Origin of the sequence: Brucella thiophenivorans, from assembly GCF_002252445.1 — a bacterium.
Taxonomy (GTDB): Bacteria; Pseudomonadota; Alphaproteobacteria; order Rhizobiales; family Rhizobiaceae; genus Brucella; species Brucella thiophenivorans.
Genome location: NZ_NNRJ01000015.1, coordinates 287,733 through 344,698 on the forward strand (window position 1 = coordinate 287,733; position 56,966 = coordinate 344,698).

The following is a 56,966-nucleotide window of genomic DNA, read 5'->3' on the forward strand; positions in this document are numbered from 1 at the left end:
TGATTTCAATATGTCAATATTTTGCGCGGATTGCTTCAATAATTCAATGGCTATTTGACTTTTTGACGCAGGGGTATCAATAAGGGAATAAAAATACAGGCAGGAAGCACCCCATGGAAGACTTGAAGCAGGAAGACACCGAAGCCATTGGCAACGATCCCACCCTCCTTCTGGTTGATGATGACAAGCCTTTCCTGCAGCGGCTTGCCCGTGCCATGGAAGGTCGTGGTTTTCAGGTGACGACTGCAGAATCGGTTGAGGAAGGCATTGCAGCTGCAAAGGCAGCTGCACCCGCTTATGCTGTTGTCGATATGCGCCTCGGCGATGGCAATGGCCTTGATGTCATTGAAGCCATTCGTTCGCGCCGCACGGATACGCGTGCAATCGTGCTGACCGGCTATGGAAATATTGCTACTGCTGTGAATGCGGTAAAGCTTGGTGCGATTGACTATCTCTCTAAGCCTGCCGATGCGGATGAGGTCTTTGCGGCTCTGACACGCCGTCCTGGCGAAAAAGTCGCGCCACCGGAAAACCCAATGTCTGCAGATCGTGTTCGTTGGGAACATATCCAGCGTGTTTACGAAATGTGCGAGCGCAATGTTTCTGAAACCGCACGCCGTCTCAACATGCATCGCCGTACTTTGCAGCGTATTCTGGCAAAGCGCGCACCGCGTTAAAAATCAAATAGATTAGAGCATAATCCGACCGGAGTGAAACGAGGATCGGTAAGATTATGCTTAATATAAAAGGAGTTAGAGCGCCGATCTGATTCAATCAGATCGGCGCTCTAAAGCGTTCTGCGCTTTAATCTATATCGCTCTCTGGCACATCAAGACCTGCAAGCTCAGCGATTGTCAGCCGTGCCGCACCCGCGCGCGCAAAGCGCAGCATCAGCGCCTTGCGTGTAGCGCCCGGGAGCTTATGCTCCGGCGCATCGCGAAGAATTTCCGCGCCATAGCCATCCGATAAGATGAAACCGCAATCTTGCGGAAAAATGTCATGCGGCACAGACGGATGTGTCGCAAAGAAAAGCCTGTCGCAAAAAGCGCGGTATTCGGGCCATTTCCGGTCGGCCTTCCAGTCTTCAATAGAAGATTTGATTTCCACAATCCAGATTTCGCCCTTGCGGCTGACCGCAATAAGGTCAGCGCGTCTGCCGGATGCGAGCGGTAGTTCAGGCAAAGTCGCAAGGCCCATTTCCAGAAATAGCCGCTGCACGCCTCGGCGAACCAGCATGGCATTTTCAGACTGCCTCCCATCGGAAAGCGGGTGCGTCTTGTTGAGAATCACGATTGGCATAGGCGCAGTTTGCGCTTCATAAACATTCGAAACAATAGAAAAGCGCCTGACCTTTGTGATGAACGGGGAGCGTAAATGTGACGAGGATGGCAAGATCGTGGCAGAAATCAGGTTTTTCAACTTACGGTTAACGTTCGGTTAATAATGCTCGCTCATGTTTGAGGGCGAATGAGCGATTCGCTCCTGTTTTGTTATTTCCGGCTTGGGGGAAATTCATGAAGTCTCGCGTTTTAAGACTGACCGCAGCCCTTCTTCTTGGTGGTGCGCTTGCAGGTTGCTCCACAGTTGGTGGCACGTTTTACACGGCGTCCTATTCGTCGGTGAGTGATGCTGGATATACGATTCCAGCCATTCCAAACGAAAAAATCCCGCAACAATATCGCCGCCAGATCGTGAAATACCAGACCAATGAAGTTCCGGGCACGATCATCGTCGAAACGGGCGAAAAATTTCTTTATTACGTGATGCCGGATGGCAAAGCGATGCGTTATGGCATCGGTGTTGGCCGCGAAGGCTTTGGCTGGACAGGCACGGCACGCGTTGCGATGAAGCGCGAATGGCCGAGGTGGACACCACCAGCGGCCATGATCAAGCGTCAGCCGGAATTGGCAAAATATCGCACCGGCATGGGACCGGGCCTCAAGAATCCGCTCGGCGCACGCGCACTTTATCTCTTCAACAAGGGCGGTGATACCGGCTACCGCATTCACGGAACACCGGAATGGTGGTCGATTGGCAAGGCAATGTCATCGGGCTGTGTTCGTATGATGAATCAGGACATTATTGATCTTTATGAGCGAGCAGAGCAGGGTGCCAAGGTTATCGTACGATAATATTTAGAGCGCGTTTATATCTGATTTCATCAGATCGGCGCTCCAACAATATGTTTTAACGTGCATCTTATCCGAAAACCGTTTCACACTTTTCGGTACGCGCTCTGGATATGAAAAAGGCCGCTGAAAAGCGGCCTTTTTAGTAAGTCTCAAGTCGATCAGATTTGTTCGACTTGCTGCACTTCCGGCACGAAGTGGCGCAGAAGATTCTGAATGCCATGCTTCAGCGTTGCGGTGGATGATGGGCAACCAGCGCAAGCACCTTTCATATGAAGGAACACGGTGCCGTTTTCAAAACCGCGGAAAGTGATGTCGCCACCATCCTGTGCAACAGCTGGGCGCACGCGCGTTTCGATCAGTTCTTTGATGGTCTCAACAATTTCGGTGTCGGCTTCATCGAAGAATTCTGCATCATCATGATCATCGCCAGCATTTGCACCGGCATTGCCTGCCATGACGGGAGCGCCCGACATGAAATGTTCCATGATCGTGCCGAGAATAGCAGGCTTGAGATGCTGCCACTCACCATCTTCTTTGGTGACTGTGATGAAATCATAGCCGAAGAAAACGCCGGTGACGCCCGGAACTGCAAACAGCTTGGCTGCGAGTGGCGACGTATTACCAGCGCTTGCCGCATCGCGGAAATCGGCAGTGCCTTCAGGCATGACGACCTTGCCGGGCAGGAACTTGAGCGTTGCCGGGTTCGGCGTTGTCTCGGTCTGGATGAACATATCCGTTCTCCGCTTTCAATATCAGAAGCTTTTCGTAAGCATGGATGCGCGTTTAAGCAAGCCTCATCTCAAAGGGCGCATGCGCGTTATGATCAATATAGGGTGATTAGGTCACCGCATCAATGTCTTCATCCGAAAGACCCGATGGAATGACAGTCACAGGTATCTGGAACTGCGCGCGATTGGCCAGAGACTGAACGAGAGGGCCGGGGCCTTCCTTGCCGGAACCTGCGGCAAGCACCAGAATGGCAATGTCCTGGTCTTCTTCAATGAGACTTGGCAATTCATCGTTGATCAATCCTTCGCGGATGATCAGTTCCGGGTCAATGCCCTGTTCTTCGCGCACAATGGCTGCGAATTTCTCAAGGATCGTACGCGCTCGCTCTTCCGCTTCCTGACGCATGATTTCGCCAACGCCAAGGATTTGCTGGAAATCGGAATTGTCGATGACAAAAAGCAGGACCAGCCCGCCGCTGGTGTTTTTGGCACGGCGTGCGGCATAGGCGACGGCACGCCCGCATTCGGGCGTCTCGTCAATGACGGCAAGAAACTTGCGGCGATGTCCGGCTTCCCGGCTAAGTCGTTTGGATACCATGGCGATAATGTGGCATTGCGCAGCGCTGCCTGCAAGCGGGCAGCGCTGGAATATTTATCAGTCCTGCAACCAGCCGATAATATCCCGCACATGACGCATATTTGTTTCCGCAATCACGCTTGCACGTTCACCACCGTCCTTGAGAACGCTGTCGATATAGGCAGGATCGGCCACCAGACGGCGCATTTCATGGGTGATGGGCGAAAGCTTAGCAACTGCGAGATCAGCCAGTGCCGCCTTGAATTCGGAGAACTGGCGTCCACCGAATTCGCCGAGAATGTCTTCCTTCGATTTGGAAGCAAGTGCAGCATAGATGCCGACGAGATTGTCAGCTTCCGGGCGACCAGTAAGACCATTAAGTTCCGCTGGCAGACCGTCTGAATCGGTCTTGGCCTTGCGGATCTTCTTGTTGATCGTGTCTTCGTCATCGATCAGGTTGATGCGAGACAGATCCGAAGGGTCGGATTTTGACATCTTCTTGGTGCCATCACGTAGCGACATGATGCGCATGGCCGGACCCGAAATCATCGGCTCTGTCAGCGGGAAGAAACCTGAAACTTGTTCGTCACCCACCTGCATATCCACGCCGATACCAAGCGAAGCGATGCGGTCGGAATAGTCGTTGTTGAATTTTTGCGCGATGTCGCGGGTCAGTTCCAGATGTTGCTTCTGATCTTCACCAACTGGCACATGCGTGGCGCGATACAGAAGAATGTCAGCCGCCATCAGGCTCGGATAAGCGAATAGTCCGAGCGAAGCGTTCTCGCGGTCTTTGCCAGCCTTGTCCTTGAACTGGGTCATACGGCTCATCCAGCCGATGCGCGCAACGCAGTTGAACACCCATGCAAGCTCGGCATGCTGTCTCACGCGGCTCTGATTGAAGACGATGCTACGCTTGGGATCAATGCCTGAAGCGAGAAATGCGGCTGTGACTTCGCGGGTCGATTGGATAAGCTCAGCCGGATCGGGCGACACGGTCAGAGCATGCATATCGACCACGCAATAGATACACTCCTGCGTCTCCTGGACCTCGACCCACCGCTTGATGGCACCCAGATAATTACCAAGGTGAAGGTTTCCGGTCGGTTGAACGCCGGAGAAGACAAGCGGTTTGAACGTGCTCATGATTATGTCCTGATGTTGGCCTTCGCCGGTGGAGAGCGAAGGAATATTTTAATGAGGTCTTTTCGCAGAGGCATAGCAGCCTTTCAAGAGCAATTATATTTCGTTCTCAGGCTCTTTCTTCACGGCACCGCGCTTGATGCCACGGCGGATCATCGCCGTATTTGCACCACCAAGACCAAATGCCAGAGCGAAATAGATGATCATGGCAGCCATAACGATCATCGTAACCGTACTCGCTCTCACGCCAAACGATGCAGCCGATGACAGTTCATGTGCAAAATACCCGATGGCAAAATAAATGCCTGCGGCCATAACGCCTGCTGCAATCAATAGACGTGGAATTCGTGTGAGAAGCGGAATATCCTTGCCCCAGTGACCACGCTTCACCAGTGTTGCAAACAGCAGTGCTGCATTGACCCACCCAGCCGTAATCTCAGCAATTGCGATGCCCGTTGGTCCCATGCGCGAAAATAGCGTGATCGCAAGCGAGACGTTTACCACCACTGAAATCGCGGCAAAGATCATCGGCGTGCGGGTGTCCTCACGGGCAAAGAAACCTGGAATGAAAGCCTTAATTAGCACGAAAGCTGGCAGGCCAAGACCATAAATCGCTAGAATGTTGGAGACGACAAGGGTCGATTCAGCACTGAACTGACCGCGTTCGAACAGAAGGCGCACGATTGGTTCTGACATGACCAGAAGTGCAGCAGCAGCCGGAAGAGTCAGAAACAGCGTGAACTCGACTGAGCGGTTTTGCAGGTTCGATGCTTCTTTCATATGCCCGCCACGCAAAGCGCGCGACAATTCCGGTAGAAGCACGGTTGCAACTGCAATACCCACGACGCCAAGCGGCAGCTGATAAATGCGATCGGCATAAACCAGCGAGGAAACAGCCCCTTCCATGCCTGATGCGATATTGGTGTTGATCAGCAGATTGATCTGCGTGATGCCGCCGGTGATTGCCGCCGGAAGGGCCAGTACCAGAAGCCGTTTGACGTTAGCGGTCAGGCGCGGACGGCGAAAGCCGATCTTGATGCCCGCATGACGCACGGCAAGCCAGACGATTGCAAGCTGTACGATACCAGCCGCCATCACGCCCCATGAAAGCGCATAGCCGACAGCAAGCGCATCATAGCCTTGCCACCATGCAAAGGCGAGAACGCCGATAAGGATGATATTGAGGAAAACCGGCGCAATGGCTGCAGCAAAATAGCGATGCAGCGAATTGAGCATCCCACCCATCATTGCCGAAAGCGACATACAGGCAAGATAGGGGAACATGATCACTGCAAGTCGCACGGTATTATCAAACTTCACCGGATCGTCGGTAAAGCCCGGCGCGATGACCGTGCGCACGATAAACGGCATGGAGAGTTCCATGGCAATCGTGATGAACAGAAGAACGGTGAACAGAACGCCGAACACTTCTTCAGAAAAGCGGCGCGCGCCTTCCATGCCGTTCTTCTCGATTTCTTTGGCAAAGAGTGGCACGAAGGCTGCATTGAATGCGCCTTCTGCAAACAGCCTGCGAAATGTGTTCGGAAAGCGAAAGGCAGCGTTGAACGCGTCCGCAACTGGTCCGGTGCCGAGTGCCGCCGCCATAAACATTTCACGCGTGAAGCCGAAAATGCGGCTCATCAGCGTGCCGGACGCGACGGTTGCGAACTTTTTGACCAAACTCATTAGATTAAAATATCCATATTATGCTGCTGCGCGACCGTTTGACTTTGCGCCGTTTTCTCCGCCAAGAACGGCAAGAAGTTTGCGCTTTATATTGCCCTGACGCGTTGCGTTTGAAATTTTGTGTCCCACAAGATCGGTAACATAGAAACTGTCGATCACCTTTTCGCCAAAAGTGGTGATGTGGGCCGAAGCAATATCCAGTGAAAGGTCAGAAATAAGGCCGGTGAGTTCCGAAAGAAGTCCGGGCCGGTCAAGTCCTTCTACTTCGATCACCGTAAACTTGTCTGAAAGCGTGTTGTTGATCTCGACATCCGGCTCCACCTTGAAGGCTTTCGTGCCCTTTTTGGGCTTGGTGCGCTTGGCGAGCACGTCCGGTAGATGCGCTTTGCCAGAAAGCACATCTTCAATCACTTTACCCACACGCTCAGCACGTCTGCGCTCATCTTCATCCGTGTCGAACTCACGATTGATCAGGATAGTATCAAGTGCGCGACCATCCCCTGTGGTGAAAATCTGCGCGTCCACGATGTTGCCACCAGCGGCAGCACATGCACCGGTGATGATCGACAACAGGCGCGGGTGATCGGGTGCCAGAACGGTGATTTCCGTCACAGCTTCAAAAGTGTGCGGCTTGGCCATTGTGGCCAGCACGCGACCATTGCGATCCGTCTCGCGGATGAAATGAGCATGCCGCACCTGATCGTCGAGACTGACGGTCAGCAAATAATTGGTGTAATGCAGGTTGAGATAGGCATCGCGCTCGGCTTCCGGCCAGTCGGAAAGCCTTTCAGCCAGAGCCGCACGCGCCTGTCGGTCGCGGTCAGCGCGGGGAAGTTCCGAGAAGCCGCCCGTCAGAACCAGTTCCGTTTCATAAAAAAGCGTGCGCAGAAGCTGGCCTTTCCAGCCGTTCCAGACGCCGGGGCCAACGCCCTTGATGTCGCAAACGGTGAGGATCAGCAGAAGCCGCAACCGCTCCATTGTCTGCACGGTGTCGGCAAAATCGACAATGGTTTTGCGGTCGTTGAGATCGCGCGATTGAGCAACCATGCTCATGGTCAGATGCTCACGCACCAGCCATTCTACGGTTTCTGTTTCCGATTTAGAAAGGCCAAAGCGCGGGCAGAGCCTGCGGGCAATGCGGGCACCGGCAGTTGAGTGATCTTCGGGCCGACCCTTGGCAATATCATGCAGGAGCATCGCCACATAAAGCACAACGCGATCCCGCTTCATGGCGCTTACAAGATGATTGGCCAGCGGATGTTCTTTTTCCAGTTCGCCATGCTCGATTTCGGATAGCACTGCTATGCAGCGCAACAGATGTTCGTCGACTGTGTAATGGTGATACATGTTGAACTGCATCATTGCGACGATCTTGCCAAAATCCGGGATGAATTTGCCAAGCACGCCAGATTCATTCATGCGGCGCAGGATCAGTTCGGGATTGCGTGGCGAGGTGAGCACATCGAGAAATAGCCGGTTGGCCTCTGGGTTCTCGCGCAGCTCTCCATTGATGAGTTTCAGCGAGCGGGTAAGCTGCTGCATCGCGTCGGGATGGAATTCCAGCCCGAGCTTGTCTGCAAGGTGAAAAATCCGAATGATATTGACCGGATCGCGCTTAAACACATCTGCGTCGGCAATGTTGATGCGGTGATTTTCGGAAACGAAATCATTGCTGCCGGCAAGCTTGCGCTTGCGGCGCGAAAACGTGAGAAAGATGCGATTGAAGCCCGGAACATGCTTGGCCTGCTCTTCTTCCAGTGCTGCACACAGAATGCGGGTAAGATCGCCCACATCTTTTGCGACAAGGAAATAATGCTTCATGAAGCGTTCTACGTAGTTCTGACCGGGATGCGCGGTATAGCCCAGTCGCTGTGCGATTTCCGGCTGAATGTCGAAGGAGAGGCGCTCTTCTGCCTTTAATGTTGCAAAATGCATATGGCAGCGCACCGCCCAGAGAAAATCTTCGGCTTTGTTGAAAAGCCGTAACTCGCTGCGTGACAACACGCCGAGTTTGACCATCTCGTCCTTGGTTTTGACGCGGTAGAAATATTTGGCGATCCAGAACAAGGTATGCAGATCACGCTGCCCACCTTTGCCTTCCTTGACATTGGGCTCGACTAGATAGCGTGTTTCACCTGCTTTGCGGTGGCGGTTGTCGCGCTCGGTAAGCTTGGCCTGAATGAATTCGGGACCGGTATCCTTGACCACATCTTCGTCGAATCGCGTTATCAGCGTATTGAACAGATCGCGATTGCCGATGATGAAACGCGCATCGAGAATTGCGGTGCGGATCGTCATATCCTCGCGCGAAAGGCGGACACATTCATCGATATTACGCGTGGAATGGCCGACTTTCAGCCCCATATCCCAGAGCATATAGAGCATATATTCGGCGACCTGCTCGCCCCATGGCGTCTGCTTATAGGGCAGCAAAAACAGAAGATCGATGTCGGATCCGGGTGCGAGCCCACCACGTCCATAGCCACCCACGGCCACAACTGCCATGTTTTCGGCTTTCGACGGATTTTGCATCGGATAGGCTTTGGTACTGGCAAATTCAAACAGCACACTGATCAGTGTATCCATCAGATACGACAGACGACGCGCACAAAGCGCGCCGCCGCCATCTTTCATCAACATGCCTTCCGCTTGCGTGCGACCGCGAATCAGAGCGTCTTTGAGCGCATGAAGCACAACCTTGCGCACGGGCGTGCTGGTATAGCTTTCGTCGGTTGAATCCGCGAGCTCATTGAGCTTGCGGCGAAGTGTTTCGGGATTGACGATTTCTTCAAGCTTCAGGTCGTGTGCGCGCATGCAGCTTTAATGTCCGGCGTGTTGGGAAGAGACTGACAGAACTATCCTATAGCCGGTTTTAAATACTATGAATATCCCGCCACTTGTCGCGGAAAAGTGGAAGCCGCCTTCGCAGGGAAATCAGTCCACTGGATTAATTTCTGATTCCGCTACGATCCGGTAACGACAAGCGCATGTAAAAGAAACAGCCGGGCATTGCCCGGCTGTTTCATGGTTCAGTCGTCTTTTCAGTTAGTCGCGTTATAGGCGGCAATTGCTGCCATATTAACGATGTCCGAATCCTTTGCGCCGATGCTGACAATCTGCGCTGGTTTGTCGAGACCAACCAGCAGTGGGCCGATAATAGTCGCGCCGCCTAGTTCCTGAAGCATATTGGCGGCAATCGACGCTGAATGATTATCCGGCGTAACGATGACATTCGCTGGACCCGAAAGCCGGATAAACGGATATTGATCCATCAGCTTCGGGTTCAGCGCTACGTCTGCACTCATTTCGCCGTCAAATTCGAAATCGACATGGCGGGTGTTAAGAATACGGACTGCTTCCTGAATGCGTGCCGAGCTTTCTCCGACCATATGACCGAAGGTTGAAAATGCGGTCAGCGCTACGCGCGGCTCATAACCCATCCGACGCGCCATGCCTGCGGCTTCCACCGCGATCTCGGCAAGCTCTTCCGCACTTGGCTTTTCGTGTACGGCAGTATCGGCGATAAACACCGTGCGGCCACGGCATAGGGCGATTGTCACACCAACCAGACGATGACCGGGCTTTGAATCGATCACACGGCGCACGTCTTCTAGGCCGGTAGCATAGTTGCGGGTGATGCCTGTCACCATACCGTCCGCATCACCTAATGCCACCATACAGGCGGCAAAGTGATTGCGGTCATTGTTGATCAGACGATGACAATCGCGCGTCAGATAGCCTTTGCGCTGCAGCTTCTCATAAAGGTAATCGGCATAGACGGTATTGCGGCTTGAAAGACGCGCATTGATGACTTCAATTCCGGGACGGTTCAGGTCGAGGCCTGCTGCGCTTGCAGTATCTGCAACACGTTCCTCACGGCCAACGAGAATGGCAGTGCCCAATCCCTGATTGACATAGGAAACCGCGGCTCGCATCACCTGTTCTTCTTCGCCCTCGGCAAAGACGATGCGCTTTGGCTGACGCCGCACGCGCTCATAAATGCCACGCAATGTCGAGGCAATCGGGTCGCGCCGTGCCAGCAATTCGCGCTTGTAGCCCTCAAGATCGTCAATGCTGCGTCCGGCAACGCCGGTTTCCATCGCGGCCTTGGCGACGGCTGCGGAAACGGTTGCAAGCAAACGCGGATCGAACGGCACCGGAATGATATATTGCGGACCAAAGCGTGGACGGCTGCCCTGATAAGCAGCTACCACATCATCCGGCACGTCTTCGCGTGCGAGATCAGCAATTGCGTAAACTGCTGCGATTTTCATCTCGTCATTGATCGTGGTGGCCCGCACATCAAGCGCGCCACGGAAAATATAAGGGAAGCCCAGCACATTGTTGACCTGGTTCGGATAGTCCGAACGACCCGTAGCGACGATGGCGTCATCACGCACTTCGGCCACGTCTTCCGGGGTTACTTCCGGGTCTGGATTGGCCATGGCGAAGATGATCGGGTTGGGCGCCATCGAGCGCACCATTTCCTTGGTCAGCGCACCCTTTGCCGAAACGCCGAAGAATATGTCTGCATCCTTCATGGCATCTTCGAGCGTACGTTTGGAAGTCTTGATCGCATGGGCCGACTTCCACTGGTTCATGCCTTCTTCACGGCCCTGATAGACCACGCCCTTGGTGTCGCAGAGCGTGACATTTTCAGACGGAAATCCAATGGCCTTGATCAGCTCAATACAGGCGATACCCGCAGAACCCGCACCATTGCAAACAAGCTTGGTGTTCTTGATGTCGCGGCCCGTCAGATGCAGCGCGTTGATCATACCGGCTGCGGCAATGATTGCGGTTCCGTGCTGATCGTCGTGAAAGACCGGAATGTCCATCAGTTCGCGCAACCGGCTTTCGATGATGAAGCAATCCGGTGCCTTGATGTCTTCGAGGTTGATGCCACCAAAAGACGGGCCGAGATAACGCACGGCGTTGATAAAGGCATCGATATCAGTGGTATCGATTTCAAGATCGATGGAATCCACATCGGCAAAGCGCTTGAAAAGCACAGCCTTGCCTTCCATGACCGGCTTTGACGCCAGCGCACCGAGATTGCCGAGGCCCAAGATCGCAGTGCCGTTGGAAATGACCGCAACGAGATTACCCTTGGCGGTATAATCATATGCAAGGGCGGGATTTTCAGCGATGGCCTTGACCGGAACAGCGACGCCGGGCGAATAGGCCAGCGACAGGTCGCGCTGCGTCATCATCGGCTTGGTCGGGTTAATCTCCAGCTTACCGGGACGACCATGTGCGTGAAAGTCGAGCGCTTCCTTCTCACTGGCTGTGGGTGTGCGTTCTGGCGTGTTGCCCTTCGGCGTCGAGGCTGGCATGTTCGCTCCGGGTTCATCTGCGGGACAAATTCGATAGCGCCAGTCACGCATTGTGTAAACAGTGCTTATTGGAACAGATGTTGATCCAAAAGTGATAAGTTTTGAAACTTTATGACTTTAAACGATTTAAATGAGCAATAAACGAAGGCTTCACGATGGAATCGAAAATTGGCGACATGAACACCGCAGCGGATGAAAATGCCGCGCAGGAGACGGTTGTCCGCCTTACACCCATGATGGAGCAATATATAGAGATCAAGGCCGCGAATGTTGATTCGCTCCTCTTCTATCGTATGGGCGATTTTTATGAGCTTTTTTTCGATGATGCGGTGGAAGCTTCAAAAGCGTTGGGCATTACGCTCACTAAGCGTGGCAAGCATCTGGGCGAAGATATTCCGATGTGCGGTGTGCCGGTTCATGCCTCCGATGATTATCTCCAACGGCTGATTGCCAAGGGCTATCGGGTTGCCGTCTGCGAGCAGATCGAAGACCCGGCGGAAGCCAAAAAGCGCGGCTCTAAATCGGTGGTTCGGCGCGATGTGATCCGTCTTGTCACGCCTGGAACGATTACTGAAGAAAAACTTCTTGATCCGTCCGAGGCTAATTATCTGATGACGCTTGGCCGCACCAAAGGCGACGGCGCGCTGGCACTCGCATGGATTGATATTTCAACCGGGACCTTTCGCGTATCGGAAACGAGTGAAGACCGGCTTTTTGCCGATGTTGCGCGTGTTGACCCGCGCGAACTGATTGTGGCCGATACGGCTTTTCACGATGCCGATCTCCGTCCGACCTTTGATCTCATTGGCAAGTCAGTGGTGCCGCAGCCTGCAACCCTGTTTGATAGCGGTGCCGCAGAAGTCCGCATCCAGCGTTATTTCAATGTGGCAACGCTCGATGGTTTTGGCCAGTTCAGCCGTTCGGAATTATCAGCTATTTCCGGGGCGATTGCCTATATCGAAAAGACGCAGATAGCCGAGCGTCCACCGTTGATGCGACCGGAGCGCGAGCAGGAAGGCGGCACGATATTCATCGATCCTGCAACCCGCGCCAGTCTGGAACTTGCGCGCACCATGTCGGGCAATCGCGAAGGCAGCCTGCTCAAATCCATTGACCGTACGGTCACGGGCGGTGGCGCGCGGATGCTTGCAGAACGTCTGACCGCACCGCTTACAAACCCTGCTGAAATCGCCCTGCGTCATGATTCCGTCTCGTGGTTTATGAGCGAGCAATCGCTTTGTGAGGCCATGCGGTTCGAGCTCAAAGGCGTGCCGGATATGCCGCGCGCGCTGTCGCGTCTGGCGGTTGGGCGCGGCGGTCCGCGTGATCTTGGAGCCTTACAGCGCGGTTTTGAAGCAGCCAATGGCATTGCTTCGCTTCTTGAAGGCGCATTTCTGCCCGATGAGCTGGCGCAAGCGCGTGATGCGGTTGACACCATGCCTGCAAGTTTTGCAGCGCATATCGACCGCGCTTTGGCGGACGAAATGCCATTGCTAAAGCGAGACGGCGGTTTCGTGCGTGAAGGTTGCAACACCGAACTCGATGAAATGCGAGCATTGCGTGATCAGTCGCGCCGTGTCATTGCCCGGCTTCAGGCCGACTATATTGAGGAAACCGGCATTAAGACTCTGAAAATCAAGCATAACAATGTGCTTGGTTATTTCATTGAAGTTACAGCCAATAATTCCGGCACAATGACCGATACGGTCGAAGCCAAGGGCCGTTTCATTCATCGTCAGACTATGGCCAATGCCATGCGCTTCACCACGACGGAACTGGCCGCACTAGAAAGCAAGATCGCCAATGCAGCCGACCGTGCGCTCTCCATTGAGCTGGCAATCTTTGAAGAATTGACTGCGGAAGCGGTCAGCCATGCCGATAGTATTCGTGCGGCGGCTGTAGCCCTTTCGGTCTTCGATGTTTCCACAGCACTAGCGGTGCTTGCTGAAGAGCAGGGCTATTGCCGCCCGCTGGTTGATGACAGCCTGTCATTTAATATCGTCGCTGGTCGTCATCCGGTGGTCGAGCAGGCCTTGCGTCGTCAGGCCGCCAATCCCTTTGTCGCCAATGATTGCGATTTGTCGCCACAAAAATCTGGTGGAAATGGTGCGATCTGGTTGCTCACAGGTCCCAATATGGGCGGTAAATCGACCTTCCTGCGCCAGAATGCATTGATAGCGATTATGGCGCAGATGGGTTCGTTTGTGCCTGCAGGTTCCGCGCAGATTGGTGTCGTAGACCGGCTTTTCAGCCGCGTTGGTGCATCGGATGATTTGGCGCGTGGGCGTTCGACCTTCATGGTAGAAATGGTTGAGACAGCCGCCATTCTCAATCAGGCGGGCGAGCGTTCGCTGGTCATCCTCGATGAAATCGGACGCGGTACGGCAACCTTTGACGGGCTTTCCATCGCCTGGGCCGCAGTGGAATATCTGCATGAAAAGAACCGTTGCCGCGCATTGTTCGCCACGCATTTTCATGAAATGACGGCCTTGTCTGAAAAGCTTGACCGGCTGTCCAATGTCACCATGCGGGTCAAGGAATGGGACAATGATGTTGTGTTCCTGCATGAGGTGGCAAAGGGTGCCGCTGATCGTTCTTACGGTGTGCAGGTTGCGCGTCTTGCCGGTCTGCCGGAAGCGGTTGTCAATCGCGCGCGCGATGTTCTTCATCAGCTGGAAGCCGGTGAAACATCGGGCAAGGCGGATAAGCTGATCGACGATCTGCCGCTGTTTTCCGTAGTTCTGGCGAAGGAAAAGCCAAAACCTCAAGCAGTCGCAAAGGATAACGAACTTGCCAAGGCCGTTGCTGCCATCAGCCCGGATGAACTGACACCGCGAGAGGCGCTTGATCTGGTTTATAAGCTGAAAGAATTGGCGGGCAGGGCATAAAACTAAAAAGGCGAAGCTAGTGCTTCGCCTTATCTTTTAAACGAACCTATTAGCGTCTGCGCCGTAGTAAGTAATGTAGCGGCTGGAAATGCGCTCTATTGGCAGGATGATAAACACATCGGTCGTGCCGAAGGCTTCATCAATCACCGCACCATCGCCGATCATTGCACCAAGGCGCAAGTATCCCTTCACCAGTGGCGGCATGGAGAACAACGCAACTTTGGTGTTGATGGCTTCATTGGGCATCAGATCCATTGGCTGGTAACGATGGGGGAGTGCACGCACATCCCAGTCTGGTGTTGCGCGGCAATTCTGGTTGAGGAATGACAGGCCCAGCGCATGGGCGGCAGGGACTGCACCATGGAATGAGGCACAGCCAAACATCACGTCAATCGAATGACGGCGGCAATAAGCCCAGGCGCCTTGCCACAAAAGTTCAACGGTGCGTTTGGAGCGATATTCGGCCTTCACACAGGATCGACCAAGTTCCAGAAATTTGAGTTGAGGACGCGAAAGCACAAGCCGCTGTACATCATATTCTTCGGCCGAATAAAAACCATGCGCGGTTGCTGCCTGATCGCTGCGCATCAGGCGATAGGTGCCGACAATCTGCTTGTGTTCGGGAACTGGAAGCGACGTGTCATAAACCAGAAGATGATCGCAGATCGTATCGAAACGATCAGCGTCTCTTAATTCAACTTCTTCGATCGTTTCCCTGCGCGCGCCCATTTCTTCGAAAAACACACGAAAGCGCAATTCCTGCGCTGCTTCGATGGCTTCGCGGGAGTTTGCAAGTCTTACCTCGAGTGATCCGATGCGGCCGAGAACGGTCGCGTCGCTTGCGGAGGTGAATAGCGTTGGTTGTGCTTCTATGCCCGACATGACGGTATCATCAATGATTTGCTGGCCCATTCCAAGCAGTGCTGACATGATGATTCGCTCCTGATCCTGTTTCCACGCATTGCTAAATGGCTGGCTTTGGCAACAGATGACTTTTTCTGTTTAAGCCAAAGCAATAAGCATTCAGTGCTACGCGAGGATGACAGAAGCATGTCACCAATGTGTCAATTGGGGTGGACGGCGCTTATCCCCTTCAAAAAACTGTTAAATTTCAAACTCAGACTATGATAAAGGTTCGATCTGATCAAGGGTTGTGAGTTTGGAGCAAGAAAGAGCGTACTACATCAGTTAACGCACCGCCCGCTCGCGCCGCCAACCCAGAAATTCTTCCAGAATAATCAATGCCGCACCAATCGTGATGAAGGTGTCCGCGAGATTGAAGACCGCAAATGACCATGTGGGCAGATGGAAAAGAAGATAATCTACGACATAGCCATGCATCACGCGGTCGATAAGATTGCCAATCGCACCGCCAACCACAAGCGCAAATCCATAACGCGCAAAGACGCGATTGGGCGGATTTGTCCACCAGAGATACAGCACAAAGAGAATAACGACTGCGGTGATCGCGACCAGTCCCCAGTCGTGCAGCCATGCCAGCATTGAGAAGGCAATGCCTTCATTATGCGTACGGAACAGCGCAAAAAACGGGAGCACATCAATCTGTTGCCCATAACCCATGCGGGTTTCGACCAGATATTTTATGCCCTGATCAAGCAGGACTGCGATAATGACGACGAGAAACGAGGACAAAACCGCGTGACGCTTCATCCGCTGGCCCTTTCATCAAGAGTAAGCGCCTCGCGGCGGATTTCATAAAGCATAACGCCTGTGGCTATCGCCAGATTAAGCGAATCTGCGCGACCGGCCTGCGGAATACGGGCAAGCTTATCACAACTCTCGGCCAGATTATCCGGCAAGCCCTGCTGCTCATTGCCCATCATCAGAATGACCGGCTTTTTGGCGTAAGGGATCGTGCGATAATCGACGGCACCTTTAAGATGCGTGCCGACCAATAGACCCGAAAAGCCTTTGCGCCAGTTGAGAAAATCAGATTCCGTTGTCTTATAGAGCGGCATTGAAAAGATCGAACCCATCGTGGCACGCACGGTTTCCAGCGAATAAGGGTCGGTCGTGTCACCGATCAGGATAATACCCTTGGCACCCACGGCGTCGGCTGTGCGGATCACGGTGCCCAGATTGCCCGGATCGCGCACACGGTCGAGCGCGATGTAAACATCATTGCCCTTCGGCTTGAGGCTTGAAAGCTGCTGATACTGCTGCTCGAAAACGCCAACCACCATCTGCGGATTATCGCGGCGGGTGATGGCAGCCATGATCTTTTCGGTCACTTCCAGCACCAGTGCGCCCTTGGCAAACGTGCGCGCTGCAACCTGCTCGACCATCTTGTTGCCCTTGCCGGACTTGGCGAACACAAGCTTCTTGATGCGCCAATCCTGTTCAAAGGCATCAATGATGAGCTTCAAACCTTCGGCCAGAAACACGCCTTGCTGATCGCGAAACTTTTTCAGTGCGAGCGAGCGCAGGTCTTTGACAATCGGATTGGTGAGGCTGGTGACCTCCTTCACCTGACCCACGCGCTGCCCCGAATGCGTATTGCCGCTTTTGGAAAAATCGTCGTCTCGGCTCATTTTGCTACCCAGCGGCTGAACATGGAGGTGGAAAGCGCACGTCGGCTCGCGCGTTCACGAAGAATAAGTTCGCCCGATTCGACCGTGCCGCCAAGTCCGGTCAAACGGTCGCGCACCAGTTCATGGATTGCGAAGAATGAAGCGCGGATCGAATAGGCAGTCAGAATGAGTGAAAGTGCGTTTGGTGCAAGGATCGAACGGCACGTATCGACCATAGCCGGCAGATGCTCAAACAATTGCCAGACTTCACCATTCGGACCGCGACCATAGGCAGGTGGATCAAGCAGGATGATGTCATAAGTGCTGCCGCGACGTTCTTCGCGCTGCACGAATTTCATCGCATCTTCGCAGATCCACCGGATTGGCTTGTCGGACAGTCCTGCCATTTCCTGATTTTCGCGCGCCCAGACGATTGCCTTTTTGGACGCGTCGACATGCGTGACTTCGGCACCTGCACGGGCCGCAACCAGCGATGCGACACCGGTATAGCCGAACAGATTGAGCACTTTTACCGTGCGGCCAGATTTGGCTGCATCGCGGATGAGTGCGTCCATATAGGACCAGTGGGCTGCCTGTTCGGGGAATACACCGACATGGCGAAATGAGGTGAAGCGGCCATGAAATGCGATGCCGTCATGCTGCATCGGCCAGGTTTCAGCCAGAGTCTGGCCCAGAGGCTCCTTCGGAAACGCCCAGCGTCCCATGCCTTCTTCGTCGGTATTGCCGGTGAAAACTGCGTCGGCCTTGTCCCATTCAGCTTTGCTAAGGCTCGGGAGCCAGATTGCCTGCCCCTCCGGACGCACAATGCGATAAAGGCCATATTGCTCAAGCTTCAGGCCGTTGCCGCTGTCGAGCAGCGCATAATCATCCGATGGCTCGGTTTCGAGGATAACCGGCGTGCGTTCGCCCGGACGCGCACCTTGATAAGGCTTGATCTCGCGCAACGGTGCAACAAGCTTTTCTTCAGCAGGCTTGATGGGGGCTTTGGCAAATTGCGGACGCGGCTTTTTGAAAAACGTGCCCTTATCGTCGGGCTTGTTTCCATGCTTGCTTGCCGAACGCGGCTCATCATGCTTTGCGCGATTAGAACCGCGCTGCTCTTTACTGCCCGTTGGCTTCTTGCCTTTTGCTTTTGGCGCCTTCACCCGTCACTCCGTTTTTTATTTGACCCTAGAGCATAAGTCCTATCGGAGTGAAACGAGGATCGATAAGATTATGCTTCAAGTAAAAGACCTACCACCGCCGATCTGATGTAATCAGATCAAAACGCGGTCTAGGTAGGCCAAATAGTGCCGGAACGGAAGTGAAAAAGAAGCTGTCCCGCGATCAGGTTTTGGATACCGTGCCTGAAACATGGCGCTTTTCAGCCGATTCCGCACGTTCGAGAAGCTGTGATGCTTCCTTTTTATAGCGGCGTTCCCGGCGGCGGTGCTTGCCCTGCGTCAGCCATGTGACGGCAGCGCCAATAAGTGCACCTGAGATCAGCGTGCCAAACAGCCAGATAAACAGCGGTGCCTGATAGGTCAGCGCTGGATTACCAGGATTGAACGGATCGATTGTCAGGCCAACCGTTTGACGGTTGGCGACCGAAAGAGCGATCAGAATGACCGCCAACGGTACCAAAATGACAATCGTGATAACGCGCTTTGTTACCATGATAATAAATCAGATGGCGCCGTTGAGACGGTCACGCAGTTCCTTGCCGGTCTTGAAGAACGGCACCCACTTTTCTTCGACATCGACGGTGTCGCCGGTGCGTGGGTTGCGGCCGCTGCGGGCAGGGCGGTTCTTCACCGAGAAAGCACCAAAGCCGCGCAGTTCTACACGATTGCCCTCAGCAAGAGCATTGGTGATCTCTTCAAAAACCGAGCCGACGATGTTTTCAACATCTCGCTGGAAAAGATGTGGATTACGGCTGGCGATAACCTGAACGAGTTCCGATTTGATCACGGCTTTAAACCCCTGTGTTTTGGTTGTCCGGTGAAGGACTCATTTGTTTGCCGGGTTTACACCCGACGTTCCATCAACGTGCCAAACCGAAAGAAGTCCGTCAAGGAAGATACGATCTTTTGCAATCTCCTTTAGCAATCCATCGGCTTCTTGCGGGACACCAAGCAGGCGCGCACCTGCATGAATAATCAGATCACGCAGCGAAAAACCTGTGTCGCTGCTTTCCGGCTTCCATTCAAGTTTTGGCAAATCCTTGGAAACGCCCTTGCTGGTCAGCCATGCAACGGCTTCTTCTTCACCGCCAAGACCGTCGATCAGCTTCTTTTCGAGTGCCTGACGACCTGTGAAAACGGCACCGTTGGCGAGTGCGAGCGCTTGTTCATGGGTAAAAGAGCGGCGTTCCTGCACAATTCCCACGAACCAATCATAGGAATCCATGATCATGCTGCGGATCATCGCTTTGGCTTCTTCGCTTGCAGGGCTAAAATAATTCGGCTCGGCTTTCAGCGGAGACGATTTGATCGTTTCAACTTTCACACCAATCGTATCAAGCAATTTCGACAGATCTGGATATTGGAACAACACGCCAATTGAGCCGACAATCGACGTCTGGCGCGCAACAATATGATCGGAGGCGCTGGCAATCATATAGCCAGCAGACGCTGCAAGTGTGCCGACCTGGGTTACGACAGGCTTCTTTTCGGCGATTTTGCGCACAGCTTCGTAGATTGATTCGCCGCCAACCGTTGTTCCGCCTGGTGAATCGAGGATTAGAATGACGCCTTTGACCGCATCATCTGCAGCGATTTTGTTGAGGCGTTTGAGCAGCTCTTCATTTTCGAAAATTGTGCCTTCGATGCGAACCTGTGCAACATGTGGCTGCGCAAAATTGGTGCCACGCATGGAATAGGAGGCAATGCCCGCAATGATAGCTGCCAGCAAAAGCAGAAAAGCAACGCGCCAGATGGTGAGTTTTCTGCGCAGTTTGCGTCTTTCGATCAGTGCTTCGGCGTCATAAGCCATTCTTATCCATCCAATTTATAAAGTATCGTTTCTGTCTTTTAGGGCGCATCCAGAAAAGTGTGAAGCAGTTTTCGGGTAAGATGCGCGTGAAAACAAATAATTAGATTACGGATCTATCTAATCAGAGCCGTAATCTAATCCATGCTTGGCTGTAGGGGAAGGCGGCAATCATTTTCTCTCTATTGTCTGAGACTATAATCAAAATCAGTTTTATGTTAACAATGAAGTGATCAGCCTTCTAACTTGATTGAGGGGGCTGAAACGTGCGGTTTTCTGCCATTTTTTGGTACTCCTGCCGGTTTTGCATGGCAGGTGCGTTGTTTTGCGACGTGTAATAGGCTTGAGTGTCAGGCTATTGCATCCCAAATAAACCGCATTGAGCTAAGATAGCATCAGATGAAAAATGTTCATTTCTGATGTTGCCGTAAACAGTTGAGCAATAAAGCCAGATTAAAACGCTGACCATTAACGTTGAACGATCGAAAGACACGATGAGCGCTGACACACCACATATACATGTTTCGCAAGGGGCTGCCACTGCAGCGCCGAAAGGCGCAGGCATGCATTTTGGAGCGTCTGAAAAGGCAGCTTCGATGTTTCGTGCAGCGCAACGCCATTCGATCCGTGTGCGCGTTCTTAAAACGGCTTTGCCTGTAGCAGCCATTGCACTTGGGGCTGTCTTTTCATGGTATACATTTTTGGCAACGCCTGCGGCACCCGTAAAGGTCGAAGTCAATAATGGCGGCGAGGCTGGCAAGCTTGTTATGAGCAATCCGCAGCTCAATGGCTATACCAAGGACAATCGCCCTTATTCGATGATTGCTGAAAAAGCGGTGCAGGACGCTAAAAACAGCGGTTCGATTGCGCTTGAGGGTATTTCAGCAGAGCTTCCTGTCGGCGACGATGGCAGCGCCAAGGTCGAGGCGGCTTCCGGTGTTTACGATAATGCGAACGGTCGTTTGCAACTTGATAAGGATTTTACTGTTACGACGAATGAAGGCCTGCGCGCCGTCATGCGTTCTGCAGATGTTAATCTGAAGAGCGGTCAGGTGACGACGGACAAGCCTGTCGATATTCGCAATGGCACGACACAGATCAGTGCTGACAGCATGCAGATCAAAGAAAGTGGCAAGATCCTGATCTTTGAAAACAAGGTTCGTGTTGTTATTGACGGTGGTGCGGTTTCGGGCGACAACGCGTCTAATTAAAACTATGTTATACGCGTGCTTTCGAACTTCGTTTCTTTTTGCGCAGCGAGATACTTCTATCGGGTTGCGCTGGGTTTAATTATTATGGCTTGAGGTGTCGGTCTGAAAGGTTGATAGACTTTTCGGACAAGTTTATGCGTCGGGCTTGGATTTGATGCGCTCGGCCTGATTCCTTGGACGGGATATGTAGGGGAGCTTAAGAATATGGAACGCGGGACGGTCAAGATGAACAAGAGCATGAAGACCCGCACATTGCGGATGGGATTTGCGGCTTTGGCGCTTGGCTTGCTGGTTGCGCCAGTCTCCGTTCAGGCTCAGGATAGTCAGCAGGTGCCGTTTGGCAGTCTGAAACTTTCGGGCGGCAAAGACCCGATTAAGATCGATGCAGACAAGCTCGAAATGCTGGACAAGGAAGGCAAAGCCATTTTCACCGGCAATGTGTCGGTTGTTCAGGGTGATGCGCTTTTGAAGTCGGGCCAGATGATCGTGTTTTATAACAAGGCGGCACAGGGCGAAGGTGCACAACCCGCTGGTGGAACGGCTGGCTTGAGCGGTTCGGGCATTGATCGTCTTGAAATCAGCGGCAAGGTCTATCTGAAATCGGGCACGCAGGTTGCAACCGGTGACACCGGAACTTATGACGGCAAGAGCCAGATCATGGTTTTGCAGGGCCAGAAAGTTGTTCTGACTGACGGCGACAATGTTGCGACCGGCTGCAAGCTCACTGCTCACATGGACACCGGCAAGGCTTTCCTTGAAAGCTGCAAAGGTCAGAGCAAGGGCCGTGTTTCCATCATCATGGCACCCGGCGATAAACAGCAGGGCGGTGCTGCGCCCAAATCGAATTAACCGGAGTGCGCGTGGGATTGTTCTGGAATAAAAAAGCCGATGAGCCGCAAGCTGTTTCTGAAGGAACGGATGGCGTCATGCCATCGCAGCCCGGCAAAACGACCCGTCTTAAAGGGACGCTGGTTGCTCGTGGTCTGTGCAAAAGCTATCGCGGACGACAGGTCGTCAACGGCGTGTCGTTTGGTGTGCGCGCGGGCGAAGCCGTGGGGATTCTTGGCCCAAACGGCGCTGGAAAGACCACATGTTTCTACATGGTGACAGGCCTTGTGCCAGCGGATGCCGGTGCCATTGAGATCGATGGTTACGATGTAACTTCGATGCCGATGTATCGCCGCTCGCGTCTTGGCATCGGCTATCTTCCACAGGAAGCATCGATTTTCCGCGGCCTTTCTGTCGAAAACAACATCAAGGCTGTGCTGGAAGTGGTCGAAAAAGACCGCAAGAAACGCGCGACAGAACTCGATGCTCTGCTTGAAGAATTTCACATCGCGCATTTGCGTAAGGCACCTGCTATTTCGCTTTCTGGTGGTGAACGCCGCCGTCTGGAAATTGCGCGCGCACTTGCATCGCGTCCGAATTTCATGTTGCTCGACGAGCCGTTTGCCGGTGTCGATCCGATTGCCGTCTCCGATATTCAGCAGCTTGTGCGTCATCTGACCAGCCGTGGTATCGGGGTTCTGATCACCGATCACAATGTGCGTGAAACGCTCGGACTGATCGACCGCGCCTATATTATCCATGCCGGTCAGGTGCTGACCCATGGCCGTCCTGCGGAAATCGTCGCCAATCCAGACGTGCGCAGGCTTTACCTCGGCGACCAGTTTACTTTGTAATCGCACGCCCTTGTAAATGTGCTTTAGAGCCGCAATCCATGCGGTTCATTTCCTGCGACTATTTTCCACTTTTGTCTGAAAAGCGCACATTCTGAATTGACAAGCAAGGTTCATACCAGTTTTGATGATTGGTGCGCCTTAATTGAAAACAATTCAGGAACAGGCGGTTTTGCCAGCTTTTAATTTGTTGGCGGAGGGAAATCGGGGGAATTACACGACGCATGGCTCTTTCGCCGAAGCTTGATTTTCGCCAGTCGCAGTCACTGGTGATGACGCCTCAACTGATGCAGTCGATCAAACTGCTTCAGATGACGCATATCGAGCTGGATCAGTTCCTCGATCTTGAAATCGAGAAAAATCCGCTGCTGGACAGAATAGAGGCAGCGAATGATGATTTTTCGGACGCAGAGCCTCAACGCGAGAGCGAAGATGTGGGCACTGATTCTTCCCCAGATGAGGACTGGTTCAAAACGGAATCAGTGGATGACGCGCAAAATCTCTCTTCCACTTTTGATAGTTCGCTGGAGAATATTTTCCCCGATGATCCGGGTCGTAGCGATGATGCGCATAAGGACCTCTCTGCTCAATGGAGCACCTCTGCCGGCGAAACTTACAGTGCCGGCGGCAGCTATGACATCGATCAGGTGACGGCAAGCCGCATATCTTTGAGCGAGCATGTTGCGGAGCAGATCGCACTGACATTTTCAAGTGCGCCAGATCGCTTCATTGCAACGGCTCTGGCTGACGCTCTGGATGAAAGCGGCTATCTGCGCGCGGATATTACTTTGCTTGCGCAGAATCTCGGCGTTGAGACAGATCATATCGAAGGCATTCTGCATGAGATGCAAAGCTTTGATCCTTCTGGTCTTTTTGCACGTGATCTTCGAGAATGTCTCGCCATTCAGCTCCGCTTGAAAGATCGTTTTGATCCGGCGATGGAAGCACTCATCGAAAATCTCGACCTGCTTGCCCGGCGCGATTTTGCGGCGCTTAAGAAGCTCTGCGGCGTCGATCAGTCCGATATTCTCGATATGCTAAACGAAATCAGGATGCTTGATCCCAAACCGGGAACCCAGTTCGAGGTTTCGGTGACGGATGTCATCATTCCCGATGTGCTGGTGGCAATGGTGCGGGACGGTACCTGGGGGATTGAGCTTAATCCAGCCGCGCAGCCACGACTGATCGTAAACAACGAATATTACGCCGAAGTCAGCCCTTCCATCAAAGGTGAGGAAAAGACATTTCTGTCTGATTGCATGCAGTCGGCCAACTGGCTGATGCGCAGTCTCGATCAACGCGCGCGCACGATTTTGAAAGTGACGCAGGAAATTGTGCGCCAGCAGGATGGATTCCTGCATCACGGCGTAACGCATCTGAAGCCGCTCAATTTGCGCACAGTAGCGGACGCGGTTGGTATGCATGAATCAACCATCAGTCGGGTGACCGCCAACAAGTTCATGGCCACACCGCGCGGCGTATTTGAACTGCGTTATTTCTTCAATGCATCGATTGCCTCTTCCGAAGGAGGGGATGCGCATTCATCCGAAAGTGTGCGCCATCGCATACGTCAGATGATCGATGCGGAAAAGCCGGAGGATGTATTATCAGACGATGCAATCGTTGATGCTTTGAAGAAAGACGGTGTGGATATTGCCCGCAGAACAGTCGCTAAATACAGGGAATCGATGAATATTGCTTCCTCGGTTCAACGCAGGCGGGAAAAGAAAGCGCGCAGATCCGTCACCGGTGATTGATTCTCCGCGTGCCTTACAAAAAAGACTGGCAGAAGCTGCGATTGACAATTGACCTTTAAGTCAATAGAAGCCCCGCTCGCATCACGATATGCATAAAAAATGCCGGATTTCCGGTGTCCGACTGACAAAACGAAAGGCCAGGTCATATTTCGGGAAACGCTTCCGCGTTTCCAGCGTTACATAAAAGAACGATGTGCAGCGAACTTCCCGGTCATGTGTTTTGAATTCACTTTGAATACACGTGAGGGGAAATTACTCGAAAAGCCGCTTGAATGCACATATTCGGTCGGGTGTTTTGGCACTGTGTCCGGATTTGTGAATGGGGCTTGAAAATAGCACAGGACGAAAAGCATATTTGATGCTGGTTCGCTTTGCGCTTCGCTCACCATGTGATTAGACTACGTCCTGTTGTGTAACGCAAATGAGGTGTACCAAATGACTCTGCGTGTATCTGGAAAGCATATGGACGTCGGTGAAGCTTTCACGGCTCGGATCAATGATCGGGTTAACGAGGCGGTCGGCAAATATTTCGATCATGGCTTTTCCGGGCAGGTAACGGTCACCAAGTCCGGATCGCGGTTCAGCGCGGATTGTACTTTGCATTTAGATAGCGGTGCCACCTTGCAGAGCACCGGAGATGCACAGGACCCGCAACTGGCTTTCGATGCGGCTGCAGAAAAGATTGAAACGCGGTTGCGCCGCTATAAGCGCCGTTTGAAATCACGCCCTGCAACCGCACCAAATGCGATCTATGATGATGTGACATATCGTGTTATGGCACCGCTGCTGGAGGATGAGGAGGATCTTCCGGCGGATTACGCGCCAACTATTGTTGCGGAATCGTCTGTCGCTCTGCGCACCCTATCGGTCGCGTCGGCGGTTGTGGAACTTGACCTGATCGAAAACCCGGTTCTGGTCTTCCGCAATGCAGGCAATGATGAAGTGAATATCGTCTACCGTCGTGCAGACGGCAACATTGGCTGGGTCGACCCATCGACGGTTACCCGCCAGGCTGCGCCACGCACCTGACGGCAAACCTGAAGCGCACGCAGTCTGCTGTCGTGCGCTTCTCCAAACCGGGCCTTAAATGGTCTGATTGAAGAAGGAACGGAGAGAATGGATCTTAGTGATCTGATTCAGCCAGGGGCGATCATCCCTGCGCTGAAAGCCAGCTCCAAAAAGCAGCTTTTGCAGATTCTGTCTGAAAAGGCTGCGGAACTGACCGGTCTCCCTGAGCGTGAAGTTTTCGAAACAATTCTCCAGCGCGAACGCCTTGGTTCTACAGGCGTTGGCAATGGTGTTGCCATTCCACATGGCAAGCTCGCAAGCATCGACAAGATTGCAGGTATTTTTGCGCGCCTTGAAACGCCAGTAGATTTTGAAGCATTGGACGATCAGCCCGTTGATCTCGTGTTCCTGCTTCTGGCACCTGAAAATGCAGGTGCAGATCATTTGAAGGCCCTGTCGCGGATCGCTCGCATGTTGCGCGATGCCGACACCGTGGCAAAGCTGCGCGGAACCCATGACGCGCAGGCTCTTTATTCATTCCTGACAGCGCATCCGGCCTCAAACGCCGCATAAGCCTGACTAATTAACAAGCAAGGCCGCCGTTTCGGGGAGAACGGCGGCCTTTCTTTATACTTGTTTATCAGGATGTTTTTAATGCAGCATCACTGTGCGTAATTCATGCTCATGTGCGCCCTGCAATGCGGTTGCTCGAACATCGGAGAGCACAATCGGCTCGCCGCTCGCGCCAAACAGCGCCCAGATTTCAATACCTGATGCAATGGGGGGGAGAGCAGGGAAGGTGCGGGTCAGATCGTCGGAACGAATCTTGCGCACATAAGCCACTTCACCTTCACCCAGATGAGCGAATTCATATTCGGTGAGAATGTTTCTATCCATCATCATAGCCTCCATTTTTGCGGCATATCATTTGCGATCATGGCGCTTAAGAGCTTAATAAATTCCTATAGCCGTTTTTAGGTGAACCTAAGGTGAACCTGGTTCATTCCTTCACTGCTATATTTATACGTTTGATAAGCCGTTCTGGTTCAGGTCGATCAAGATCAATAGCCAATAAACCATTTTTCAGATCGCACCCGACAACCCGCATACCATCGGCCAGAACAAAAACGCGCTGGAACTGTCGCGCCGCAATGCCGCGATGCAGAAACTCACGTTCGGTGTCGTCGGTCTGGCGTCCGCGGATGACAAGTTGGTTGTCCTCCGTCATGACTTCAAGATCGTCGCTGGCAAATCCTGCAACAGCAAGTGTGATACGGAGGCGCTCAGAACCAGTCTCGCCACGCAGACGTTCTATATTGTAGGGCGGGTAGCCATCGCCGGATTTGGCAATCCGTTCCAGCGTCTTTTCCATTGTGTCGAATCCGAGCAATAGCGGGCTCGAAAACGGTGTCATTCTTGTCATTGCATCAGTCCTTATCGAAGCGACCGTCTTGGAAAGCACCCTTGCGGCGTATCTTTCACCCATCTGATATGGCTTGTGAAAAGCGTGACTTCAAGGGCCGAAATCGGATTCATTCCGTCACATCATGAATCAGATGCGTTACAGACAGAAGCCGTCAACATATGTTGGAAGAGTTTACCGCCGCGCTTCGCTCAAGGCGCGGCCAAAGGCTTTCGCAAAACTCTCGCGATCATCGGGATTGAGAAATCCGCCGATCAGAACGCGATCCTGACGGCTTTCGACATGCATGGATGTGATGCCAAATTCCGGCTTTCGCGCTATTTTAAACCGCGTCCAGAACGGATGAAACTCATGGGTAATCAGTTTGCCTGATGGTTCATATTTGCGAATATGCAGCGCTGAGCGGGATACAGATATTTCCTCGCGTGCATTAGCTGCGCGATAGTTCCATCGAAATGCCAGATAGATTGCCAGCACATCGAGGCCAAAAAAGCCGATGGTCGGCCAGGCACCTATGGACCAGAACAGGATGCAGACAAAAAGCCAGCAGCTTATCAACGCCGCCATCAGCACACGAAATCCGGTTCGTCCCAGCGAACGATAGGGCGTCAGCAGTGCTTCAAATATTGGTTTATCGAACCTATCGGGAAGTGCGCCGTCTGGATGCTGCATAAACTTTACGACCGCTCCGGTCGCCTCAACGTCTGGGGGAACTGCGTCAAGCTGCTGATTGTTTTTAAACGTCAGCTTCCAGTATAGAGACAAAATGGAAAACGCCAAAATCAAATCACCTTTGAACGCTCCAGCTTCAGCTCGCCGTCCGCGCCGGGTTTCCGGCACGTTATATACAGCGGATGAAATTCACGAGATTTTCCGTCGCTTTTCCATTTTGCGTCCAGAGCCCAAGGGTGAGCTTGAACATGTCAACGCTTTTACGCTGCTGGTGGCTGTCGTTTTGTCGGCACAGGCAACGGACGCGGGCGTGAACAAGGCAACGCGTGCGCTTTTTGCCATTGCCGATACCCCGCAAAAAATGCTGGCGCTGGGTGAGGAGACTGTTGGCAATCATATCCGCACCATCGGGCTTTGGCGCAATAAAGCCAAGAATGTCATTCTACTGTCCGAAGCGCTTATTCGTGACCACGGTGGCGAAGTGCCCGGCGACCGTGACGAACTAGTGAAGCTGCCGGGCGTTGGCCGCAAGACTGCAAACGTTGTGCTCAGCATGGCATTCGGTCATTCAACGATGGCGGTCGATACCCATGTGATGCGTATCGGCAATCGGATCGGGCTTGCACCGGGCAAAACACCGGATGCGGTGGAAGCCATTCTGATGCGGGTTATCCCGAAAGAATATCTGTTCCACGCCCATCACTGGCTGATCCTGCACGGGCGTTATACCTGCAAGGCGCGCAAGCCTGAATGCGAGAAATGCGCGATTGCCGATATTTGCAAATATGAAGCCAAGACCTGCGATGTTCCTGCGGCACTCATTCCGTTACCACCACAGCTATAGTTTTAACGTGTCTGCGAGCATTTTATTGGCTTTCGCTGAAGGTGGCAGACTTTGACGCGATCGCCATTCTTGCCGCGCTTCCACGTGCAGCCTTCATTTTTCGGCTTGCCTTCGTAAATATGAATACGCCCGCGACGCTTTTCATTAAAAGTCTGGTTTGAAAAATCATGGCCACCGACACGCACATTCTTACCAAAACGCACCTCAGCGAATGTTGACGCGGATGAAAGCATGATTGCGAGAATGCATAAAATTGCCGGGATGAGTTTCATTGTAGGTCACTTGTAAAATGCGTTCGCGTCGATCTTACCGGTGAATGGTCATCTTTTCAAAATTTCTTTTGCTCAGCGGGCATGCGCAGGAGGACGACTTGCCTCCTTTTGCGAGATCGCCTTGTGCAGATGGATCATCATGGTGGCTGCAAAAAGCGGTGTCAGCAGATTGACAATCGGGATTGCCAGAAACGCCGCAATCAGAAGGCCTGCAAGAAATACCGTGACACCATATTGCGATCGCAAAGCTTTGGCTTCTGCCTCCGAACGGTAGCGCATGGCGGCAAATTCAAAGAATTCCCGACCGAGCAGATAGGCATTGATCACGAAAAATGCGATCAGATTAATGCCCGGCACAAAGAGCAGAAACAGCGCCACGATGTTGCCCAGAATAACGACGCCAAGAAATTTGAGCGACAAAACAATGGACCGTCCTAATGGCAAGGCTGTGCCTTCAGACTGGCCGGGATAATCTTCGCGTTCGACCACTTCGGCCACATCATCAAGGAAAATACCGGCGACGAGGGCTGTTACCGGTGCAATCATCAAAGCAAGAACCAGCGCAAGGCCAAGCCCTGCAAGAATGGCGGCAACGATGCCAAGCCACCCGGCCCATTCCGGCATACCGGGAATCAACTGCTCTAGCCATGGCCATGCGAGAGTGAAAAATAATTGCCGGATTGCCACCCAAAGCCCGACGAGTAAAAGCAGCGTGAGGCCAAGCGTTTTCCACAAAACAGAGCGAAATTCTGGTGTTGGAAGGCGTTTAAGAGCTTTCAGCGCGGCTTCAATGATCATTTGGGTCCACTTTTCGCAATCCGATGTGATCCAGATAGGAATAGAGCTTAGACTGCACAAGATGTTCTACCCACAGATCGTCGCTTGCATAGGGTAGTCAAAAGACTTGCAAAAGGCTAAACCGGCCCCACATTGCTGTCGCCAAATCTTTGTCTGAAAACGTCTGACGAGAAAGGCAGCAGACAAACAGGGGAGCCAAAGATAGCTCATGGCTACATTCGACGTTCTTTGCATTGGCAACGCCATTGTCGATGTTATTTCGCGCACTGAAGATGCATTTCTGGAAACAAATGGCATCATCAAAGGTGCCATGAACCTGATTGATAGCGACCGGGCAGAACTGCTTTACAGCCGCATCAAGGGACAGATTACGGAAATGTCGGGTGGCAGCGCGAGCAATACGGCTTCTGGCATTGCAAGCCTCGGCGGACGTTCCGCTTATTTTGGCAAAGTGGCAACCGACCATCTTGGCCGGGTCTTTGCTCATGATATTCGCGCGCAGGGCGTTGCTTTTGATACGCGCGCGTTGGAACAGGGTTCACCAACAGCCCGCTGCATGATTTTCGTCACTGCTGACGGCGAACGCTCGATGAATACCTATCTTGGTGCCAGCGTTGAGCTTGGGCCGGAAGATGTGGAAACCTCGAAAGTTGCCGATGCGCGTGTGACTTATTTCGAAGGTTATCTGTGGGATCCGCCACGTGCCAAGGAAGCCATTGTTCTGGCATCGAAAATCGCACATGACCATGGTCGCAAGGTTGCGATGACATTGTCCGATCCGTTCTGCGTTGATCGTTATCGCGAGGAATTTCTTGATCTGATGCGCAAAGGTACGGTCGATATTGTGTTTGCGAATGAAGATGAAGCCAAGTCGCTTTATCAGACAAAGACGCTTGATGAGGCAATCGAAGCGATCCGCAAGGATTGTGAGCTTTCGATCATCACACGGTCTGAAAAAGGCGCGGTTGTCGTAACACCTGATCAGACGATTGAAGTGCCTGCTATCGAGATTGAAGAACTGATTGATACAACCGGCGCCGGCGATCTTTATGCCGCCGGTTTCCTCTATGGCTACACGAAAGATCGTTCGCTTGAGGATTGTGCACGTTTAGGTTCATTTGCCGCTGGTATGATCGTTCAGCAAATGGGGCCCCGTCCACTGGCAAACCTGAAGGCTGTGGCCACACAGGCCAAGCTTATCTGATTGATCATGGTACTATCCGGTCGCGTTTGAGTTCTTCCTCTGTGCGACCGGGACGACTTTTATAAACCGGTAGGTTCCAACCAAAATGAAGCGCGCCACCGCGCACAACAAAGGCGATGAGTGCAGCTGCAAGTCCTGCATAAATAGGATCAAATCCGAAGCGTTCCAGCAACACATAAAGACACGCCCCTGCAAGCGCTGCTGTGACATAGATTTCGCGTCGCATTAACACCGACGGTTCTCCCGCCACCATATCGCGCAAGATGCCGCCAAGGGTTGCTGTAAAAATCCCAGTGACAATCGCGACAGACGGTCCAAAGCCAAGCGATAGTCCTTTCGCCGCACCTACGACCGTATAGGCGGCCATACCAATGGCATCAAACCACAACAGAAGCCGGTATCGCGATTCAACCAGATGCGCTGTAAAATAGACGATGACGGCGGCTGACGTACCGGCCAGCAGATAAAACGGCTCAATGACCCAGAAAACAGGTGCGCCCAGCACCAAATCGCGCATTGTGCCGCCACCAATGCCGGTAATATTAGCGAGGAAGATAAAGCCGATAATATCAAGCTGGCGACGTGAGGCAGCGAGAGCACCTGTGGCTGCGAAAACGAAAACGCCCGCAAAATTGGCAAAATCAAAGATCGTCACTTAGTCCTCCCAGCGACATTTCGTCGATATTCCAATGGATGCCGACAAAAAGAAAGAGCGGCGATTAACGCGCCGCTCTTTCTCTCGAATAATGTTCAGCAGTCAATAAGCTTATGCATTGCCTTCGGGTGCAGCTTCCGCAGACGCCTTCGGACCGCCTTTGGAAACGCCAACCATAGCCGGACGCAGAACCCGATCACCGATCGCATAGCCTGCCTGCATAACCTGTACGACTGTGTTGGCCGGCAGTTCAGGATTTGGGACTTCAAAAATCGCCTGATGGAAGTTCGGGTCGAACTTTTCACCTTCAGGGTTGAGCTTTGTCACGCCGTGACGTTCCAAAGCCTGCAACATGGCGCGTTCAGTCATTTCCACGCCTTCGGCCAAAGACTTGAGATTTGCATCGGTTTCCAGCGCTTCTGCTGGAATTGATTCATGTGCACGGCTCAGATTGTCAGAAACCGAGAGCATGTCGCGTGCAAAATTTGTCACCGCATAGGTGCGAGCATCCTGAACATCGCGCTGGGTGCGCTTGCGCAGATTTTCCATTTCAGCAACCAGACGCAGCATCTGATCTTTCAGCTCTGCGTTATCGGCTTCAAGCGCTGCAATGGTATTTGCTGCAAGGTTTTCGGCGTCAACGTCTTCTTCTTCGACCTCGGCACGTGCCTCAGCCTTGCGGCTTTTCAGAAAATCATCGGCAGCACGCTTCAGCGCATCACGATCACGAGGATTATTGATGTCGCGCTGCTCAAGATCGGCGTTTTCGGGTGTATTCTTTTCATCAGCCATAATGCTTCTTCCGTCTTGAATGGTGTTTGCGCCGGATATTGAGTTTCGCGGCGTTAAAATCAAGGTCTAATTTCCTGCTCTTGTTAAGTCTGACAACTTAACGCAGCAATCGGGACACGATCTGCGCGGTATAATCCACCATCGGCACGATGCGTGCATAGTTAAGGCGGGTTGGTCCGATCACGCCAAGTGCACCGACAACGCGTTGTTCACTGTCGCGATAAGGAGCCACCACCAGTGACGATCCTGAAAGCGAGAAAAGCTTATTTTCCGAGCCGATGAAAATGCGTACGCCCGAACCCGATTCCGCTAAATCAAGCAACTGGATCATTCCATCCTTGGTTTCCAGATCGTCAAACAAGTGCCGCAGGCGTTCAATATCTTCCTGCGCATGGATATTTTCCAACAGGTTCGCGCGACCGCGCACGATGAGTCGCGCCGGCTGATCAGACCCTGCACCACTCCATACGGCAAGTCCTTGTGCGACGAGTTCCTGCGAGAGCTGGTCGAGTTCTTGTCTGGTGCTTTCAGAGAGCTTTTCCAGTTCTGATTTTGCTTCCGAAAGTGTGTGGCCATGAATATGCGCATTGAGGAAGTTTGAAGCCTCTACCAGTTGCGATGTAGAAATACCGGCGGGCAGATTGATGACGCGGTTTTCCACATCGCCATTTTGCATCACCAGCACAGCCAATGCGCGTGTCGGCTCAAGCCGCACAAATTCAATATGTTTGAGTGCGCCTTCTGCCTTGGTGGCGAGCACAAGGCCTGCACCGCGCGAAAGCCCGGACAGAACCTGACTGGCTTCGGTCAGAACGCTTTCAACGGAATTGTTGCCACCAGCGGAGCGCACCTGCGCTTCAATGGACGTGCGTTCATCAGGTCGCAGATCACCCACTTCCATGAATGCATCGACAAAGAAACGCAGGCCGATCTGCGTTGGCAGACGCCCGGCAGAAATATGCGGTGCATAAATCAGGCCCAGCTGTTCCAGATCGCTCATCACATTGCGAATGGTCGCAGGCGAGAGACTATGCGGCAAAAGACGGGACAGATTGCGCGATCCGACTGGATCGCCATCATTGAGGTAGCTATCGACGATCAGCCGGAAAATATCGCGCGAGCGCTGGTCGAGCGAACTAAGCAACTGATGTTCCGGTGATTTTATCATGGCGTCGTCTGCACAAATCTCTGAATTATTTGCATCAAATATAAGGTCTCACCGCGAAGCGATAAAGGCTCTAAGCCCACTCTAACAGGTGCCTTCAACACTTGTATTGATATTAATGGCGAAATTTCTTTCTATTTGCCATCGACAAGCCTAAAAAGCCGCAACGAAAACCGAAATGAGGAATTACCATGCGTCCATCCAAGCGCGCTGCTGACGAAATGCGTGCCGTATCTTTTGAGCGCGGCGTCTCCAAACATGCGGAAGGCTCATGCCTTGTCAAGTTTGGCGACACCCATGTTCTTTGCACGGCAAGCCTTGAGGAAAAAGTGCCGGGCTGGATGCGCAATTCCGGCAAGGGCTGGGTCACAGCCGAATATGGCATGCTGCCACGTTCAACCGGCGACCGCATGCGCCGTGAAGCCGCAGCCGGTAAGCAGGGTGGTCGCACACAGGAAATCCAGCGTCTTATTGGCCGTTCGCTGCGCGCTGTTGTTGATCTTCAGGCACTGGGCGAATTCCAGATTACGGTTGACTGCGATGTCATTCAGGCTGATGGCGGCACCCGTACGGCTGCAATTACCGGCGGCTGGGTTGCGCTGTATGATTGCCTGCGCTGGATGGAAGCGCGACAGATGATCCGCTTTGAGAAGGTGCTAAAAGATCATATCGCAGCTATTTCCTGTGGTATTCACGACGGCCAGCCTGTGCTGGATCTGGATTATGTTGAAGATTCGGCTGCTGAAACCGACAGCAATTTCGTCATGACCGGCAAGGGCGGAATTGTCGAAATTCAGGGTACAGCAGAAGGCGCACCATTTTCGGAAGAAGAGTTCGCAGCCCTTATGAAGCTTGCACGTGGAGGCATTAATCAGCTCGTCGAGTTGCAGAAGGCAGCACTAGCCTGATAGTTAAGGTCATCTCCATGAAAGAGGTGGCCGAAAATGCAGGCATCCCGCATTCTTGAAACCGCGCTCTATGTCCGTGATGTTGCTGAAGCGATTAAATTCTATCGCGACATTATAGGGCTTGAGCCGGTGGGCAAGGTCAGTGAACGCAATGCATTCTTCCGCTGTGGCGACGGCATTCTGCTGTTGTTTAAAGCGGCAGAAACGCTGAAATCAGCGGCACCCGGATCGCTGCCGGTGCCACCGCATGGAACGTCTGGGCCGGGGCATGTGTGTTTTGCAGCCACGTGTCATGAGATTGATGACTGGCGTAACTATCTCGAAAAGCACGACATCGCTATCGAGTCTGATTTCGAATGGCCCAATGGCGCACGTTCGATCTATTTTCGCGATCCCTCTGGCAACTCGCTGGAATTCGCTGAGCCGAAACTTTGGAGTTAAAGCATGATCCCGAAAAGTGGAAACCGGTTTTCAGCTAAGATCATGTGTGGAAAAAGGGCATGATCCCGAAAAGTGGGAAGCCACTTTCGGCTAAGATCATGCGTAAAAAGGTAGAACTGAAATGAGAAACCTCGAAAAAGGCAAACTGATCGTCGCATCGCACAATGCAGGCAAGCTGCGCGAGTTTGATGGACTGATTGCGCCTTTTGGCTTTGAGGTGAGTTCTGTTGCGGCTCTCGGCCTTCCGGAGCCGGAAGAGACCGGCACGACTTTCGAGCAGAATGCTTATATCAAGGCGCTTGCTGCGGCAAAGGCCACTGGCCTGCCGTCATTGTCTGATGATTCGGGCATGATGGTTGATGCGCTGGATGGCAATCCCGGCGTTTACACAGCTGATTGGGCTGAAACCGAAGACGGTACGCGTGATTTCAACATGGCGATGCAGAAGGTCGAAGATCTTTTGCATGAAAAGGGTGCTCTCACACCCGCCGAGCGCAAGGCGCGCTTTGTGTCTGTGATCTGCCTTGCATGGCCTGATGGTGAAGCACAATATTATCGTGGTGAAGTAGAAGGCACGCTGATCTGGCCGCCACGCGGCGATATTGGTTTTGGTTATGATCCGGTCTTCAAGCCGGATGGCTATGAAAAGACATTTGGTGAAATGACTGCTGACGAGAAGCACGGCTGGACGCCGGGTGATGCGTCAGCCCTTTCGCATCGTGCGCGTGCTTTCAAACTGTTCGCTGAAAAGGCGCTCGGTGTTGTTTCGGATACGGTTGAATGAACCATCATTTCTCTCCACCCGCCGGAAGTACCGATATTCTGCCGATAGCACGCTCGGATGGAGAAACGGCATTTGGAGTTTATTTGCACTGGCCGTTTTGCCTTGCCAAATGTCCGTATTGCGACTTCAACAGCCATGTGCGCCATCAGCCGGTTGATCAGCCACGCTTTGCGGAAGCTTTCAATCGCGAGATGGACACATTGCGCTCCCGTACAGGCCCGCGCACCGTCACCAGCATCTTTTTGGGCGGCGGCACGCCGTCACTGATGCAGCCATCTACAGTGGGCAGTTTGCTTGACGGCATTGCGTCGCGCTGGACTGTTGCACCTGACATTGAAGTGACACTGGAAGCCAATCCGACAAGCGTGGAAGCTGATCGTTTTCGCGGTTATCGTGCTGCGGGCGTCAATCGTGTTTCGCTTGGCATCCAAGCGCTGAACGATCTTGATCTGCGTCGCCTTGGGCGAATGCATTCCGTCGATGAGGCCAAGGCTGCAATCCGGCTGGCGCGTGAAATTTTCCCACGTCTTTCGTTTGATCTCATTTATGCTCGACCCAATCAAACGATTGAAGCCTGGCGTGAAGAGCTGAAAGAAGCCATCGGTCTTGCTGCCGATCATCTGTCGCTCTATCAGCTGACGATTGAAGAAGGCACGCAGTTTTATAATCTCTGGAAGGCAGGCAAGCTCACCACGCCGGACCCGGATCACGCTGCTGCTCTTTATGAAGAAACCCAAAAGATCACAGCGGAACATGGTCTTCCGGCCTATGAGATTTCAAACCATGCGGTGCCGGGGCGCGAGTCGCAGCACAATCTGGTTTACTGGCGTTATGGGCAATATGTCGGCATCGGCCCCGGCGCACATGGACGTTTTGTCGAGAACGGTTTGCGTACTGTTACGATGACCGAAAAGCATCCTGAAACATGGCTGGAAAAAGTTGCAAGCCATGGCCACGGTATTGTGGAGGAAGAACATCTCGATGGCGGACCGCAGGGCGATGAGTTTCTAATGATGGGGCTGCGGTTGCGCGAAGGCATTGATCTTGCGCGTTATCAGCGTCTGACGGGCCATGATATTGATCGCAAGCGCCTTGAACGGCTGATTTCATCAGGCATGATTGAAAAAATGGATGGCAGCTTCATCCGTGCAACGCCGGATGGCGCGCTGGTGCTTGACGCACTGGTGGCTGATCTTGCGGCATAAGGATACGCAATGACGGAATTTTTGGACGATCAGAAACGCGAATTTGTTGTTGGCGGCACCGCTCAGCGTGCGCGCCCAATTGAACCCGCGCTCTATATCGTCTCGACTCCGATTGGTAATCTTGGCGATATGACGCTACGCGGGCTGGAAACGCTGGCAAGCGCCGACATTGTGGCTTGCGAAGATACCCGGGTCACCCGCGTTTTGTTGGATCGCTATGGCATTGCACGTCGCCCGATCAGTTATCATGAGCACAATGCTGCTGAAGCGGGGGCAAAGCTGATCGCAGCCTTGCAAGCTGGAAAAAGCGTTGCGCTGGTGTCTGATGCCGGAACGCCGCTTGTATCCGATCCGGGTTTCCGGCTTGTCGGTGAAGCACGCGATGCAGGCATTCGCGTTGTCCCAATTCCGGGTGCTTCGGCACTTCTTGCAGCGCTGGCCGCTTCCGGGCTTCCGACTGATGCTTTCATGTTTTGCGGATTTTTGCCCGTCAAGCATGGTCAGAAGCAATCAAAGCTTGAAAGCCTCAAGAACATTGACGCAACGCTGGTGTTCTATGAATCGCCCAATCGTACGGCGACAACTCTTGCCGATATGGCGGAGGTTTTTGGCGATACGCGTGAAGCAGCGCTTTGCCGCGAACTGACCAAAGCCTATGAAACCATCGTGACTGCACCTCTGGGCGAGTTGAAACAACAATTTGACGGCGAAGACCGTATTCGCGGTGAGGTCGTGCTGCTGGTCGGTCCGCCTTCGGGTGAGGCTGGCCCTCAAAGCGAGGAAGACGTCGACAAGCTGCTGCTGTCGCTCGCGCAGGAGTTACCACCGTCGAAAGCTGCGGGCGAAGCAGCAAAAATGACCGGCGGGCAGAAATCAGTGCTGTATCAGCGCCTGATGCAGTTGAAGGCGCAGGGCTGATGAGTGAATTCCGCGAGAAAAAGCGTGTTGCTTTCTTTCGCGGACATAGCGCCGAACGTTGGGCTGCTTTGGCGCTCATGCTCAAAGGCTACCGCATCGTCGCACGCCGCTATCGCACACGGCTAGGCGAAATAGATCTCATTGCCCGGCGCGGCAATCTCATTCTTATTGTAGAAGTCAAAGCACGTTCCAGCGTCGAAGCAGCGCAGCTTGCCGTCACCCCACAAGCCATGCGACGGATCGAGGCAGCTGCCGATATGTGGCTGCAACGCCAGCCGGATCATGCGCGATTATCGCTGCGCTTTGATCTCGTGGCTGTCTTACCACGACGCTGGCCAAAGCATGTGCCAGCATTTTTTACGTCGGGCAATTATAGCTAGTCACGCATCGGCCCAAAAATCGAAATCGATTTTTGGAAAGCTCGATGCGCATTTTTCGTGTTTGAGCGTCCTTTGTGTGTCCAATAGGACGCACGGCGCTCAAATGCTAATCCTACAAAAATAATGGGATATAATTTGAGGCAAACAGGAATTAAAATCCTCAAAATGCCTTTTCAGAGGAAAAGTGATGCTCCGCGCGATTTGCGCACGCAAGCCCGTTTCTTATAAAATTTCCGCAGTCCAGAAATAATAGCGGCACTCTCAAAAAGGATAGTGCCGTGGCTTTCGCGTCCCAACGACTTCTTGCTGATTTTCCTGCCTTCTTCCGTGTTTCGGAAGAGGTAGTGGTTATTGTTGGCGGCGGCGAAGAAGCGCTCAACAAAGCCCGCCTTGTGGCCCAGACGTCCGCTCGTTTGCGCATCGTTGCGGAAGAGTATGAGCCAGCTTTGGCGAGCTTCATCGAAAGCCAAGGTGCCGAGCAAGTCCAGCAAGCTTTTGAACCAAAACATCTTGAAGGTGCAAAGCTGGTTTTTGTTGCGACCGGCGATGAACAGACCGATCGCGCAATTGCAGCGATTGCCAAAGCGCATAAAATTCCAGTCAATGTAGTTGACCGTCCGGCACTCTGCGATTTCCTGACGCCGGCTATCGTCAACCGCGCACCGATTGCAATTGCGATTGGTACAGAAGGCTCTGCCCCGGTGCTGGCGCAGATGGTGCGTGCGCGCATTGATGCGGCTTTCTCGCCACCCCTTGGTGAGCTTGCACATTATGCCGAAAGCTGGCGTCCGCTGGTCGAAAAGCTTTTGCCTAAAGGCTTGGCTCGCCGCAGTTTCTGGCGTGGGTTTTTCTCCGGCTCCGTATCGCGTGCTGTTGAAAACGGTGATCGCGAAGAAGCATACAAAGCTGCAAATGAATTAATCGAGCAAAGAGAACATGCTGCCGGTTATGTCTGGCTGGTTGGTGCTGGTCCGGGTGCAGAAGATCTGCTGACCCTGCGCGCACATCGCGTTCTGATGGAAGCTGACGTGATTGTGCATGACGCACTGGTGCCGGAAGGCGTGATTGCCATGGGGCGTCGCGATGCGGAGCGTCTTTCGGTCGGCAAGCGCAAGGGATGCCATTCCAAGAGCCAGAACGAGATCAATGATCTGCTCGTCAGCCTTGGTCGCGAAGGCAAGCGCGTGGTGCGTCTGAAAGCGGGCGATCCGCTGGTGTTTGGTCGTGCGGCCGAAGAAATGGCGGCGCTGCGTTCAGCCGGTATCGGCTTTGAGATCGTACCGGGCATTACGTCCGCTTTCGCAGCCGCAGCCGATATGGAACTGCCGCTGACTTTGCGTGGTGTTGCTTCTTCGCTGGTGTTTACGACGGGTCACGACATGGCAGGTGATGTGCTGCCGGGCTGGGCCAAGCTTGCAGTCTCAGGCGCAACAATCGCCGTCTATATGGGCTCAAGCGTTGCGGCCTCCGTTGCAAGCCGTCTGATTTCTGCGGGGCTGCATGAAGATACGGCTGTCGCGGTTGTTGAGAATGCCAGCCGCAAGGATAAGCGGATGTTCCATGGAACATTAAAAGATCTGCCATCTCTGGAAGAGCGCAAAGAGCTCTCCGGTCCAGTCATGGTCATCATCGGCGATGCTGTTGCAGGTGCCGCCATCGACAAAGCGCAAGCGCTGGCGGTTAGACCCGTTGCAGTCGCTGCTTAAATCAGGAGTCGGAAAAATGGTTGTAAAAGTTCTCACCGCAAACCGGCTCATTGATGGTCAGGCTGTGTGGCTTGGCGCTGATGGTTCATGGCAGGAAACGATTAATGGTGCACTGGTTGCCCGTCATGCCGAAGCAGTTAGCGCTCTCGAAGATGCTGGCAAAGTTGCTGCTAAAGCCAATCTGGTGGTCGATGTGAATTTGATTGATGTCGAAGAGCGCGACGAAGGGCTCTATCCCATTCGCTTGCGTGAGCGCATCCGGCTCTCCGGCCCCACCATTATTACGCTTGGTCAATCCTTTTTGAAGCAAGCTTCCTGATCTGAATATCGGAAATTACTATGTATCGTTATGATGAATTTGACCGCGATTTTGTTGCGGCCCGCGTTGCACAGTTCAAGGATCAGGTTGGGCGTCGCCTTTCTGGCGAATTGACGGAAGACCAGTTCAAGCCTTTGCGGCTGATGAACGGTCTTTATCTGCAATTACATGCCTATATGCTACGCGTGGCGATCCCCTATGGCACATTATCGAGCCGCCAGTTGCGTAGGCTTGGTTCGATTGCGCGAGATTATGATCGTGGCTTCGCGCATTTCACGACGCGTCAGAATGTTCAGTATAACTGGCCAGCACTGAAAGACGTGCCGCGAATTCTCGAAGAACTTGCGGGAGTCGAAATGCATGCGATCCAGACGTCGGGCAATTGCATTCGCAATGTGACGGCTGATCATTTTGCCGGCGCTGCGCATGATGAAGTAGCCGATCCGCGCCCGCTGGCAGAAATTCTGCGCCAGTGGTCATCGCTACATCCGGAGTTTTCCTATCTGCCGCGAAAATTCAAGATTGCGATTGTTGGCTCCGAGCATGATCGTGCGGCCATTCAGGTGCACGACATCGGCTTGCAACTCAAGAAAAATGACGCAGGCGAACTGGGCTTGGCCGTCTATATCGGCGGTGGGCAGGGGCGCACGCCGATGGTCGCCAAGAAAATCCGCGATTTCCTACCGCTTGAGGACATGCTGACCTATGTGACCGCTATTGTCCGCGTCTATAATCTCTATGGACGCCGCGATAACAAATATAAGGCACGTATCAAAATCCTCGTGCATGAAACCGGCGTCGAGCCGCTGGTGCAGGAGATTGACGCTGAATGGGAACAGATCCGCTATAGCGATCTGAAATTGCCGCAGCGCGATATTGATGCCATTGAAAGCTATTTCCGTATGCCGGATTTGCCGCAGCGTCCCGAAGGCTGGGAAATTCTCGCCGTCACGCAGAAGGCCGATGCTGATTTTGCAGCTTGGACCCAGCGTAATGTCACGCCGCACAAGAACCCGGATTATGCGGTTGTCACGATTTCGCTAAAGCCCATTGGCGGGATTCCGGGTGATGCCAGTGCAGAGCAAATGGAACTGGTCGCGGATATTGCGCAGACCTATTCGTCTGATGAAATCCGCGTTAGCCATGAGCAAAATCTGGTTCTGCCACATGTGGCCAAGGCCGATCTTCCGGCGGTATATGATCTCTTGCAATCGGACGGTCTGGTGACAGCCAATGCTGGTCTCATCACCGATATTATTGCATGCCCCGGCCTAGATTATTGCGCGCTTGCCAATGCGCGCTCGATCCAGGTCGCACAGCGTATTTCCGAACGATTTGGCGATCAGCAGCGCCAGCTTGAAATCGGAGATCTCAAGATCAAGATTTCCGGGTGCATCAATGCCTGCGGCCATCATCATGTCGGTCACATTGGTATTCTTGGCGTCGAGAAAAAGGGCGAGGAACTCTATCAGATCACGCTGGGCGGGTCCGGTGATGAGCATACGTCGATCGGTGACATTACCGGACGCGGTTTTTCATCCGAAGAAGTGGTCGATGCCATTGAAACCGTGGTCGATACCTATCTCGGCCTGCGTGAAAGCGGTGAAGAGACATTCCTCAAGGCCTATCGCCGGGTTGGTATGGAGCCGTTTAAACGCGCGCTTTATGGAGAGGTGAGTCGTGCGGCTTGAAGCTGATCTCACTTCCGATCAAAAGGCGGAGGCGCAAGCCCGGTTGCTGGAAGGAAGCTATACTGCTTCCTCCCCGCAAGAGGTGATTGCGTTAAGCACACGCGAACTATTTGAGGGTGGCATCGCGGTGGTTTCATCATTTGGTGCTGAATCGGCTGTGCTGTTGCACATGATTTCCGAGATCGATCCGGCAACGCCGGTTCTGTTTCTCGACACGGGCAAGCATTTCCGCGCAACGCTCGATTATCGGCATGATCTGGTGGATCGGTTGGGTCTTCTCGATGTGCAGGATATCTTGCCGCTTGAGGAAAGCGTGAAGACGGATGATCCGTTTGGTGCTTTGTCGATGACCGACAAGGACCGCTGCTGCTTTATCCGCAAAGTGGAACCGATGGCGCGTGCCGTTGCACCATATCAGGCGTGGATGACGGGTCGTAAGCAGTTTCAGGCCTCGACCCGTAATGCTTTGCCGGTTTTTGAATCGGTTGGCCCGCGTATCCGCATCAATCCGCTTGCACGTATGCGCTCGGAAGACCTGCGTGCCTATGCGCAAAAGCATGATCTTCCCGTGCATCCGCTAACTGAACAGGGGTACCGTTCCATTGGCTGCATGCCCTGCACACGGCCGGTGAGTGATGGCGAAGATCAGCGCGCCGGACGCTGGGCCGGTTCGGAAAAGACCGAATGCGGCATCCATCTGACGGGCCTCACGGATAGCCTTAAAAACTACGGAGTTTTGGACCAGAAATGAGTGAAACGATATTGGAAACGAAGCTCTGGTCCGAGAACGGCTTTCGCGACGACGATTATGTCTTTGCAGACGATCTGGAAGCGGCGGGTGATGCGCCTGCGATCATCATTCCGCTCGCCATCTGGCTTGGGCTTGATGAAGAACTGCGCCGCTCTTCCAACCGCCGCATCGGTGTATCTGTTGCGCCGGGTGAGAAGATTGAGCCTTTGCTTGATCATCTGGAAAACTTGCCAGTTATTGCTTTGCAGTTTCCGGCTTTCAACGATGGTCGGTCTTATTCGAAGGCCGAAGTGCTGCGCCGTGCAGGCTTTGAAGGCGAATTGCGTGCGACGGGCGATGTGCTGATTGATCAGGCAGCACTCATGTTGCGTACAGGTTTTGACAGTCTGCAAGTGACCAACAAGATTGCGAAATCGCGCCTTGGCGAGCAGCGTCTTGTTGATACGCCCGGCTATTATCAACCCGGTCGCGGTTCGGTACAGCAAAAAGGTGGGTTTGCTTGGCGGCGCGTAAAATCTTAGCAACCAACTTTTTATTGTTTTGCTTCGATGGATGATGCGGTAGATACGCCGCATAAACCATTGGAGACGAGACGTGATCCGCCACATTGTTTTCTTCAGCGTCAAGCCAGATCAGGACATCGATGTCGTCCGCAAGGGTTTGGAGCAGTTGGGCACTATTCCTTATTCCGACGTGTTTGAAGTTCTGCCGAATTCCAAAGTAGATCCGATGGGCAACACGATTGATCTCGTTGTCTATGCCGAGTTTAAGGATGAAGAAGCGCTTTTCGCGTACAAAAATCATCCGACATATGACGCGTCTACACAATATGTGCGCCCGATGCGTGAATTGCGGTTCTCGGCAGATGTCGTGACAGACAAGGGCTGATTAATCAGAGTGCGGTGGTGCCTGCAATGGCAGGCCACCGAACAAGTCTGGCTCTGTTGAAGTTCGGGCGCGCTCGATATTGAGCAGTCGCAGTTTTGTTGCCGTTCCCCCCGCAGCCGAAAAACCGCCGACCTTGCCATTGGAGCCCAAAACCCGATGGCAGGGAACGATGATCGGAAATGGGTTTTTGCCAAGCGCATAGCCAACCGCCTGCGAAAGACTGACATCGCCGAGTCTCCGCGCTATCGCGCCGTAGGTGATGGTCTCACCGGCTTTCAATTCCAGAAGAATTTCATAGACTTTGCGGTTGAGGTCCGGCACCTGATCAAGCGCCAGTGGCGTTTGCGAGAAATCCGGATCGCCACCATCAAGCAACACGCAAACCATGTTGATAGCATCTGTCACGTAAGCGGGTGGGGAAAATGACTCCGTATCTGAAAAGCGGCTTTGCAGCCGATAGCGCGTTTCGCTTTCGTCGGCATCACCGATTTCCACGCCAATAATTTTGCCCGCATCCCATGCGATTCCGCACGGGCCGATAGGGGTTACAAAAATGCTGATGCCGGTCGAATCCATAAGCGGCAATATAGCATCGATTCTGCGGCTTTGCCGCAACGACTCTGTGGTCAGTCGCAACAATTGCAGCGAAGTGGTTGAAGAACGGCGCAAATAGTGATTGTGTGAGAGCAACCTGCCATAGACATGGCATATCGTTATGTCTTCAAATGGCCAAATGATTGAGCGATATCTTCCGGTGCGTGTTTCATGTGATCGGAACGAGGAAATTTTGATGGACGATTACGAACGCTATGCAACAGGATTGATGATCGTTTTTGGCGCGGTGATTATTGCCGGGTTAATGGCGGCTAACCTTTATCACGGCGATAAGCCCGGCTTTCTTTTTGCCCTTGGCGCAGGAGTTGTGGCCTGGTTTTCAGCTTTTGCTGTACTCTTCGATAAGCCCCGCGTCTATGGTGTGATGATTGCCATTGCCATTGGTCTGGTAGCTGCTTCAATCGGTGCTTTTGTAACCTGATTTCCTAGTCATGTGAATATTGAAAAAGCCCCGGATTATCCGGGGCTTTTCTGGTTTTAAATATATGGTGAATAGCACTGGCGGCGTGGGCCGTAATTGGGCTGGAAAGTATTGTCGTAAGCCCGGTAGGACCGATAGCGGTTATAACACCAGCGTACATGCGCATTGCCGCCGCCCCGATAGACTGGCGCGGGGCGATAGCGTGGCAGGCGATAGACTGGTGGCGGTCCCCAGTAGGGCCGATAATACGGCCGATCATAGCGATAGCCATCGCGATAACGCGGTGGTGGGCCACGCCAATCTCGACGATCTCCACGATAATCGTAATATTGCACGGTTTCGACTGGAGCTTTTATTGCGCTTTGAGAGGCGGGCGTTATCAGGGCGGATGCATTGGTGGATGTGGCAGCTGGCATACCAAACCCAAGCGCCAGGCATGCCGCAAATAAGGACGATGCAAACCTCTTCATCGGTTTCTCCTCTTTTATACCTGTTGCTGATTTTGCTACCGTAATGTGGCGGGTAGGTGGCTGCCATAGCTCACTTTTTCTTGTCGGCAGCAACAGTTGGTTGAAGCCGCGCACTGGAACTAAAAAGACCTGCCAGGAATTGACATAAAGATATGTTTATGTCATTAAGCGGCTCTGATGTGCTATAGACCCATGCGGTGCTGTAGCGATGAAGCGTATTTGAATACAGGTGGTAATCCCCTATGACGTCTTCCCTCGATAATCTTTTTGGTTCAACGGCAGTAAAGCCGGACGGTTCTGAAGTGCTTGCAGCACTGATCAAAGCCGCAAGTGAGCGCATTTTGATTCTCGACGGGGCTATGGGTACGCAGATTCAGGGGCTTGGCTTCCACGAAGAGCATTTTCGTGGCGAGCGCTTTGGTGCCTGCGATTGCCAGCTTCAGGGCAATAACGACCTTTTGACGCTCACCCAGCCAAAGGCGATTGAAGAAATTCACTATGCCTACGCCATGGCTGGCGCTGATATTCTGGAAACCAACACATTCTCTTCGACGACAATCGCGCAGGCCGATTATGGCATGGAAGATGCGGTCTATGAACTCAACCGCGACGGTGCACGTCTGGCGCGTCGTGCGGCAACCCGTGCGCAGCAAAAAGATGGTCGCCGCCGCTTTGTGGCGGGCGCTTTGGGGCCAACAAACCGTACGGCTTCGCTATCACCGGATGTTAATAATCCGGGCTATCGCGCCGTCACTTTTGACGATCTGCGCATTGCCTATGCCGATCAGATCCGCGGCCTGATTGATGGTGGCTCCGACATTATTCTCATTGAGACGATCTTCGATACGCTGAACGCTAAGGCTGCGGTCTTTGCAGCCGAAGAAGTATTTATCGAGAAGGGCGTGCATCTGCCGGTAATGATTTCCGGCACGATCACCGATCTTTCAGGCCGCACGCTTTCCGGTCAGACGCCAACCGCATTCTGGTATTCGCTGCGTCATGCCAAGCCTTTCACCATTGGCTTGAATTGTGCACTCGGTGCCAATGCGATGCGCGAACATCTCGCTGAAATCGCCGGTATTGCTGATACATTTGTCTGCGCCTATCCGAATGCGGGCCTGCCAAACGAGTTTGGCCAGTATGACGAAAGCCCGGAAGCGATGGCTGCGCAGATCGAGGATTTCGCGCGAGAAGGCCTCGTGAATGTGGTCGGTGGATGCTGTGGCTCGACGCCGGATCATATCCGTGCAATAGCGGCTGCGGTTGCCAAACACCCGCCGCGCAAGCCGGTCAAGGTGCCGCCTTTGATGCGCCTATCGGGTCTTGAACCTTTCACGCTGACCAAGGATATTCCTTTCGTCAATGTCGGCGAGCGCACCAACGTCACAGGTTCGGCACGTTTCCGCAAGCTGATTACGGCTGGTGATTATTCGGCGGCATTGGTTGTCGCCCGCGATCAGGTGGAAAACGGTGCGCAGATTATCGACATCAACATGGATGAGGGGCTGATCGACAGCCAGAAGATCATGGTTGAGTATCTCAACCTGATCGCTGCGGAGCCGGATATTGCCCGCGTTCCGGTAATGATCGACAGTTCCAAATGGGAAGTGATCGAGGCTGGTCTGAAATGCGTTCAGGGCAAGCCGATTGTTAATTCCATCTCGCTTAAAGAAGGCGAAGAAGCTTTCGTGCATCATGCGCGACTGGTTCGTGCCTATGGCGCGGCAGTTGTCGTCATGGCATTTGACGAAACCGGACAGGCCGACACCGAACTGCGTAAGGTCGAAATTTGTACCCGTGCCTACAAAATCCTGACCGAACAGGTCGGTTTCCCACCTGAAGACATCATCTTCGATCCGAACGTCTTTGCGGTCGCGACCGGTATTGAAGAGCACAATAATTACGGCGTCGACTTTTTGGAAGCGACACGCAAAATCACATCGACTTTGCCGCACGTCCACATATCTGGTGGCATATCAAATCTGTCTTTCTCGTTCCGCGGCAATGAGCCGGTGCGCGAAGCCATGCATGCGGTCTTCCTTTATCATGCTATCCAGCTTGGCATGGATATGGGTATCGTCAATGCCGGTCAGTTGGCGGTGTATGATACGATTGATCCAGAATTGCGCGAGGCCTGCGAAGATGTGGTGCTGAACCGCCGCGATGATGGCACAGAGCGATTGCTCGAAATCGCGGAGCGATTCCGAGGTACGGGTGCAAAAGAAGCCAAGACACAGGATTTGAGCTGGCGCGAATGGCCGGTTGAAAAGCGGCTTTCCCATGCGCTGGTCAATGGCATCACAGAATATATCGAAGCCGATACCGAAGAGGCGCGTCTCGCTGCCGCGCGTCCACTGCACGTTATCGAAGGCCCGCTGATGGCAGGCATGAACGTGGTGGGCGATCTGTTTGGCGCTGGTAAAATGTTCCTGCCGCAGGTGGTTAAATCCGCACGTGTGATGAAGCAGGCTGTTGCTGTGCTTCTGCCTTACATGGAAGAAGAAAAGCGCTTGAATGGCGGTGAAGGTCGCCAGAGTGCCGGCAAGGTGCTGATGGCAACCGTCAAGGGTGATGTGCATGACATCGGCAAGAATATTGTCGGCGTGGTTCTCGCTTGTAACAATTATGAGATCATTGATCTTGGTGTGATGGTTCCGACACAGAAAATTCTCGACACGGCTCGCGCTGAAAATGTCGATGTTATCGGCCTTTCCGGTCTTATCACCCCGTCGCTCGACGAAATGGTGCATGTGGCCGCCGAAATGGAGCGTGAAGGCTTTAACGTGCCGCTGCTGATCGGTGGCGCTACGACCAGTCGTGTGCACACGGCGGTGAAAATCCATCCGCGATATGAGCAGGGACAGGTGGTCTATGTGATCGATGCCAGCCGTGCGGTGGGTGTTGTTTCCAATCTGCTGTCGCCTGAAAATAAGGGCGCTTATGTCGACGGCATCCGTGCCGAATATGCGAAGGTTGCGGCGGCTCATGCCCGCAATGAGGCCGAAAAGAAGCGTCTGCCACTGGCTCGTGCGCGCGAAAATGCGCATAAGCTCGACTGGGATGCTTACACGCCGCCCAAGCCTACATTCCTCGGCACAAAGACATTCGAGAACTACGATCTTGCAGAGATTGCGCGCTATATCGACTGGACGCCATTCTTCCAGACATGGGAGATGAAGGGCCGCTATCCAGCCATTCTTGAAGATGAAAAGCAGGGTGAAGCAGCGCGTCAGCTTTGGGCAGATGCACAGGCCATGCTCGCAAAGATCATCGAAGAGAAGTGGTTTGCGCCGCGTGGCATCATTGGTTTCTGGCCTGCAAATACGGTGGGCGATGACATTCGTCTGTTCACCGATGAAAGCCGGAAAGAAGAACTTGCAACCTTCTTCACGCTGCGTCAGCAATTGTCCAAACGTGACGGCCGCCCCAATGTCGCTATGTCTGACTTCGTGGCCCCGGGTGATAGCGGCAAGCATGATTACGTCGGTGGCTTTGTTGTCACGGCTGGTATTGAGGAAGTCGCAATTGCCGAACGCTTCGAGCGGGCGAATGACGATTACTCGTCCATTCTCGTCAAAGCACTGGCTGACCGCTTCGCAGAAGCCTTTGCCGAACTGATGCATCAGCGTGTGCGCAATGAGTTTTGGGGCTATGCGCCGGGTGAAGATTTGTCGAATGACGATCTGATCCACGAGCGTTATGCAGGTATTCGTCCGGCTCCGGGTTATCCGGCGCAGCCTGATCACACCGAAAAGAAGACCCTGTTTGAAATACTGGATGCAACGGTACAAACGGGCGTGGAGCTAACTGAAAGCTATTCGATGTGGCCGGGTTCGTCCGTATCGGGCCTCTATATCGGCCATCCGGAGAGCTACTATTTCGGTGTTGCCAAGGTCGAGCGTGATCAAGTTGAAGATTATGCGAACCGCAAGGGCATGAGCGTTGACGAAGTCGAGCGCTGGCTTGGGCCTGTGCTCAATTACATTCCCGGTCAGGCACCGGAGCCGGTTGAAGCGGCTGCTTGATAGCAATCGAACAAATTATAAACAAGCCCGGCAATGCGGGGCTTGTTTATTTAAATTTACTCAAGTTCTAAATAACGTCTTTCCAGTAATGGTGCGTGAGCTATTTGCGCTGGACAACGCAAAAAACAAAAGAGCGGAGCGGTTCCTGTCATTATTTTTAAGCTGGATCTGCTCTATTCATCAATCAGTATTTGTTTTGTGTAATTTGAAGATTTATTGAAATTATTATGTGTAGATGAGCCGAAAATCATGTGTTATGTAATACAGGTGGCTCACGGTATTGTGGTCGATAAGTTAATAATTCGGGTTCCGGCGCCATAGAATCCTATAAATTTCTATTTGTTTATCTGGCTGTGTATTGCAGGCCGGAATGTACCTCTTTGACTGATCTTATTCAGAAATTCTTTTGGTTCATCGAAACAATATCAGGATTCCGGCCATGAAATGGGAAGATTTTTACGAGACCATCCAGTCCTCCGACAATGCAGAAACCCTGTTTGAACAAATTAAATCCTACGCCTCGAAGCTCGGCTTTGCTTATGTTTCCTATGCTATGTGTGTGCCGTCGCTCGACAGCATTTCGCGCTGGATACGTTTTGAGACTTTGCCGGAGGCCTGGCAGAAACATTATGGCGCAAAGAAATATGTTGAAATCGATCCCGTCCTGCGTCGGGGGATTAATTCAATTGAGCCTATCATCTGGTCGCCCAAACTGTTCGCTGAGGCACCTCAGTTATGGGCGGATGCACAGCAATTTGGTTTGAAAGCGGGTGTTTCACAACCCTGTTGGGCGGCCCAAGGCGTTTTCGGAGTTCTGACATTCCTGCGTGAGAAGCCAGCCTTGTCAGACGGCGAAATATCAATGCTGCGTCGCCAGATGCAGATTGTGACCAATCTTCTGCACCTCGCCATGTTTGAGCATCTCAATGTGCCTAGCATTAATTGCGTTGCGGAAGTTAATCTGACAGCGCGTGAACGTGAAATTTTGCGCTGGACGAGTGAGGGCAAGACAGCCGAGATTATCGGCACAATTCTCAATATCTCGACCCGTACCGTCAACTTCCATATCAGCAATGTTTTGACCAAGCTTGTTTCCGTCAACAAGGTGCAGGCAGTCGCTAAAGCGCGCACTTTTGGCCTTTTATAGCACCCACTTTTCCTTTGGCGGATTGACCCGAAGGATATTCTTACTCCCTTCAAAATGCTTTAATACTACAAATTCAGTAGTATTTTCCGTAGCTTGAGGCAAAAATCGGCTTTTCGATTTGGCGCAAGTTTGTTCCTGCTTTGGGATTAAAACGGGCAAGTTTTCGCTCAAGCGTCTCGCAATACGCGATAGCATACTTTTCCTTTTGCTCTGCCTTTCACGACAATGCGCGTCATAGCAAACCAGTTGAGCTGGCCTCCCGGAGATACCGACGTGCATCATGCATCCCTGACCAAAAACCTGACGCATCTTGCGCGCCTGGAAGCAGAAGCAATCCATATTTTCCGTGAAGTGGCGGCGACTTTTGAAAATCCGGTTATGCTCTATTCGGTTGGCAAGGACTCGGCAGTAATGCTGCATCTGGCGATGAAGGCGTTTTATCCTGCACCGCCGCCATTTCCTTTTCTGCATGTCGATACGACCTGGAAATTTCGGGAAATGATCGAGTTTCGCGATGCGCAGGCCCGCGAAAAGGACCTTAAACTGCTCGTTCATATCAATGAAGACGGCGTGCGCGATGGCGTTGGTCCTTTCACGCACGGCTCCAATGTGCATACGCACATCATGAAGACGGTCGGGCTCAGACAGGCATTAGATAAATACAAATTCGATGCAGCTTTTGGCGGCGCGCGCCGCGACGAGGAAAAATCACGCGCCAAAGAGCGCATTTTCTCGTTCCGCAATGCGCAGCATGGCTGGGATCCAAAAAGCCAGCGCCCGGAAATGTGGAAGGTCTATAACACCCGCATTGCAGCCGGTGAATCGATCCGAGTCTTTCCGCTCTCCAACTGGACCGAACTCGACATCTGGCAATATATTCTTCAGGAAAATATCCCGATTGTGCCGCTCTATTTTGCAGCACCGCGCTCGGTTGTCGAGCGTGACGGCATGCTCATCAAGGTCGATGATGAGCGCATGACGTTGCGCCCCGGTGAGAAGATTGAAGAGCGGATGGTACGGTTTCGCACACTCGGTTGCTATCCGCTGACCGGCGCGATTGAATCGAGCGCCACCAATCTCTCGGACATTGTCGAAGAAATGCTGATCGCCCGCACGTCAGAGCGTCAGGGTCGCGCCATTGATCGTGACGAAGCAGGCTCGATGGAAAAGAAGAAGCGGGAGGGCTATTTTTGATGAACGCCATATTGAAGCCTTCTGTAGCAAGTGCAGCCGTCAGCGAGTTTCTCGCCGATCAGGAACGTAAGACGCTGCTCCGCTTTTTGACTTGCGGTTCGGTCGATGACGGAAAATCCACGCTGATTGGGCGTTTGCTCTATGACACCAAGCTGATCTTTGAGGATCAACTTGCAACGCTGAAGAACGACAGCCGCAAATTCGGCACCACGGATGACGATTTTGATTTTGCGTTGCTGGTTGATGGCCTAGAAGCCGAACGCGAGCAGGGCATCACCATCGATGTGGCCTATCGCTTCTTCTCAACCCCGCGCCGCAAGTTCATCGTGGCCGACACGCCGGGCCATGCGCAATATACGCGCAACATGGCTACAGGCGCTTCGACGGCTGATCTTGCAGTTGTGCTGATCGATGCGCGGCAGGGCGTGCTGACACAGACGCGCCGCCATAGTTTTATCGCCTCGCTTCTTGGCATCCGGCACATAGTGGTGGCGATCAACAAGATCGATTTGGTCGATTTCTCGCAAGACGCTTTTGAACGTATTGTCGCTGACTATATGAGCTTTGCCAAAGACTTAGGCTTTGCCAGTATTCAGGCAATTCCGCTGTCTGCACGCTTTGGCGATAATGTTAGCAGCCTTTCGCCGCGTATAGGCTGGTATCAGGGACCATATCTGCTGGAGCATCTGGAAACCGTGCGCCTTGATACAGATAGCATCGGCAAGCCATTTCGCTTTCCGGTGCAATATGTGAACCGCCCAAATCTTGATTTCCGCGGCTTCTCCGGCACGGTTGCCTCAGGGGCTATTGCAGAAGGCGATACGGTCGTGGTTGCTAAGTCGGGCAAGCAATCGAAGGTGAAACGCATCGCCACCTATGATGGTGATCTGCCCCGCGTCAGCGAAGGGCAGGCGGTTACACTGGTGCTCGACGACGAGATTGAAGTCTCTCGTGGCAATATGCTGGTGGGTGCGGAAGCGCGGCCTGAAGTGGCAGATCGCTTTAGCGCCAACATTGTGTGGTTCGGTGAAGAGGCGTTACAGCCAGGGCGTTCCTATCTGCTACGCACCGAAACCGATCAGACACCGGTAACGGTCAGCGAGATCAAATACCGTACCGACGTTAATACATTTGCGCGGGAAGAGGCGACGCAGCTTGATCTTAATGAAGTCGGGCATTGTCATCTTCAGACGGCGGATCAGATCGTGTTTGATCCCTATGCGGATAACCGCGTGACAGGTGCTTTCGTGCTGATTGATCGTGTGACCAATGCCACGGTTGGCGCCGGTATGATCGACCATGCGCTTCGCCAGTCAACCAATGTACATTTGCAGGCTTTTGATCTCGATAAGCAGGCGCGTGCTGCGCAGAAATTCCAGAAGCCCGCCGTGCTGTGGTTTACAGGCCTGTCAGCATCTGGCAAGTCGACCATTGCCAACAGGCTCGAACAGCGGCTTCATGCGCTCGGCAAGCACACCTATCTGCTTGATGGCGATAATATTCGTCATGGTCTCAACAGCGATCTTGGTTTCTCCGATGAGGACCGTGCGGAAAATATCCGCCGCGTTGGAGAGGTAGCGGGTCTTATGGCCGATGCCGGGCTGATTACGCTGGTCTCGTTCATTTCGCCGTTCCGTTCAGAACGCGACCGCGTGCGCTCACGGCTGCCCGAAGGTGAATTCATCGAAATCTTTGTCGATACGCCGATTGAGGAATGTATGGCGCGTGATCCGAAAGGGCTTTATGCGCAAGCGCTGCGCGGGGAAATCAAGGCTTTCACCGGCATCGGTTCCCCTTATGAAGCACCGCTTTCGCCTGAACTTCATTTGAGCACCGCAGGGCGGGACATTGACGAACTCGTCGCGGAAGTGGAAAAGTATCTGGCCGAACGTGGTGTCATCGGCAGCTATGGCAGTGATTCCTGGTCGATTTGAGAAAATGAAAACATCCGCCTCACCCTATGCCGATCCGAACGGCCAGGCGTTTCTCGCCGTTTTGCAGGATGCAACGCTTGAGGCGGGGCGCGTGATCATGAAACATTACGATAACGGCTGTGCGGTTCATTCCAAGAAGGATCAGTCGCCGGTCACTGAAGCCGATCATGCCGCAGAAGCCGTCATCCTGTCAGCGCTTCGCACGCTTGCGCCAGATATTCCAGTGGTTGCAGAAGAAGAGGCTGCAGCTGGTCGATTGCCTGCACATCTTGGCCGACGCTTCCTGTTGATCGATCCTCTGGATGGCACACGCGAGTTTCTGCTGCGTAACGGCGATTTCACCGTCAATATCGCGTTGATTGAAGATGGCCTGCCCATATTGGGTCTGGTCTATGCGCCGGTGCGCAATCTGCTTTATTTTGGCAACGCGCAAGGCGCATGGGAAGCTATCACCAGCGCCAATCATCAGATCCAAAGCCAGCGCCCGATCAAGGCGCGTATCGCGCCGCCTGAACGGGTTGTCGTGTGCAGCCGTTCACATGTGACGCCGGAAACAGAACAGTTTTTGAAAGCCAACAATATTGGAAATAGTGTTTCGGTGGGATCGTCGCTCAAATTCTGTATGATTGCGCGTGGCGATGCCGATCTTTATCCGCGCTTTGGCCCAACAATGGAATGGGATACGGCAGCGGGCGATGCTATTCTTCGCGCGGCGGGCGGTATGACGACGACATTCGATGCACGTCCGCTGACTTATGGCCAGCGTTCTGACGGAACCGTGCAAAGCTTTTTCAACCCGGATTTCGTGGCTTATGGTGCAGGTTTAGCCCCAAACTTTATTTAAAACTCGTTTGCCGTCAAAAGAGTTTAAAAAAAGCTGGATGTTCCTCTTGCGGGTTCAAAAGAGCAGCGCTATAAGCCGCTCACACCCTGACTATTGAGTCTCGGTTTTATGGTTACGGAGCGTAGCGCAGCCTGGTAGCGCATCTGGTTTGGGACCAGAGGGTCGGAGGTTCGAATCCTCTCGCTCCGACCATTTTCTTCTCAGAAAAATATATTTAGATTGATTTGTCGAAGACTGACATGCGCATGAATGCGCCGTCATACTCGGCGATCTCCACCAATCGCTGTCGATTGAGAATTTCCACCTTGTAATTTTTGAACGTGATCAGCCCCTCTTCACGCAGCTCCCGCATCATGCGGTTGAGATGGATCGGTGTGAGGCCGAGAGCATCGGCAAGCTGGTATTGTGTCAGTGGACAATAAAAGGAATCCGGTTCGCCCATTCCGCAAGAGGTCACACGATCTGAAAGTTCCAGTAAAAGATGGGCGGTGCGGACAAAGGCGCTGCGACAGCCAACATTGGTGAGATGTTCAATGAGCATGGAACGCTGCCGTGACAGCAACTCTATGAATATCATGCTCAGTCGTGGCATTTTCCAGATTGTTTCTTCAAGCGATGCCAGCGGTATTTCATAAACCGACATCGGTGTAATTGTCTTGATCGTATTGTAGCTATAGCCGTCGGCGGTTCTTAGCCCAACAAAATCGCACCGCATCGGAAAATCGATGATCTGACGTTCACCACCGGAAAGATCGCGATAGACACATCCCCAGCCGGAACGCACCAGATGAATGCTTCGGATGGAAGCCCCCTGATTGATAATGACTGCATCGGCAGGATAGCTGTTTTCGGTGAGCGTGAGCGATAGAAGAGTTTGTTTTTCTTGCGCGTTGAGTTTGGCTAGAATTGGAGGCGATTCCAATAGACTAACCAGGCCGTCAATCATCAGGGCTGTGGAGTTCTGAGTCCCACTGTGCATCCGCTGCCTATGCCCAACGAAAGTTATAGAATTTATAACTTTCTGTTCCCGAAGTCGTTCTTATGGTCAGCTTATTTTTTTATAAAACGCTAACATAAGTTAATGACACGTTTATTTAACGATAGCAATATTTAGACCAGTCTTCATCCTGATTGGCAATAAAAATCAGAATAAACTGTCATAGTTTTTTGGCGTAACTAGTGTTTTGCGTTGAATGCAAACCTGAGTAACAGGGGAAACTAAAGCAATGTTTGAAGTCAGAGAACGATATTTATGGGCTGCACCAGACGGCGCGGGGAATGGATTTCCGGTTGTCGCTGGCGAAAGAGTAAGAGACGGAGGTTATGCAGCCGGTTTGCCTGTGCAGAGTGAGCCTCATCTGATGCTTGTCTGCAAAAGCAATCTGGAGCGTGAATGCCTTTTTAATGGACTGATGATGAACGGGCTTAAGCTGCCTGTCGTCAGCTATGCAGCGGTCGACAAGAATATGCCGCTGAATGGTGCCATCGTTGTTCTCATGCATATAGGTTCAAAGCGTCTTGCGGATCCGTTTTTCTCTGACGAACTGGAAGCTGAGATCAAGGCGTGGCATCCGATACCGGTTGTATTGCTTGCTGAACGCGAAGAGTGGGCGCAGGTCCTTCGTGCGATGGAAATTGGTGCGCGCGGTTATATTCCGACATCTGTCGACATCAAGATTTGCGTTGAAGCCATTCATCTGGCGCTTGCGGGGGGCATGTATGTGCCGGCATCAATGCTGATGAAGCCGCCGTCTCAGGAAATGAGCGACGATGTGCTGGGCGAATTGTTAACCGTGCGCGAGATCGAAGTTGTCCATGCCATCCGCGTGGGGAAATCCAACAAGATCATCGCATTTGAGCTTGGTATGAGTGAAGGCACCGTCAAAGCGCATGTTCACAACATAATGCGGAAGATCGGCGCTGCAAACCGGACCGAGGTCGTTTGTAAGCTGCATAAAATGTATGGCAACAAATTCGGTACAGAGTGAACGCATAGACATGAAATTAATAATACCATGAAGCGCCGGACTGATAAGATCAGCAGGCGTTTTCTGCTTTTCCGGGCAATCAAATCGGTGTGTCTCAATTTTTTAATTTAACGCACATCCCATCTGAAAACCGTTTCACGCTTTTTGCGATGCGCTTAAGTGTAGGGGCAGATTTTCATCCGCCCCTACAGAATGAGAGTGGGTATCCTTTGAGGGGTCTCTCATTCATTCCGTAGATCGCCACGCGTTTAGCGCATGTCTCCCAAAAGTGGGAACCGGTTTTGGGATAAAGACATGCCACACGCTCACATTGCGCGCCTGCCGCTCTAGTTTATTGAATCGAAGCATCTTGCTTTCCAAAAATCGATTGCGATTTTCCGGCTGATGCTATGGCAGTTCGAAACGAAGTCTGTTCCATCTGCGGTCATGAAAGCGGTGTAGCTATCTGTTGAGCTTTTAGAACGATGGCTTTCGCTCAACAAATAGCCATTAAAGCGTGTTGCGTTTTTTATATGAATAGACCACGCTTTAATTGTTTGTTCCCAAGCATACCTTTATCCCAAAACCGGTTCCCACTTTTGGGAGGCATGCTTTTAAACCCCAATCAGGGTCGAAGGCTGATGCTTCCGGACGATCCGCCGGACGTTGTACCAAAGGCTGTGCCTGCTGAACTTCCGCCCAGAAACCCGGTGCCCGATTGTGCCATGGCAGCCGACTGACCGCCGGAGCCTGAAGTGAAATAGCCTGAACCGATGCCGCCACTTGCGCCATAATGGCCAATTTTGCCACCCATACCAAGGACAGTGCCTTTGCCCTCGGCCCAGCCGGTTGTTGCTGCCTGTCCT

Annotated in this window: 56 protein-coding genes and 1 tRNA gene (1 of these 57 only partly in view); 31 read left to right on the forward strand and 26 right to left on the reverse strand. The window is 52.8% G+C overall.

From position 1 onward, the window contains the following. The first annotated feature begins 113 nt into the window (after window positions 1–113). Complete coding sequence (gene regA, locus CEV31_RS06295) at window positions 114–677, forward strand: global response regulator transcription factor RegA (protein ID WP_024898183.1); 564 nt, start codon at window positions 114–116, stop codon at window positions 675–677. Window positions 678–804: 127 nt separating this feature from the next. Here regA and CEV31_RS06300 read toward each other — a convergent pair whose 3' ends face one another. Next, the gene (locus CEV31_RS06300) at window positions 805–1,299 is read right to left on the reverse strand and encodes an MmcB family DNA repair protein (protein ID WP_094506547.1); all 495 of its coding nucleotides are present in this window, start codon (window positions 1,297–1,299) and stop codon (window positions 805–807) included. A gap of 215 nt (window positions 1,300–1,514) precedes the next feature. Between CEV31_RS06300 and CEV31_RS06305 the strand changes: the two genes are divergently transcribed. Continuing rightward, window positions 1,515–2,132, forward strand: coding sequence for a L,D-transpeptidase (locus CEV31_RS06305; RefSeq protein ID WP_094506174.1), 618 nt, complete (start codon window positions 1,515–1,517; stop codon window positions 2,130–2,132). Window positions 2,133–2,290: 158 nt separating this feature from the next. Here CEV31_RS06305 and CEV31_RS06310 read toward each other — a convergent pair whose 3' ends face one another. The 6 genes from CEV31_RS06310 to CEV31_RS06335 form a co-directional block, all read right to left on the reverse strand. Further along, a complete protein-coding gene (locus CEV31_RS06310; RefSeq protein WP_094506176.1) occupies window positions 2,291–2,863 on the reverse strand; it encodes a NifU family protein in 573 nt (190 codons plus the stop codon). Window positions 2,864–2,969: 106 nt separating this feature from the next. Beyond that, the gene (locus CEV31_RS06315) at window positions 2,970–3,458 is read right to left on the reverse strand and encodes a universal stress protein (RefSeq protein ID WP_094506177.1); all 489 of its coding nucleotides are present in this window, start codon (window positions 3,456–3,458) and stop codon (window positions 2,970–2,972) included. Window positions 3,459–3,515: 57 nt separating this feature from the next. After that, window positions 3,516–4,583 (reverse strand): tryptophan--tRNA ligase, encoded by a 1,068-nt coding sequence (gene trpS / locus CEV31_RS06320; protein ID WP_094506179.1) that lies wholly within the window; start codon window positions 4,581–4,583, stop codon window positions 3,516–3,518. Window positions 4,584–4,676: 93 nt separating this feature from the next. After that, window positions 4,677–6,266 (reverse strand): murein biosynthesis integral membrane protein MurJ, encoded by a 1,590-nt coding sequence (murJ, locus tag CEV31_RS06325; protein WP_094506180.1) that lies wholly within the window; start codon window positions 6,264–6,266, stop codon window positions 4,677–4,679. An 18-nt stretch (window positions 6,267–6,284) separates the two neighbouring features. Continuing rightward, window positions 6,285–9,080 (reverse strand): [protein-PII] uridylyltransferase, encoded by a 2,796-nt coding sequence (locus tag CEV31_RS06330; protein ID WP_094506181.1) that lies wholly within the window; start codon window positions 9,078–9,080, stop codon window positions 6,285–6,287. 227 nt (window positions 9,081–9,307) lie between these two features. Continuing rightward, a complete protein-coding gene (locus tag CEV31_RS06335) occupies window positions 9,308–11,602 on the reverse strand; it encodes an NADP-dependent malic enzyme (protein ID WP_094506182.1) in 2,295 nt (764 codons plus the stop codon). 155 nt (window positions 11,603–11,757) lie between these two features. On the opposite strand from CEV31_RS06335, the gene mutS reads away from it, so the two are divergent. Beyond that, window positions 11,758–14,490 carry a DNA mismatch repair protein MutS gene (gene mutS / locus CEV31_RS06340; RefSeq protein WP_374846864.1) on the forward strand — a complete coding sequence of 911 codons (2,733 nt, stop codon included), beginning with the start codon at window positions 11,758–11,760 and terminating at the stop codon, window positions 14,488–14,490. Between the two features lie 36 nt (window positions 14,491–14,526). Here the strand turns inward: mutS and CEV31_RS06345 are convergent, their stop codons facing one another. The 7 genes from CEV31_RS06345 to sppA all read right to left on the reverse strand — a co-directional run bounded on the left by CEV31_RS06345 (window position 14,527) and on the right by sppA (window position 20,015). Next, window positions 14,527–15,420 carry a GNAT family N-acetyltransferase gene (locus tag CEV31_RS06345; RefSeq protein ID WP_210190892.1) on the reverse strand — a complete coding sequence of 298 codons (894 nt, stop codon included), beginning with the start codon at window positions 15,418–15,420 and terminating at the stop codon, window positions 14,527–14,529. Window positions 15,421–15,678: 258 nt separating this feature from the next. Continuing rightward, window positions 15,679–16,161, reverse strand: a complete 483-nt coding sequence (gene lspA / locus CEV31_RS06350) for a signal peptidase II (RefSeq protein WP_094506184.1) — start codon at window positions 16,159–16,161, stop codon at window positions 15,679–15,681. Further along, complete coding sequence (locus CEV31_RS06355; RefSeq protein ID WP_094506185.1) at window positions 16,158–17,042, reverse strand: TrmH family RNA methyltransferase; 885 nt, start codon at window positions 17,040–17,042, stop codon at window positions 16,158–16,160. Before CEV31_RS06355 ends, lspA begins: the two co-directional genes overlap by 4 nt. After that, window positions 17,039–18,187 (reverse strand): class I SAM-dependent methyltransferase, encoded by a 1,149-nt coding sequence (locus CEV31_RS06360; RefSeq protein ID WP_094506186.1) that lies wholly within the window; start codon window positions 18,185–18,187, stop codon window positions 17,039–17,041. Before CEV31_RS06360 ends, CEV31_RS06355 begins: the two co-directional genes overlap by 4 nt. Window positions 18,188–18,368: 181 nt before the next feature. Further along, a complete protein-coding gene (locus CEV31_RS06365) occupies window positions 18,369–18,698 on the reverse strand; it encodes a lipopolysaccharide assembly protein LapA domain-containing protein (protein WP_094506187.1) in 330 nt (109 codons plus the stop codon). Between the two features lie 9 nt (window positions 18,699–18,707). Next, a complete protein-coding gene (locus tag CEV31_RS06370) occupies window positions 18,708–18,992 on the reverse strand; it encodes an integration host factor subunit beta (RefSeq protein WP_094506189.1) in 285 nt (94 codons plus the stop codon). Between the two features lie 39 nt (window positions 18,993–19,031). After that, the gene (gene sppA, locus CEV31_RS06375; RefSeq protein ID WP_094506190.1) at window positions 19,032–20,015 is read right to left on the reverse strand and encodes a signal peptide peptidase SppA; all 984 of its coding nucleotides are present in this window, start codon (window positions 20,013–20,015) and stop codon (window positions 19,032–19,034) included. Between the two features lie 491 nt (window positions 20,016–20,506). Here sppA and lptC point away from each other — a divergent pair, with 491 nt between their 5' ends. The 6 genes from lptC to ptsN all read left to right on the forward strand — a co-directional run bounded on the left by lptC (window position 20,507) and on the right by ptsN (window position 26,240). Further along, a complete protein-coding gene (gene lptC / locus CEV31_RS06380) occupies window positions 20,507–21,223 on the forward strand; it encodes an LPS export ABC transporter periplasmic protein LptC (protein ID WP_094506192.1) in 717 nt (238 codons plus the stop codon). A gap of 204 nt (window positions 21,224–21,427) precedes the next feature. Continuing rightward, complete coding sequence (locus tag CEV31_RS06385) at window positions 21,428–22,072, forward strand: LptA/OstA family protein (protein WP_094506194.1); 645 nt, start codon at window positions 21,428–21,430, stop codon at window positions 22,070–22,072. An 11-nt stretch (window positions 22,073–22,083) separates the two neighbouring features. After that, window positions 22,084–22,905, forward strand: coding sequence for an LPS export ABC transporter ATP-binding protein (gene lptB, locus CEV31_RS06390; protein WP_094506550.1), 822 nt, complete (start codon window positions 22,084–22,086; stop codon window positions 22,903–22,905). Between the two features lie 221 nt (window positions 22,906–23,126). Then, complete coding sequence (gene rpoN / locus CEV31_RS06395; protein WP_094506196.1) at window positions 23,127–24,659, forward strand: RNA polymerase factor sigma-54; 1,533 nt, start codon at window positions 23,127–23,129, stop codon at window positions 24,657–24,659. A gap of 435 nt (window positions 24,660–25,094) precedes the next feature. Continuing rightward, window positions 25,095–25,688, forward strand: a complete 594-nt coding sequence (gene hpf, locus CEV31_RS06405) for a ribosome hibernation-promoting factor, HPF/YfiA family (RefSeq protein WP_094506198.1) — start codon at window positions 25,095–25,097, stop codon at window positions 25,686–25,688. An 87-nt stretch (window positions 25,689–25,775) separates the two neighbouring features. Further along, window positions 25,776–26,240 carry a PTS IIA-like nitrogen regulatory protein PtsN gene (ptsN, locus tag CEV31_RS06410; RefSeq protein WP_094506200.1) on the forward strand — a complete coding sequence of 155 codons (465 nt, stop codon included), beginning with the start codon at window positions 25,776–25,778 and terminating at the stop codon, window positions 26,238–26,240. 78 nt (window positions 26,241–26,318) lie between these two features. Here the strand turns inward: ptsN and CEV31_RS06415 are convergent, their stop codons facing one another. The 3 genes from CEV31_RS06415 to CEV31_RS06425 form a co-directional block, all read right to left on the reverse strand. After that, window positions 26,319–26,564, reverse strand: a complete 246-nt coding sequence (locus CEV31_RS06415) for a BQ00720 family protein (RefSeq protein ID WP_094506551.1) — start codon at window positions 26,562–26,564, stop codon at window positions 26,319–26,321. Window positions 26,565–26,667: 103 nt separating this feature from the next. Beyond that, on the reverse strand, window positions 26,668–27,090 hold the full coding sequence (locus CEV31_RS06420) for an Hsp20 family protein (protein WP_094506552.1): 423 nt from the start codon (window positions 27,088–27,090) through the stop codon (window positions 26,668–26,670). 174 nt (window positions 27,091–27,264) lie between these two features. Further along, on the reverse strand, window positions 27,265–27,762 hold the full coding sequence (locus CEV31_RS06425; protein WP_094506553.1) for a DUF2244 domain-containing protein: 498 nt from the start codon (window positions 27,760–27,762) through the stop codon (window positions 27,265–27,267). 94 nt (window positions 27,763–27,856) lie between these two features. Between CEV31_RS06425 and nth the strand changes: the two genes are divergently transcribed. Beyond that, window positions 27,857–28,606, forward strand: a complete 750-nt coding sequence (nth, locus tag CEV31_RS06430; protein WP_094506201.1) for an endonuclease III — start codon at window positions 27,857–27,859, stop codon at window positions 28,604–28,606. A gap of 2 nt (window positions 28,607–28,608) precedes the next feature. On the opposite strand, the gene CEV31_RS06435 is transcribed toward nth, so the two are convergent. After that, a complete protein-coding gene (locus CEV31_RS06435; protein WP_210190893.1) occupies window positions 28,609–28,878 on the reverse strand; it encodes a hypothetical protein in 270 nt (89 codons plus the stop codon). Between the two features lie 72 nt (window positions 28,879–28,950). Further along, window positions 28,951–29,676 carry a sulfate transporter family protein gene (locus CEV31_RS06440; protein WP_094506202.1) on the reverse strand — a complete coding sequence of 242 codons (726 nt, stop codon included), beginning with the start codon at window positions 29,674–29,676 and terminating at the stop codon, window positions 28,951–28,953. A gap of 208 nt (window positions 29,677–29,884) precedes the next feature. On the opposite strand from CEV31_RS06440, the gene CEV31_RS06445 reads away from it, so the two are divergent. Further along, window positions 29,885–30,880: an adenosine kinase gene (locus CEV31_RS06445; protein WP_094506203.1), complete on the forward strand. Its 996-nt coding sequence runs from the start codon at window positions 29,885–29,887 to the stop codon at window positions 30,878–30,880. Window positions 30,881–30,884: 4 nt separating this feature from the next. Here CEV31_RS06445 and CEV31_RS06450 read toward each other — a convergent pair whose 3' ends face one another. From CEV31_RS06450 to hrcA, 3 genes are all read right to left on the reverse strand, one after another. Beyond that, window positions 30,885–31,535: a trimeric intracellular cation channel family protein gene (locus tag CEV31_RS06450; protein ID WP_094506204.1), complete on the reverse strand. Its 651-nt coding sequence runs from the start codon at window positions 31,533–31,535 to the stop codon at window positions 30,885–30,887. A gap of 111 nt (window positions 31,536–31,646) precedes the next feature. Then, window positions 31,647–32,327 carry a nucleotide exchange factor GrpE gene (grpE, locus tag CEV31_RS06455; RefSeq protein WP_094506205.1) on the reverse strand — a complete coding sequence of 227 codons (681 nt, stop codon included), beginning with the start codon at window positions 32,325–32,327 and terminating at the stop codon, window positions 31,647–31,649. A 97-nt stretch (window positions 32,328–32,424) separates the two neighbouring features. Further along, on the reverse strand, window positions 32,425–33,495 hold the full coding sequence (hrcA, locus tag CEV31_RS06460) for a heat-inducible transcriptional repressor HrcA (protein ID WP_094506206.1): 1,071 nt from the start codon (window positions 33,493–33,495) through the stop codon (window positions 32,425–32,427). Between the two features lie 188 nt (window positions 33,496–33,683). Here hrcA and rph point away from each other — a divergent pair, with 188 nt between their 5' ends. The 12 genes from rph (at window position 33,684) to CEV31_RS06520 (ending at window position 43,483) form a co-directional block, all read left to right on the forward strand. Beyond that, window positions 33,684–34,400: a ribonuclease PH gene (gene rph / locus CEV31_RS06465; protein WP_094506207.1), complete on the forward strand. Its 717-nt coding sequence runs from the start codon at window positions 33,684–33,686 to the stop codon at window positions 34,398–34,400. 36 nt (window positions 34,401–34,436) lie between these two features. Beyond that, a complete protein-coding gene (locus CEV31_RS06470; protein WP_094506208.1) occupies window positions 34,437–34,841 on the forward strand; it encodes a VOC family protein in 405 nt (134 codons plus the stop codon). Window positions 34,842–34,962: 121 nt separating this feature from the next. Further along, a complete protein-coding gene (gene rdgB, locus CEV31_RS06475; protein WP_094506209.1) occupies window positions 34,963–35,625 on the forward strand; it encodes an RdgB/HAM1 family non-canonical purine NTP pyrophosphatase in 663 nt (220 codons plus the stop codon). Beyond that, the gene (gene hemW, locus CEV31_RS06480) at window positions 35,622–36,830 is read left to right on the forward strand and encodes a radical SAM family heme chaperone HemW (protein WP_094506210.1); all 1,209 of its coding nucleotides are present in this window, start codon (window positions 35,622–35,624) and stop codon (window positions 36,828–36,830) included. Before rdgB ends, hemW begins: the two co-directional genes overlap by 4 nt. A gap of 9 nt (window positions 36,831–36,839) precedes the next feature. Then, window positions 36,840–37,748, forward strand: a complete 909-nt coding sequence (gene rsmI / locus CEV31_RS06485; protein WP_094506211.1) for a 16S rRNA (cytidine(1402)-2'-O)-methyltransferase — start codon at window positions 36,840–36,842, stop codon at window positions 37,746–37,748. Beyond that, entirely contained in the window at window positions 37,748–38,128 is a 381-nt protein-coding gene (locus CEV31_RS06490) for a YraN family protein (protein ID WP_094506212.1), read from the forward strand. Before rsmI ends, CEV31_RS06490 begins: the two co-directional genes overlap by 1 nt. 278 nt (window positions 38,129–38,406) lie before the next feature. Next, a complete protein-coding gene (cysG, locus tag CEV31_RS06495) occupies window positions 38,407–39,834 on the forward strand; it encodes a siroheme synthase CysG (RefSeq protein WP_094506213.1) in 1,428 nt (475 codons plus the stop codon). 16 nt (window positions 39,835–39,850) lie between these two features. Continuing rightward, window positions 39,851–40,153, forward strand: a complete 303-nt coding sequence (locus tag CEV31_RS06500; protein WP_094506214.1) for a DUF2849 domain-containing protein — start codon at window positions 39,851–39,853, stop codon at window positions 40,151–40,153. 20 nt (window positions 40,154–40,173) lie between these two features. Continuing rightward, entirely contained in the window at window positions 40,174–41,844 is a 1,671-nt protein-coding gene (locus CEV31_RS06505; protein WP_094506215.1) for a nitrite/sulfite reductase, read from the forward strand. Further along, window positions 41,834–42,595 (forward strand): phosphoadenylyl-sulfate reductase, encoded by a 762-nt coding sequence (locus CEV31_RS06510; RefSeq protein ID WP_094506216.1) that lies wholly within the window; start codon window positions 41,834–41,836, stop codon window positions 42,593–42,595. Before CEV31_RS06505 ends, CEV31_RS06510 begins: the two co-directional genes overlap by 11 nt. Beyond that, window positions 42,592–43,116: a DUF934 domain-containing protein gene (locus tag CEV31_RS06515; protein ID WP_094506217.1), complete on the forward strand. Its 525-nt coding sequence runs from the start codon at window positions 42,592–42,594 to the stop codon at window positions 43,114–43,116. Before CEV31_RS06510 ends, CEV31_RS06515 begins: the two co-directional genes overlap by 4 nt. 73 nt (window positions 43,117–43,189) lie before the next feature. Continuing rightward, window positions 43,190–43,483: a Dabb family protein gene (locus CEV31_RS06520; RefSeq protein WP_094506218.1), complete on the forward strand. Its 294-nt coding sequence runs from the start codon at window positions 43,190–43,192 to the stop codon at window positions 43,481–43,483. Here the strand turns inward: CEV31_RS06520 and CEV31_RS06525 are convergent, their stop codons facing one another. Continuing rightward, complete coding sequence (locus tag CEV31_RS06525) at window positions 43,484–44,059, reverse strand: methylated-DNA--[protein]-cysteine S-methyltransferase (RefSeq protein WP_094506219.1); 576 nt, start codon at window positions 44,057–44,059, stop codon at window positions 43,484–43,486. Window positions 44,060–44,273: 214 nt separating this feature from the next. On the opposite strand from CEV31_RS06525, the gene CEV31_RS06530 reads away from it, so the two are divergent. Beyond that, window positions 44,274–44,519 (forward strand): hypothetical protein, encoded by a 246-nt coding sequence (locus CEV31_RS06530; protein ID WP_094506555.1) that lies wholly within the window; start codon window positions 44,274–44,276, stop codon window positions 44,517–44,519. A gap of 56 nt (window positions 44,520–44,575) precedes the next feature. Here CEV31_RS06530 and CEV31_RS06535 read toward each other — a convergent pair whose 3' ends face one another. Beyond that, window positions 44,576–44,989, reverse strand: a complete 414-nt coding sequence (locus CEV31_RS06535; RefSeq protein WP_094506220.1) for a BA14K family protein — start codon at window positions 44,987–44,989, stop codon at window positions 44,576–44,578. A gap of 242 nt (window positions 44,990–45,231) precedes the next feature. Here CEV31_RS06535 and metH point away from each other — a divergent pair, with 242 nt between their 5' ends. From metH to CEV31_RS06565, 6 genes are all read left to right on the forward strand, one after another. Then, window positions 45,232–49,014, forward strand: a complete 3,783-nt coding sequence (gene metH / locus CEV31_RS06540) for a methionine synthase (RefSeq protein WP_094506221.1) — start codon at window positions 45,232–45,234, stop codon at window positions 49,012–49,014. Window positions 49,015–49,453: 439 nt separating this feature from the next. Continuing rightward, window positions 49,454–50,161 (forward strand): LuxR family transcriptional regulator, encoded by a 708-nt coding sequence (locus tag CEV31_RS06545; RefSeq protein ID WP_094506222.1) that lies wholly within the window; start codon window positions 49,454–49,456, stop codon window positions 50,159–50,161. Window positions 50,162–50,434: 273 nt separating this feature from the next. Then, complete coding sequence (gene cysD / locus CEV31_RS06550) at window positions 50,435–51,355, forward strand: sulfate adenylyltransferase subunit CysD (RefSeq protein ID WP_094506556.1); 921 nt, start codon at window positions 50,435–50,437, stop codon at window positions 51,353–51,355. Beyond that, entirely contained in the window at window positions 51,355–53,289 is a 1,935-nt protein-coding gene (gene cysN, locus CEV31_RS06555) for a sulfate adenylyltransferase subunit CysN (protein WP_094506223.1), read from the forward strand. The genes cysD and cysN overlap by 1 nt, the downstream gene beginning before the upstream one ends. 4 nt (window positions 53,290–53,293) lie before the next feature. Continuing rightward, window positions 53,294–54,133 carry a 3'(2'),5'-bisphosphate nucleotidase CysQ gene (cysQ, locus tag CEV31_RS06560; RefSeq protein WP_094506224.1) on the forward strand — a complete coding sequence of 280 codons (840 nt, stop codon included), beginning with the start codon at window positions 53,294–53,296 and terminating at the stop codon, window positions 54,131–54,133. A 115-nt stretch (window positions 54,134–54,248) separates the two neighbouring features. After that, a tRNA-Pro gene (locus CEV31_RS06565) sits at window positions 54,249–54,325 on the forward strand. A gap of 22 nt (window positions 54,326–54,347) precedes the next feature. Here CEV31_RS06565 and CEV31_RS06570 read toward each other — a convergent pair. Beyond that, window positions 54,348–55,112, reverse strand: coding sequence for a Crp/Fnr family transcriptional regulator (locus CEV31_RS06570; RefSeq protein WP_094506225.1), 765 nt, complete (start codon window positions 55,110–55,112; stop codon window positions 54,348–54,350). Between the two features lie 247 nt (window positions 55,113–55,359). On the opposite strand from CEV31_RS06570, the gene CEV31_RS06575 reads away from it, so the two are divergent. Further along, window positions 55,360–56,121, forward strand: coding sequence for a helix-turn-helix transcriptional regulator (locus CEV31_RS06575; RefSeq protein ID WP_094506226.1), 762 nt, complete (start codon window positions 55,360–55,362; stop codon window positions 56,119–56,121). Window positions 56,122–56,725: 604 nt separating this feature from the next. Here the strand turns inward: CEV31_RS06575 and CEV31_RS06580 are convergent. After that, a protein-coding gene (locus CEV31_RS06580) for a hypothetical protein (protein WP_094506227.1) crosses the window boundary here: on the reverse strand, window positions 56,726–56,966 show its 3' portion. The gene runs 158 nt beyond the window's last position; 241 of the gene's 399 nt are visible here — the last part of the coding sequence; the start codon falls outside the window, past its right edge; its stop codon occupies window positions 56,726–56,728.

Excerpts from the sequence above, each read along its gene's own strand:
- regA (WP_024898183.1), top strand. The coding sequence starts at position 114 with ATGGAAGACTTGAAGCAGGAAGACACCGAAGCCATTGGCAACGATCCC.
- CEV31_RS06300 (WP_094506547.1), bottom strand. The coding sequence starts at position 1,299 with ATGCCAATCGTGATTCTCAACAAGACGCACCCGCTTTCCGATGGGAGG.
- CEV31_RS06305 (WP_094506174.1), top strand. The coding sequence starts at position 1,515 with ATGAAGTCTCGCGTTTTAAGACTGACCGCAGCCCTTCTTCTTGGTGGT.
- CEV31_RS06310 (WP_094506176.1), bottom strand. The coding sequence starts at position 2,863 with ATGTTCATCCAGACCGAGACAACGCCGAACCCGGCAACGCTCAAGTTC.
- CEV31_RS06315 (WP_094506177.1), bottom strand. The coding sequence starts at position 3,458 with ATGGTATCCAAACGACTTAGCCGGGAAGCCGGACATCGCCGCAAGTTT.
- trpS (WP_094506179.1), bottom strand. The coding sequence starts at position 4,583 with ATGAGCACGTTCAAACCGCTTGTCTTCTCCGGCGTTCAACCGACCGGA.
- murJ (WP_094506180.1), bottom strand. The coding sequence starts at position 6,266 with ATGAGTTTGGTCAAAAAGTTCGCAACCGTCGCGTCCGGCACGCTGATG.
- CEV31_RS06330 (WP_094506181.1), bottom strand. The coding sequence starts at position 9,080 with ATGCGCGCACACGACCTGAAGCTTGAAGAAATCGTCAATCCCGAAACA.
- CEV31_RS06335 (WP_094506182.1), bottom strand. The coding sequence starts at position 11,602 with ATGCCAGCCTCGACGCCGAAGGGCAACACGCCAGAACGCACACCCACA.
- mutS (WP_374846864.1), top strand. The coding sequence starts at position 11,758 with ATGGAATCGAAAATTGGCGACATGAACACCGCAGCGGATGAAAATGCC.
- CEV31_RS06345 (WP_210190892.1), bottom strand. The coding sequence starts at position 15,420 with ATGTCAGCACTGCTTGGAATGGGCCAGCAAATCATTGATGATACCGTC.
- lspA (WP_094506184.1), bottom strand. The coding sequence starts at position 16,161 with ATGAAGCGTCACGCGGTTTTGTCCTCGTTTCTCGTCGTCATTATCGCA.
- CEV31_RS06355 (WP_094506185.1), bottom strand. The coding sequence starts at position 17,042 with ATGAGCCGAGACGACGATTTTTCCAAAAGCGGCAATACGCATTCGGGG.
- CEV31_RS06365 (WP_094506187.1), bottom strand. The coding sequence starts at position 18,698 with ATGGTAACAAAGCGCGTTATCACGATTGTCATTTTGGTACCGTTGGCG.
- sppA (WP_094506190.1), bottom strand. The coding sequence starts at position 20,015 with ATGGCTTATGACGCCGAAGCACTGATCGAAAGACGCAAACTGCGCAGA.
- lptC (WP_094506192.1), top strand. The coding sequence starts at position 20,507 with ATGAGCGCTGACACACCACATATACATGTTTCGCAAGGGGCTGCCACT.
- CEV31_RS06385 (WP_094506194.1), top strand. The coding sequence starts at position 21,428 with ATGGAACGCGGGACGGTCAAGATGAACAAGAGCATGAAGACCCGCACA.
- rpoN (WP_094506196.1), top strand. The coding sequence starts at position 23,127 with ATGGCTCTTTCGCCGAAGCTTGATTTTCGCCAGTCGCAGTCACTGGTG.
- hpf (WP_094506198.1), top strand. The coding sequence starts at position 25,095 with ATGACTCTGCGTGTATCTGGAAAGCATATGGACGTCGGTGAAGCTTTC.
- ptsN (WP_094506200.1), top strand. The coding sequence starts at position 25,776 with ATGGATCTTAGTGATCTGATTCAGCCAGGGGCGATCATCCCTGCGCTG.
- CEV31_RS06415 (WP_094506551.1), bottom strand. The coding sequence starts at position 26,564 with ATGGATAGAAACATTCTCACCGAATATGAATTCGCTCATCTGGGTGAA.
- CEV31_RS06420 (WP_094506552.1), bottom strand. The coding sequence starts at position 27,090 with ATGACAAGAATGACACCGTTTTCGAGCCCGCTATTGCTCGGATTCGAC.
- CEV31_RS06425 (WP_094506553.1), bottom strand. The coding sequence starts at position 27,762 with ATGCAGCATCCAGACGGCGCACTTCCCGATAGGTTCGATAAACCAATA.
- nth (WP_094506201.1), top strand. The coding sequence starts at position 27,857 with ATGGAAAACGCCAAAATCAAATCACCTTTGAACGCTCCAGCTTCAGCT.
- CEV31_RS06435 (WP_210190893.1), bottom strand. The coding sequence starts at position 28,878 with ATGAAACTCATCCCGGCAATTTTATGCATTCTCGCAATCATGCTTTCA.
- CEV31_RS06440 (WP_094506202.1), bottom strand. The coding sequence starts at position 29,676 with ATGATCATTGAAGCCGCGCTGAAAGCTCTTAAACGCCTTCCAACACCA.
- CEV31_RS06445 (WP_094506203.1), top strand. The coding sequence starts at position 29,885 with ATGGCTACATTCGACGTTCTTTGCATTGGCAACGCCATTGTCGATGTT.
- grpE (WP_094506205.1), bottom strand. The coding sequence starts at position 32,327 with ATGGCTGATGAAAAGAATACACCCGAAAACGCCGATCTTGAGCAGCGC.
- hrcA (WP_094506206.1), bottom strand. The coding sequence starts at position 33,495 with ATGATAAAATCACCGGAACATCAGTTGCTTAGTTCGCTCGACCAGCGC.
- rph (WP_094506207.1), top strand. The coding sequence starts at position 33,684 with ATGCGTCCATCCAAGCGCGCTGCTGACGAAATGCGTGCCGTATCTTTT.
- CEV31_RS06470 (WP_094506208.1), top strand. The coding sequence starts at position 34,437 with ATGCAGGCATCCCGCATTCTTGAAACCGCGCTCTATGTCCGTGATGTT.
- rdgB (WP_094506209.1), top strand. The coding sequence starts at position 34,963 with ATGAGAAACCTCGAAAAAGGCAAACTGATCGTCGCATCGCACAATGCA.
- hemW (WP_094506210.1), top strand. The coding sequence starts at position 35,622 with ATGAACCATCATTTCTCTCCACCCGCCGGAAGTACCGATATTCTGCCG.
- rsmI (WP_094506211.1), top strand. The coding sequence starts at position 36,840 with ATGACGGAATTTTTGGACGATCAGAAACGCGAATTTGTTGTTGGCGGC.
- CEV31_RS06490 (WP_094506212.1), top strand. The coding sequence starts at position 37,748 with ATGAGTGAATTCCGCGAGAAAAAGCGTGTTGCTTTCTTTCGCGGACAT.
- CEV31_RS06500 (WP_094506214.1), top strand. The coding sequence starts at position 39,851 with ATGGTTGTAAAAGTTCTCACCGCAAACCGGCTCATTGATGGTCAGGCT.
- CEV31_RS06505 (WP_094506215.1), top strand. The coding sequence starts at position 40,174 with ATGTATCGTTATGATGAATTTGACCGCGATTTTGTTGCGGCCCGCGTT.
- CEV31_RS06515 (WP_094506217.1), top strand. The coding sequence starts at position 42,592 with ATGAGTGAAACGATATTGGAAACGAAGCTCTGGTCCGAGAACGGCTTT.
- CEV31_RS06525 (WP_094506219.1), bottom strand. The coding sequence starts at position 44,059 with ATGGATTCGACCGGCATCAGCATTTTTGTAACCCCTATCGGCCCGTGC.
- CEV31_RS06530 (WP_094506555.1), top strand. The coding sequence starts at position 44,274 with ATGGACGATTACGAACGCTATGCAACAGGATTGATGATCGTTTTTGGC.
- CEV31_RS06535 (WP_094506220.1), bottom strand. The coding sequence starts at position 44,989 with ATGAAGAGGTTTGCATCGTCCTTATTTGCGGCATGCCTGGCGCTTGGG.
- metH (WP_094506221.1), top strand. The coding sequence starts at position 45,232 with ATGACGTCTTCCCTCGATAATCTTTTTGGTTCAACGGCAGTAAAGCCG.
- CEV31_RS06545 (WP_094506222.1), top strand. The coding sequence starts at position 49,454 with ATGAAATGGGAAGATTTTTACGAGACCATCCAGTCCTCCGACAATGCA.
- cysN (WP_094506223.1), top strand. The coding sequence starts at position 51,355 with ATGAACGCCATATTGAAGCCTTCTGTAGCAAGTGCAGCCGTCAGCGAG.
- cysQ (WP_094506224.1), top strand. The coding sequence starts at position 53,294 with ATGAAAACATCCGCCTCACCCTATGCCGATCCGAACGGCCAGGCGTTT.
- CEV31_RS06570 (WP_094506225.1), bottom strand. The coding sequence starts at position 55,112 with ATGCACAGTGGGACTCAGAACTCCACAGCCCTGATGATTGACGGCCTG.
- CEV31_RS06575 (WP_094506226.1), top strand. The coding sequence starts at position 55,360 with ATGTTTGAAGTCAGAGAACGATATTTATGGGCTGCACCAGACGGCGCG.